General features: G+C 59.4%; 57 protein-coding genes (2 of these 57 cut by a window edge). 7 read left to right on the forward strand and 50 right to left on the reverse strand.

Annotated features, from left to right (window positions below; all coding sequences use genetic code 11):
• The 12 genes from ACYUCQ_RS06295 to ACYUCQ_RS06350 form a co-directional block, all read right to left on the reverse strand.
• On the reverse strand, positions 1-551 hold the 5' portion of the coding sequence (locus ACYUCQ_RS06295; RefSeq protein ID WP_460253660.1) for a tetratricopeptide repeat protein. Its footprint begins 307 nt before the window's first position; only the first 551 of its 858 coding nucleotides appear in the window; the start codon lies at positions 549-551; its stop codon lies off the left edge, out of view.
• 85 nt (positions 552-636) lie between these two features.
• Positions 637-1581: a type II secretion system F family protein gene (locus ACYUCQ_RS06300; protein WP_460253661.1), complete on the reverse strand. Its 945-nt coding sequence runs from the start codon at positions 1579-1581 to the stop codon at positions 637-639.
• 3 nt (positions 1582-1584) lie between these two features.
• Positions 1585-2568, reverse strand: coding sequence for a type II secretion system F family protein (locus ACYUCQ_RS06305; RefSeq protein ID WP_460253662.1), 984 nt, complete (start codon positions 2566-2568; stop codon positions 1585-1587).
• The gene (locus tag ACYUCQ_RS06310) at positions 2565-4037 is read right to left on the reverse strand and encodes a CpaF family protein (protein WP_460253663.1); all 1473 of its coding nucleotides are present in this window, start codon (positions 4035-4037) and stop codon (positions 2565-2567) included. Before ACYUCQ_RS06310 ends, ACYUCQ_RS06305 begins: the two co-directional genes overlap by 4 nt.
• Positions 4034-5236: an AAA family ATPase gene (locus ACYUCQ_RS06315; RefSeq protein ID WP_460253664.1), complete on the reverse strand. Its 1203-nt coding sequence runs from the start codon at positions 5234-5236 to the stop codon at positions 4034-4036. The genes ACYUCQ_RS06310 and ACYUCQ_RS06315 overlap by 4 nt, the downstream gene beginning before the upstream one ends.
• Before the next feature lie 175 nt (positions 5237-5411).
• The gene (locus ACYUCQ_RS06320; protein ID WP_460253665.1) at positions 5412-5816 is read right to left on the reverse strand and encodes a hypothetical protein; all 405 of its coding nucleotides are present in this window, start codon (positions 5814-5816) and stop codon (positions 5412-5414) included.
• Positions 5817-5824: 8 nt separating this feature from the next.
• Complete coding sequence (locus ACYUCQ_RS06325; RefSeq protein WP_460253666.1) at positions 5825-7120, reverse strand: type II and III secretion system protein family protein; 1296 nt, start codon at positions 7118-7120, stop codon at positions 5825-5827.
• 512 nt (positions 7121-7632) lie between these two features.
• A complete protein-coding gene (gene cpaB, locus ACYUCQ_RS06330; protein WP_460253667.1) occupies positions 7633-8475 on the reverse strand; it encodes a Flp pilus assembly protein CpaB in 843 nt (280 codons plus the stop codon).
• A gap of 1 nt (position 8476) precedes the next feature.
• Positions 8477-9025, reverse strand: coding sequence for an A24 family peptidase (locus ACYUCQ_RS06335; RefSeq protein ID WP_460253668.1), 549 nt, complete (start codon positions 9023-9025; stop codon positions 8477-8479).
• Positions 9026-9363: 338 nt separating this feature from the next.
• A complete protein-coding gene (locus ACYUCQ_RS06340; protein ID WP_460253669.1) occupies positions 9364-9549 on the reverse strand; it encodes a Flp family type IVb pilin in 186 nt (61 codons plus the stop codon).
• A 328-nt stretch (positions 9550-9877) separates the two neighbouring features.
• Positions 9878-10084 carry a Flp family type IVb pilin gene (locus tag ACYUCQ_RS06345; RefSeq protein ID WP_460253670.1) on the reverse strand — a complete coding sequence of 69 codons (207 nt, stop codon included), beginning with the start codon at positions 10082-10084 and terminating at the stop codon, positions 9878-9880.
• A gap of 41 nt (positions 10085-10125) precedes the next feature.
• Positions 10126-11883: a hypothetical protein gene (locus ACYUCQ_RS06350; RefSeq protein ID WP_460253671.1), complete on the reverse strand. Its 1758-nt coding sequence runs from the start codon at positions 11881-11883 to the stop codon at positions 10126-10128.
• 41 nt (positions 11884-11924) lie between these two features.
• On the opposite strand from ACYUCQ_RS06350, the gene ACYUCQ_RS06355 reads away from it, so the two are divergent.
• A complete protein-coding gene (locus ACYUCQ_RS06355; protein WP_460253672.1) occupies positions 11925-13142 on the forward strand; it encodes a glycosyltransferase family 87 protein in 1218 nt (405 codons plus the stop codon).
• Here ACYUCQ_RS06355 and ACYUCQ_RS06360 read toward each other — a convergent pair.
• On the reverse strand, positions 13103-14056 hold the full coding sequence (locus ACYUCQ_RS06360; protein WP_460253673.1) for a lysozyme family protein: 954 nt from the start codon (positions 14054-14056) through the stop codon (positions 13103-13105). The genes ACYUCQ_RS06355 and ACYUCQ_RS06360 overlap by 40 nt on opposite strands.
• Positions 14057-14280: 224 nt before the next feature.
• Positions 14281-15162 (reverse strand): N-formylglutamate amidohydrolase, encoded by an 882-nt coding sequence (locus ACYUCQ_RS06365; protein WP_460253674.1) that lies wholly within the window; start codon positions 15160-15162, stop codon positions 14281-14283.
• 204 nt (positions 15163-15366) lie between these two features.
• Here ACYUCQ_RS06365 and glgB point away from each other — a divergent pair, with 204 nt between their 5' ends.
• Genes glgB through ACYUCQ_RS06380 form a run of 3 tightly spaced genes read left to right on the forward strand, consistent with a single transcriptional unit; the run spans position 15367 to position 21633 of the window.
• Positions 15367-17526, forward strand: coding sequence for a 1,4-alpha-glucan branching protein GlgB (gene glgB, locus ACYUCQ_RS06370; protein WP_460253675.1), 2160 nt, complete (start codon positions 15367-15369; stop codon positions 17524-17526).
• Entirely contained in the window at positions 17526-19634 is a 2109-nt protein-coding gene (glgX, locus tag ACYUCQ_RS06375; RefSeq protein ID WP_460253676.1) for a glycogen debranching protein GlgX, read from the forward strand. Before glgB ends, glgX begins: the two co-directional genes overlap by 1 nt.
• On the forward strand, positions 19627-21633 hold the full coding sequence (locus ACYUCQ_RS06380) for a 4-alpha-glucanotransferase (RefSeq protein ID WP_460253677.1): 2007 nt from the start codon (positions 19627-19629) through the stop codon (positions 21631-21633). Before glgX ends, ACYUCQ_RS06380 begins: the two co-directional genes overlap by 8 nt.
• 10 nt (positions 21634-21643) lie before the next feature.
• Here ACYUCQ_RS06380 and ftsH read toward each other — a convergent pair whose 3' ends face one another.
• The 5 genes from ftsH to ACYUCQ_RS06405 form a co-directional block, all read right to left on the reverse strand.
• A complete protein-coding gene (gene ftsH / locus ACYUCQ_RS06385; protein ID WP_460253678.1) occupies positions 21644-23584 on the reverse strand; it encodes an ATP-dependent zinc metalloprotease FtsH in 1941 nt (646 codons plus the stop codon).
• Positions 23585-23737: 153 nt separating this feature from the next.
• Positions 23738-24913, reverse strand: coding sequence for a tRNA lysidine(34) synthetase TilS (gene tilS, locus ACYUCQ_RS06390; RefSeq protein WP_460253679.1), 1176 nt, complete (start codon positions 24911-24913; stop codon positions 23738-23740).
• A 56-nt stretch (positions 24914-24969) separates the two neighbouring features.
• Positions 24970-25914: a tetratricopeptide repeat protein gene (locus ACYUCQ_RS06395; protein ID WP_460253680.1), complete on the reverse strand. Its 945-nt coding sequence runs from the start codon at positions 25912-25914 to the stop codon at positions 24970-24972.
• A 133-nt stretch (positions 25915-26047) separates the two neighbouring features.
• Positions 26048-26551, reverse strand: coding sequence for an OmpA family protein (locus ACYUCQ_RS06400; RefSeq protein WP_460253681.1), 504 nt, complete (start codon positions 26549-26551; stop codon positions 26048-26050).
• A gap of 514 nt (positions 26552-27065) precedes the next feature.
• Positions 27066-29291, reverse strand: coding sequence for a prolyl oligopeptidase family serine peptidase (locus tag ACYUCQ_RS06405; RefSeq protein ID WP_460253682.1), 2226 nt, complete (start codon positions 29289-29291; stop codon positions 27066-27068).
• A gap of 363 nt (positions 29292-29654) precedes the next feature.
• Here ACYUCQ_RS06405 and ACYUCQ_RS06410 point away from each other — a divergent pair, with 363 nt between their 5' ends.
• The 3 genes from ACYUCQ_RS06410 (at position 29655) to pheT (ending at position 36377) form a co-directional block, all read left to right on the forward strand.
• Positions 29655-32651: a Hint domain-containing protein gene (locus ACYUCQ_RS06410; RefSeq protein ID WP_460253683.1), complete on the forward strand. Its 2997-nt coding sequence runs from the start codon at positions 29655-29657 to the stop codon at positions 32649-32651.
• Positions 32652-32778: 127 nt separating this feature from the next.
• Complete coding sequence (pheS, locus tag ACYUCQ_RS06415; protein ID WP_460253684.1) at positions 32779-33852, forward strand: phenylalanine--tRNA ligase subunit alpha; 1074 nt, start codon at positions 32779-32781, stop codon at positions 33850-33852.
• Positions 33849-36377 (forward strand): phenylalanine--tRNA ligase subunit beta, encoded by a 2529-nt coding sequence (gene pheT, locus ACYUCQ_RS06420; protein WP_460253685.1) that lies wholly within the window; start codon positions 33849-33851, stop codon positions 36375-36377. The genes pheS and pheT overlap by 4 nt, the downstream gene beginning before the upstream one ends.
• A 319-nt stretch (positions 36378-36696) precedes the next feature.
• Here the strand turns inward: pheT and rplQ are convergent, their stop codons facing one another.
• From rplQ to rpoC, 31 genes are all read right to left on the reverse strand, one after another.
• The gene (gene rplQ / locus ACYUCQ_RS06425; RefSeq protein WP_460253686.1) at positions 36697-37134 is read right to left on the reverse strand and encodes a 50S ribosomal protein L17; all 438 of its coding nucleotides are present in this window, start codon (positions 37132-37134) and stop codon (positions 36697-36699) included.
• A 60-nt stretch (positions 37135-37194) separates the two neighbouring features.
• Positions 37195-38214, reverse strand: a complete 1020-nt coding sequence (locus ACYUCQ_RS06430; protein WP_460253751.1) for a DNA-directed RNA polymerase subunit alpha — start codon at positions 38212-38214, stop codon at positions 37195-37197.
• A gap of 121 nt (positions 38215-38335) precedes the next feature.
• The gene (gene rpsK / locus ACYUCQ_RS06435; protein WP_460253687.1) at positions 38336-38728 is read right to left on the reverse strand and encodes a 30S ribosomal protein S11; all 393 of its coding nucleotides are present in this window, start codon (positions 38726-38728) and stop codon (positions 38336-38338) included.
• A gap of 105 nt (positions 38729-38833) precedes the next feature.
• Positions 38834-39211, reverse strand: coding sequence for a 30S ribosomal protein S13 (gene rpsM / locus ACYUCQ_RS06440; protein ID WP_460253688.1), 378 nt, complete (start codon positions 39209-39211; stop codon positions 38834-38836).
• 227 nt (positions 39212-39438) lie between these two features.
• Positions 39439-40107 carry an adenylate kinase gene (locus ACYUCQ_RS06445; RefSeq protein ID WP_460253689.1) on the reverse strand — a complete coding sequence of 223 codons (669 nt, stop codon included), beginning with the start codon at positions 40105-40107 and terminating at the stop codon, positions 39439-39441.
• Entirely contained in the window at positions 40104-41447 is a 1344-nt protein-coding gene (gene secY / locus ACYUCQ_RS06450; protein ID WP_460253690.1) for a preprotein translocase subunit SecY, read from the reverse strand. Before secY ends, ACYUCQ_RS06445 begins: the two co-directional genes overlap by 4 nt.
• Positions 41448-41589: 142 nt before the next feature.
• Positions 41590-42078, reverse strand: coding sequence for a 50S ribosomal protein L15 (rplO, locus tag ACYUCQ_RS06455; protein ID WP_460253691.1), 489 nt, complete (start codon positions 42076-42078; stop codon positions 41590-41592).
• Complete coding sequence (gene rpmD / locus ACYUCQ_RS06460; RefSeq protein WP_460253752.1) at positions 42078-42266, reverse strand: 50S ribosomal protein L30; 189 nt, start codon at positions 42264-42266, stop codon at positions 42078-42080. Before rpmD ends, rplO begins: the two co-directional genes overlap by 1 nt.
• 13 nt (positions 42267-42279) lie before the next feature.
• The gene (gene rpsE / locus ACYUCQ_RS06465) at positions 42280-42858 is read right to left on the reverse strand and encodes a 30S ribosomal protein S5 (protein WP_460253692.1); all 579 of its coding nucleotides are present in this window, start codon (positions 42856-42858) and stop codon (positions 42280-42282) included.
• A 10-nt stretch (positions 42859-42868) separates the two neighbouring features.
• Positions 42869-43231 (reverse strand): 50S ribosomal protein L18, encoded by a 363-nt coding sequence (rplR, locus tag ACYUCQ_RS06470; protein ID WP_460253753.1) that lies wholly within the window; start codon positions 43229-43231, stop codon positions 42869-42871.
• Complete coding sequence (gene rplF / locus ACYUCQ_RS06475; RefSeq protein ID WP_460253693.1) at positions 43231-43764, reverse strand: 50S ribosomal protein L6; 534 nt, start codon at positions 43762-43764, stop codon at positions 43231-43233. The genes rplR and rplF overlap by 1 nt, the downstream gene beginning before the upstream one ends.
• Positions 43765-43776: 12 nt before the next feature.
• Positions 43777-44175, reverse strand: a complete 399-nt coding sequence (gene rpsH / locus ACYUCQ_RS06480; RefSeq protein WP_460253694.1) for a 30S ribosomal protein S8 — start codon at positions 44173-44175, stop codon at positions 43777-43779.
• Between the two features lie 13 nt (positions 44176-44188).
• Positions 44189-44494 (reverse strand): 30S ribosomal protein S14, encoded by a 306-nt coding sequence (gene rpsN / locus ACYUCQ_RS06485; RefSeq protein WP_460253695.1) that lies wholly within the window; start codon positions 44492-44494, stop codon positions 44189-44191.
• A gap of 87 nt (positions 44495-44581) precedes the next feature.
• Positions 44582-45142 carry a 50S ribosomal protein L5 gene (rplE, locus tag ACYUCQ_RS06490; RefSeq protein ID WP_460253696.1) on the reverse strand — a complete coding sequence of 187 codons (561 nt, stop codon included), beginning with the start codon at positions 45140-45142 and terminating at the stop codon, positions 44582-44584.
• Between the two features lie 11 nt (positions 45143-45153).
• On the reverse strand, positions 45154-45474 hold the full coding sequence (rplX, locus tag ACYUCQ_RS06495; RefSeq protein ID WP_460253697.1) for a 50S ribosomal protein L24: 321 nt from the start codon (positions 45472-45474) through the stop codon (positions 45154-45156).
• Between the two features lies 1 nt (position 45475).
• Positions 45476-45844, reverse strand: coding sequence for a 50S ribosomal protein L14 (gene rplN / locus ACYUCQ_RS06500; RefSeq protein WP_460253698.1), 369 nt, complete (start codon positions 45842-45844; stop codon positions 45476-45478).
• Position 45845: 1 nt separating this feature from the next.
• The gene (gene rpsQ, locus ACYUCQ_RS06505) at positions 45846-46124 is read right to left on the reverse strand and encodes a 30S ribosomal protein S17 (protein ID WP_460253699.1); all 279 of its coding nucleotides are present in this window, start codon (positions 46122-46124) and stop codon (positions 45846-45848) included.
• Between the two features lie 12 nt (positions 46125-46136).
• Positions 46137-46343 (reverse strand): 50S ribosomal protein L29, encoded by a 207-nt coding sequence (gene rpmC / locus ACYUCQ_RS06510; RefSeq protein WP_460253754.1) that lies wholly within the window; start codon positions 46341-46343, stop codon positions 46137-46139.
• A 16-nt stretch (positions 46344-46359) separates the two neighbouring features.
• Positions 46360-46776 carry a 50S ribosomal protein L16 gene (rplP, locus tag ACYUCQ_RS06515; protein ID WP_460253700.1) on the reverse strand — a complete coding sequence of 139 codons (417 nt, stop codon included), beginning with the start codon at positions 46774-46776 and terminating at the stop codon, positions 46360-46362.
• An 11-nt stretch (positions 46777-46787) separates the two neighbouring features.
• Positions 46788-47465 carry a 30S ribosomal protein S3 gene (gene rpsC, locus ACYUCQ_RS06520; protein ID WP_460253701.1) on the reverse strand — a complete coding sequence of 226 codons (678 nt, stop codon included), beginning with the start codon at positions 47463-47465 and terminating at the stop codon, positions 46788-46790.
• The gene (gene rplV / locus ACYUCQ_RS06525; RefSeq protein WP_460253702.1) at positions 47465-47941 is read right to left on the reverse strand and encodes a 50S ribosomal protein L22; all 477 of its coding nucleotides are present in this window, start codon (positions 47939-47941) and stop codon (positions 47465-47467) included. The genes rpsC and rplV overlap by 1 nt, the downstream gene beginning before the upstream one ends.
• Before the next feature lies 1 nt (position 47942).
• A complete protein-coding gene (gene rpsS, locus ACYUCQ_RS06530; RefSeq protein ID WP_460253703.1) occupies positions 47943-48221 on the reverse strand; it encodes a 30S ribosomal protein S19 in 279 nt (92 codons plus the stop codon).
• A 2-nt stretch (positions 48222-48223) separates the two neighbouring features.
• Positions 48224-49057 (reverse strand): 50S ribosomal protein L2, encoded by an 834-nt coding sequence (gene rplB, locus ACYUCQ_RS06535; RefSeq protein WP_460253704.1) that lies wholly within the window; start codon positions 49055-49057, stop codon positions 48224-48226.
• A gap of 14 nt (positions 49058-49071) precedes the next feature.
• On the reverse strand, positions 49072-49353 hold the full coding sequence (locus ACYUCQ_RS06540; protein ID WP_460253755.1) for a 50S ribosomal protein L23: 282 nt from the start codon (positions 49351-49353) through the stop codon (positions 49072-49074).
• Positions 49354-49454: 101 nt separating this feature from the next.
• Entirely contained in the window at positions 49455-50114 is a 660-nt protein-coding gene (gene rplD, locus ACYUCQ_RS06545; protein ID WP_460253705.1) for a 50S ribosomal protein L4, read from the reverse strand.
• 11 nt (positions 50115-50125) lie between these two features.
• Positions 50126-50800: a 50S ribosomal protein L3 gene (gene rplC, locus ACYUCQ_RS06550; protein WP_460253706.1), complete on the reverse strand. Its 675-nt coding sequence runs from the start codon at positions 50798-50800 to the stop codon at positions 50126-50128.
• Between the two features lie 22 nt (positions 50801-50822).
• Entirely contained in the window at positions 50823-51131 is a 309-nt protein-coding gene (gene rpsJ / locus ACYUCQ_RS06555; protein ID WP_460253756.1) for a 30S ribosomal protein S10, read from the reverse strand.
• Between the two features lie 65 nt (positions 51132-51196).
• Positions 51197-52384, reverse strand: a complete 1188-nt coding sequence (gene tuf / locus ACYUCQ_RS06560; RefSeq protein WP_460253707.1) for an elongation factor Tu — start codon at positions 52382-52384, stop codon at positions 51197-51199.
• A gap of 79 nt (positions 52385-52463) precedes the next feature.
• On the reverse strand, positions 52464-52940 hold the full coding sequence (rpsG, locus tag ACYUCQ_RS06565; RefSeq protein ID WP_460253708.1) for a 30S ribosomal protein S7: 477 nt from the start codon (positions 52938-52940) through the stop codon (positions 52464-52466).
• Positions 52941-52951: 11 nt separating this feature from the next.
• Positions 52952-53323 (reverse strand): 30S ribosomal protein S12, encoded by a 372-nt coding sequence (gene rpsL, locus ACYUCQ_RS06570; protein ID WP_460253757.1) that lies wholly within the window; start codon positions 53321-53323, stop codon positions 52952-52954.
• Between the two features lie 307 nt (positions 53324-53630).
• Positions 53631-57671: the 3' portion of a DNA-directed RNA polymerase subunit beta' gene (gene rpoC, locus ACYUCQ_RS06575; RefSeq protein WP_460253709.1), read on the reverse strand. Its footprint extends 123 nt past the window's final position; 4041 of the gene's 4164 nt are visible here — the last part of the coding sequence; the start codon falls outside the window, past its right edge — the gene reads right to left on this strand; the stop codon is at positions 53631-53633.

Genomic DNA, 57671 nt, shown 5'->3' on the forward strand with positions numbered 1-57671 from the left:
TGCGGCTCACCACCGAGCGCGAGCGAGAAGCCGTAATTGACTTTGGCGGCGCGCATGGTCGGGTCGATCGCGAGGGCTTGCCTGAAGGCTTGGTTGGCTTGAGGGATTTCGCCAATTTCGTCATTAGCGATGCCAAGATCATTGAAGGCTTTCGCGTCCTGCGGATTATCCTGGGTAGCGGCGGTGAAGGCGGCAACCGCCCCTTTGGGATTGCTGTTCATCAGGCAGCGACCGAGGCCAATTTCAGCGCCAGCGGCGTGCGGGTTAACGCTCAAGGCGGTGTTGTAGGCGGGGATGGCTTTTTGGCAGATATGCATTTCGTAATAGGCATCGCCCTGATCGACCAGCGCATCGACATTGCGGGGATGATCTTTCAGCACCGCGTTGGTGACGTTGAGGGCCATTTGCGGATCACCCCCGGCCAGGGCGGTGGTGGCGACGTTGAGGGTGCTGGCGCCGATTTTGATTTGTTCGGGCGGCTTTCCAGCGCAGCCGGCGAGAAAGGATAGGCTCAGGAGCAGGATGGCGCTGGTGCGGCAGCTTTGGGTCATCGATGATTGTCTCCGATCGGCGGCGCGAGGATATTCGCTTGATGGCACGTCCTCTGAAACCAGCGCGCCGTCAATGGTGCGTGCTCTAATGGCCGCCGAAATGCTTCAAATCGTTCATCACATTATGTGCTGCGGGGCCTGCGATCACCGCAAACAGGCTGGGCAGGATGAACAAAATCATCGGCACGGTGAGCTTAACCGGCAGGCTCGCGGCCTTTTCTTCGAAGCGCACCAGGGCCAGTTGCCGCAATTCAGCCGAAAGATTGCGCAGGGCCGCGGTGAGTGGCGTGCCGTAGCTCAGCGCTTGGATCAACGTGCCACAGAGCCGCTTGAACGCCTCGATCCCGGTGCGATCGCGCAGATTGGTGAGGGCAGTCTCAACAGTAGCGCCGATTTGCAGTTCGCGCACGGTGAGCAGAAGCTCCTGCGAGAATTCGGCGTGCAGCGTGCGCATTTCATCGGCCACACGCTGCAGCGCTGATTGCAGGCCCAGGCCAGAATCCACGCAGATAACCAGCATATCCAGCCCGTCTGCGGCGCCGCCTTCGACTTTGCGAAGATAGCTTTGCCGAATTCGTTGCAGAACCATTTCTGGTGCGAGCATGCCGATGATCAGCGAAACGGCGGCCGCGACGAAAACATAAATCGGTCGCTTGCCCAGCGCGAAGCCGATCGCGAGCGTTATCAAGGGCAGGATCAGCGTCAGCAAAACCTTGGTGCCGAGGAATAGACCGAACGCTGAGCGGCTGCGCATGCCAGCACTCTCCAGCATGTGCTGGAGTTCGGTCACGGTTTTTTTCGACAGCATTCCGCGATTAACAACTGCCAATCCGATTGCGCTGATTTTGTCAGTCAGCGCGGCACCGCTGGCGCGCTGACGCAATTGCGGTGCCCCGCCGGTATCGATGGCAATCGAAATCCGCCGGCTCAGCACTTCACGCTGATTGACATCGCGCATCAACGCCAAAGCACTCGCAATGATTACGAGAAGCAGGCCGATAATGATCATAATCGTCACGGAAATAGTCATGGGCTAGCGAACCGAATTTAATGTGCCACGGATCATCCATCGCATCACCGCCTGACCGAGAACCAGCAAAATCAGCGCGATTGCGAGAGATCGGTGGCCGTAATCGGTGAAGAACAGTTTTTTCGCGTAAGACGGGCTGAGGAACAACAAACCGACGGTCGCGAGAACCGGCAGCAATGTGAGCACGGTTGCGCTGGTGCGCGCCTCAGATGTCAATGCGAAACCGCGCTGGCGGATTGCCACACGGCGACGGATGACGGAGGATAAGGTTTCGAGCGTGGTCGCGATGCTGCCACCGGATTTCGCCTGGAGCCCGATGGCGGCTGCGAAAAATCCGTATTCGGCGATTTTATTGTCATCCGCGATTTGGCGAATGGCTTCGTCCATGGGCACACCGACCGCCAGGAGGTCCGCGAGGCGGGCAAACTCGGTTCGCGTTGGCTCATGCGTGTCGCGCACCACCACCCGCAACGCCTCGACCACCGGAATGCCGACCCGGACCGAGCGCACCACCGCATCAATCGTATCAGGGAATTGTTCGAATAATTTGCCGCGACGCGACTGATTCATCACACCAAATATGGTTCGGCACATCAGCCAAAACATGATCGGACCGCCGATAAAGGTGAGAATCAAGCGGTGGCCAAACAGGATGATGGAAAAATAGATGACGATGACCGTGACGATTAACAGCAAAATCAGGGTCAACAGCCAGTTTAATTGGTAATACCGGCTTTGATAGGGATCGATTTGCAGGAATTTGTCGCCGAGATCGCGGAAATACTTGGTTTTATCGACCTTGCGTTGCAATGAAACGTCATCGGCATCAATGACGTTCGCATTTTCGGTAATATCGGTCGCGGCCCGAATGCGGCCTTGGAAATGGTGATCGTGATCGAACTGCTTAACCGACCACCGCCCGGCAACCAGGATGAGCAGCACCAGCGGGATCATCAATCCCAAGAAAATTTCGGCGTGGTGGCTCATCCAGCGGCTTCTTCAAGCGCCGCGTGCCAAAGCCGATCAAGCCGGTAATAGCTGAGCTTATCGAGAAAGGCCGAGCGAACCGGCATGACTTTATAGGCGCCGAACAGCTTACCGTCAGTTGTTTCGCCTTGCACTTCATATTTGAAGATGGTGTTCAGCAAGGGTGTTTCGTCTTCGGCACCGGCAATTTCGGCCAGTTGCACCAGACGGCGGCTGCCATCGCGCTGACGTTCAACCTGGATGATCATGTGGACGGCGGAAACGATTTGCGCGCGCACGGCGCGCAAGGTCAGGCCGACATTGGCCATTTGCACCATGTTTTCGATACGCGCGATGGCGTCACGCGGGGTATTGGCGTGGACCGTGGACATCGAACCATCATGGCCGGTGTTCATGGCCTGAAGCATGTCGAACGCTTCTGGTCCGCGCGTTTCACCAACGATGATCCGATCCGGGCGCATACGCAACGCGTTGCGGACCAGATCGCGCTGGTTGATTTCGCCCTTACCTTCAAGGCTGGGCGGGCGTGTTTCAAGGCGCACCACATGGGGCTGCAGCAATTGCAGCTCGGCGGCATCTTCGATTGTGACAACACGTTCCGTCGCATCGATAAACCGGCTCATCGCGTTCAGCATCGTGGTCTTGCCAGACCCGGTGCCCCCTGAAATGATGATATTCAGTCGGCAACGAGCGGCAATTTGCAGGATTTTGGCGATCGGCTCGCTCATCGCGCCATATTTGACCAGATCTGAGAGTTCGATCGAGCGTTTGGCAAATTTACGAATCGACATACTCGCCCCGTCAATGGCGAGCGGCGGCAGCACGATATTGACGCGCGAGCCATCTTTTAAGCGCGCATCGACCATCGGGCTGGATTCATCGACGCGCCGACCGACCGAGGCTGCGATGCGCTGACAGATATTGGTGAGATGCGCCGAATCGCGGAACCGAACGGTAGTGAGCGAGAGTTGGCCTTTGCGTTCCACGAACACCCGGTTGGGCCCATTGACCATGATGTCGTTGATCGACTCATCATCCAATAACGGTTGCAGCGGACCAAGCCCGGTCATGTCATCGACCAGTTCGGAGGCCAGTTGCGTTTGTTCGCGTGCGTTGAGCTGAATGCGGTTTTCGGTGGCGAGATCCGCGATTAGTTTTTCAATTTCAGGGCGCAGACGCTGCGAGGACAGCAAAGCGACCGCAGCGGCATCCATGCGGGCAAGACAAAGGGTGCGCAATTCGGCAATTTCGGCGCGGGCATCTTCATCCGCCTTGCGCGGCGCTGAAAACGCGGCCTGGGCCTCGGCGAAACCGCGGGCCGAACCAACCGGGGCTGTCTGTTCAACCTCGGGCTGGGCCTCTTGGATCGGGCGGGGCGAGCCTGGTTGCGCGCCGGGCGCGACGGGATTGACCGGCACACTGCCCGGCGCGCGGCGCCCGAAGCGCGGCGTGAGGATATCGCCGCTCATGTTGCAGGACTCGTCGAGCGGCCAAGCAGCCGCAGGCCAGGCAAGGCGAAGCGCGGACGGGCCGGTTGGCTGATATCGGCCCGGCTGACGCCCGACAGACCAACTTCATGCGACAGATCCAGAATGGCTTGGCGAAACGGCTTGAATTTCTCAATCGCCGGTTTGCCCATATTACCATGCTGGGTGAATTGCGGACCGAATTCCTGAATAGTAATATCAACGGTGATGCCGGCTTCAGCCTCAATTCGCTGCGGGGTAAGCCCGACTTTCGGGTCGAACCGGTTGAGCACCATGGTCGGCCGCTGGGTCTGGAACGGGCCATTGGGTATTGAGACCACCCGCATCGCATCGCGCAGACCAGACAGGCTTGGGTCAAACACCACGACCCGGTGATGCGCGAGATCGAGCATGTCAAAATGGTTGAACAGCGCGACGGGCGGGATATCGATGATTACGAAATTATAGCGAAGCCGCAGCGTTTCAATCAGCCGTTGCGCGGCGCCGGGCGCAGGTTCGGTGCGCACGCCAAACTTTTCCTCGCTGGCCAATAAATGCAGGCGCGCGGACACCGCTTGGGCCGAACGCTCGATAAACAGACTATCAATACGATCCGGCCGTTCGAGCGCCATTTTGAGGCCAGAGCCGACGGTGGTGCCCAGCATCATCGCCGCTGCAGCGCCACGATGCAGATCCGCCTCGATAAATACGGTATGGCGATTGGACGAAACACCAAATTGCCACGCAAGATTGGCCGCAATGGTGGTGGCACCGACGCCGCCGCGCGCGCCGACCACTGCGATCACCCGACCACCGCGATCCGCCTCGACCGGGGCCGCCTGACGCGAGATTAGCGGGCCAAAATAACGCCCGACCATTTCACGCGAGATTGGCTTGAAAATATATTCGGCGACACCGAGCCCGCGCGTCACTTGCCGGTAAAAATCGACATCGACCGCGTCGCCAATCACCAACACCTGAATACCCGGCTCAACAACATCGGCGAGCTGTGACAAAGCCTGCATCGGCGCGGGAACATCGGAAATATCGACGATCAGCACATCTGGCGATTCGGTTTGCGCCATGACTTCGGTGGCGGTGCGCACATCGCCACGCCGCAAATCGACCGACTCGCTCGAATAGGCGCTGAGAGCATCGCGCAGCACAGCGATCGATTGCGCATCATTTGCAAAGCCGATCACAGACGCTCGTTTACGCCGTCCGAGCGGTTGCTCCGCGATCATTGGACCAGATGCTGCATTGATAGCCATCGTTATGTTCCCCTTCAAGGCAACTTATAGCATAGCCTAACCAAACCAGTATCCATCATTTTAAGCGCCATGTCTTGCTTTTTGTTAACACATTGACCGAAAACAATTAATAGCCCGCGCCGCCGCCGCCAGCCGCACCGCCACCACCCATCCCGCCGCCAGCACCACCACCGGCACCACCACCGGCACCGCCGCCTGCACCACCAGCAGCAGCACCGCCTCCAGCAGCAGCACCACCGGCGCCACCGGTACCACTGAAGCCTGAGTCTTTCTCGACTCCCGAGATCGCGCCACTGGCAATCGAGCCGGTGAGGACTGGGCTGCTTTGGCCGTGGATCATGTCTGACGGATTTTGCAGCTCAACCGCGATATTGTGGTTGATGGCGTTATTTTCATGCCAAGTGCCCGTGCGTTGATACGGATCAAACTGCGAGCAGCCCGCCAAGGCCAGGGTCGTGCCTAACAAGGCCGGGACGACCAGCACCAAGCGAAACGGGACGGAAAATTTCATCTTGGATTTCATCGCACCATGAACCCTGCTTGACCGGGAATCGTCGCGTGAACAGCCGTCGAACCGTTATTTTGCAAGAGCAAGAAGCGTTGCAATTGGTTCGGATTGCGAAACCCGTCATTCGGCGTCGCGAGTTCTCCCGGATTATTCACCGGCTTGACAACGTAAGGCGTGACCAGAATGACCAATTCTTCCTGCTGGCGACTGTAATTATCAGCACGGAACGCGCCGCCGATCACCGGAACTTGGCCAAGTCCGGGCACTGATGTGTCGGTTTGGTTGCTAGTATTATAAAGCAAGCCAGCAATCGCGAAGGTTTGCCCACTCCCCAACACAACCGTGGTCGAAGCGGACTGCTCGATAAGCGAGGGAACGACCAATGACTCGCCCGCGACCGCGATCTGAAATGCATTTTGGGTGCTGGGCGAGCTGACCGTTGGATTAACCGTGAGCGCAATGCTGCCATTATTCAAAACCACCGGTTTGAACGATAGCTGCACCCCGTAATTTTGATATTGCACGGAGATTTGGCCGTTTTGCCCCGGAACAGGCACCGGGAACGAGCCACCATCGATAAAGCTTGCGGTTTGACCGGACAGCGCTGTCAGCGTTGGTTCGGCCAGGATGTGGGCCAAGTTATCGGTGTTTAGCGCATTCAATACGGCATCGATCGGCACCGTGCTGGACGGAAATGCCAGATTATAGGCGCCTGCGGTTTGCGCCGCACCTGCCGTTGAACTGATCAGATTGCCGACCGTCGAGAAACCAAACAGAAACTTGCCAATTGCAACACCGCTTCCCAGGCTCTGCCAGTTAATACCGAGCTGCTGGGTGATGGTGCGTGACATTGAGGCGATCCGCACCTTTACCATCACCTGTTGCGGCTCTGAGACAGTAGTAAGGTTCAGCACCTTGCCTTTTTTGCCCGCTACCAATTGGGCATGCTTCATAATCTCATAGTCTTCCGCAGGGGTGTTCACGTTACCGGACACGACCACGCCAGCTTTTTCAGTGGTGATATGCACGTCGCTGTTCGGTGCTTCCTGGCGAGCCGCCGACTTGATCCGAACCGCCGGATAGGGCGACGGCGTAACGCTGACCTGATAATGAGCGACCAGATTACCGTGAGCATCCGTCGCCACCATGGTGGTTAGCCCGGCGGATTTACCAAAAATGAACAGCTTGTTTGGGCTTGCCGGGCGTACCGCGATGATTTTAGGATCAGCGACGAAGACATTGGCCACCGAGGCCGGAACCGTGATCAGACGACCATTGCCGGTGGTGAGACCGATACCGCCAATCACTGGATGCGGTGGTTTGACGTTCTTTTGATGCAGGGTGGCACCAGAACCCGCGTCATCCGGCGCAACGTAGTTCGGCGAGAGCGATGCTGATGAGCCACCCGCTGAGCCACTTGGCAAGCCGCCCGGCGCGGACGCCGAGGCGGGACCGGACGCCGACGGGGAAGCTGGCGGCAACAAAGGTTGCGGCCGTGACGCGGCGAGATGCACGGGTGGGGCGCTGGGGGCGAGCGGCGCAATCGGCATTTTGTTGACGGGGATAACCCCATCCACAGAATCCGAATTTGGGGCAATGGGTTGAACATATTGGGCAATTTGCGGCTTCGCATATTGCGCCATCACGATATGGGCTGGGGCCGAGAGCGGCTCGTTGGCAATCGGGGCGCCATTTGCCGCCTGGATCGCGCCACCGGGTGGCGGCGGCGCCGACACGCTCACCGAGAGGGTTTCGGGAGGTGCGATCGCAAGCACCAGAGCCAGGGCGCTCACCGAGCGCAGGAGTGTTATCGGGCGCATCAGAATTTGAAATCCTGGCCGTTAGAACTACCCTCGAACACTTTCATGGTGGTCACCCTGTTTTGATTTGGATTGGTATCGTTGAGTGCCGGCGAAACAGCATTGGCCCAGATAGGCTCGACAGGTTGCGATCCGGTTAATTTTTTCCCGGGCTCGGCGGAGTGGACCAGCAGCGAGAGAGGCCCCAGCTTTTCAGCGATTGCAAGATGCTCGGCTTGAACTGACGACACTTCGAGAGTCACCGTGGTGGCCTGCACATTTTGTTGCCCTGGGGCCGTTTGAACGCCGCCTTGCACAATACGCTGGCCGGTGGCGATCACTTGGACATCCGACAGCACAATCTCCGCCGCCAGTTGATGACCCGCCGGCAGTTGCGGCGCGTTGAGCGACTGGGTGAGAATAACATCGACATGATCACCGGGCCAAATCAGCCCGGCGGAATCACTGATAGCGTCAACACCGATCGTGATGGCGCGCATGCCCGGCTTCAAAACAGCAGCGAGAAACCCGTGATCGCCAGGGCGGATGACGTTGCTGACGTCGATCGGCGAACCGGGGGCAATGGTGTGGCGGACCATGGCGCCGATTAGCGAGGCACGGCCTTGCGGGGTATCGAGAATAGCGTCTTTCGGTAAAGTGTTTTTGACGACCGGTTGCGCGCCGATCTCACCCGGTTGGATCAGGGTGCCCGCTGGCAATGCCGCCGCAGCGACCAAAACGCGCATGGTCGGCTGGGCCGCAGCGACGGGTTTGGGGTGCGGGCGCAGCAGATCAACCCCCAGGAGCAACAAGGCGATAACCGCGAGCCCCATGACGCCGAGGACAATGTAGCGATAAACCATTTTACACTCCGACGCGGTTAAGCATGGGCTCGGCAAGAATCAAAAAGCCGCCGGCGGCAATGGCCATGGCGTATGGCAACGGGCCCCGATGCGAAATACGCCACGCCTCGGCACGCAAGACCCGGATGGGCAAGGAACCCTGGCGAACACCAACAAAGGACGGTTGCGGAATGATCATACGCAATCCCAGGTAGACGATTGCGAGCAATCCGCCAAGTACGAAAACGCTGAGAATAAAGCCAATTTGGTCGGGAAGGGTGGGCGGCAGCACCAAAGCCAGGGCCGTCCAGAGTTTGACATCGCCACCGCCGACCACGCCCAGCAACCAGAGCGGGAGAAGGCACACAAAACTTGCCAAGGCGATAGCAAAACCAACCAACATATTGTGTTCAATCGCGCGGATGCCGGCGCCGAGGAATAAAATGATCACCGAAACGGCGTTTGGCACGGTGCGCGCGGCAAAATCATGCAAGGCCGCATAAATAAGCAGGCCGATGACGATCAGGGTCAACATATCGACCAGGAAGGATGCCGTTAGCAACGTCGCCACCAATTAAAGCTCCCAGACAGGCTATGGCGTTTACACGCCAAGAGTTTTCAGATCACTGACTTATCACAGTTTTTTGTGAGAGTCGCGATTTTTTTTGATGATCTCGCGCAGATGCCGTGCGGATAATTCCAGGACTTATGGATGGTTGTGCGGCGAAAGCTTGCCGTCATGTTGGTTGTGAGGGGTCGGCTAGACAAACCTCATGGTGCACGGGCTAAACGCCCGCAGCTAAAATCGTAACGTCGTGGTGATATAAATTTTAACTTGCACAGAATGCTCGATCCGCGAAAAACGTTTCCCTTGCCCGAAGAACCGAGCAAGGGAAAAGGTCCTAAAAATTAACCGGCGGCTGCACCACCGCCAGCAGCAGTGCTCAGCTGGGTATTAACCGAGCTAAATACGCCTTTCAGGCTGGTGCCAACAGCAGACAGAATACCGATGATGGCAACGGCGATCAGGGCGGCGATGAGGCCGTATTCGATCGCGGTGACGCCGCGTTTATCGTTCCAAAGTTTGGTCAACATGTCGATTCCTTTCGAGGATAGAGAGTGATTTTAGTCAGGCCACGCACGCCGAGCGACTGAGTTAGCAAACCGCGACCGCCCGCAAAAATTTAGCCATCCGAATATCGCTTAGCGTATCAAGATTGCTAAACTTTCATGAACCATCAACTGTTCATACAGATTAATATACATGATCCTGAACAAACGTCAATGTTTGATTGAATTGATATCGCGAAAATTTATAAATTAAAATTTTCTTCAAAAAATGAGGATTGCTCACAGAGGGGTCAAATCTGAAAATATGACCGCGCTATACGTTGATCTCCAAACCCGGAAAATCGCGGGCAGATCAGGACCCTGCAGAGAACCCACTATTTACGTGGGAAAAAATCGTGTTGAGCTGGCCACCGACCGCGAAAAGAACGCCGACGATGGGAATGGCGATCAATAAGGCAATCAGCGCATACTCAATCGCCGTCACGCCACGATCCGTTCGTCGCAGAAATTTTCCTGCGCACTGGCTCAACTGGGGGATGTAACCGAGAAAGTTATACATGAATTTCGTGTAATGGTTTCAGAGCGATTTGGCAAGAAGAATCATCCGGCCTTTTTGGGTGCCGTTACCTGATAAAGACGAAATCCTTGACGATTGGTGCGGCCAATCTGGCGCAACCAAGGGGGCGGACGATGTTGGGCGAGGCGCGGCCACAACGCATCCTCCGGGGTTGGTTTGCCGAGATAGTTCAGGCTCGACGTGTTACAAAACAACACAAATTTTGCGCCGGTGCGGCGAAAAGCGGGAGGCGGCACCGACCCGACCGGTGTGCGCCACGCGGTTCGAGCGCACAAATAAGCGCCAATGCCGTGCTGATAGAGTGACCCGACCGTAAGGATATGGGTTCGATAGAGAAGCTGCGGCACGTAATTGACGCTGGTAAGCACAATTTTGCCAGCGGCAGGTGCCAATAACCGAGCAATGCCAACCGTTGAGCATGTCGCCTGATGTGTTGTGTGGCGTTTCGGGTGGGCCAGCGCGTGCGCGACGCCGGGCATATACGGACCTAAAATAAACAGAGCGAAAATGCCGACGCGCGCCACCGCGACCTGAACGGGACGGTTCGCGAGGTGCCGGGTAACGTCAGTCAACATAATCGGCACCAAGGCCGCGGCGAAACCAGCCGGTATTTGCTGGAAAATGAGAAAGCGGGCGGTCAGCGCGACGGACAATATGATCGCGACACTCAGCATCAGCCATGCTGCGGACGCCAGCAGCACCGCGCGTTGGCGCCAAGCGCCAAAAATGGCGTAACACGCCGCCAAGGCACCGGGGCCGAGAATTTTACCCATATTGACATAACCCGTCACCGGCTGAACTTCGCTCATATGACCAAAGAATAATTTCATGTCGCGGGCGGGAATCAAGCCAAAAGGCCCCAGAGCGACCCGGGGGAACAGCGCCAGCCAGCCCGCCAAGCAGAGAGCCGCACCGATCATGCCCAGAGCGGCACGAAGCTGCGGCGAATATGTCTGGCGATCAAGCCACGCGAACCATCCGAGCGCGAGGGCAGTTGCGCCGGCCAGGACGACATAGATAATTGAGATCCGATCGGTTTCCGCGATCAGCGGGCCTCCATGCGGCGGGTCGATCAAGGTGGCGAGCGTGGTGGTTACAAAAAAACCAACGCCGCACCATGCGAGGCCCGCACCGATTGGGCGCGACAACCAAACCAAGCCGAGCGTGCCATAGCCAAGCATGATAAATGGCATGGTTTCGGGCATGATCCAGATTGCGAAACCGCCAGAAATACCGGCATAGAGCATGGGCCGGACCGCACCTTCACGCGCGCGCAGGCACCAGCCGAGGGTAAAGGCAATGCTGGCAAGCAGGATGATATGATAATGCACTTCTCCGAATGCCTCGAAGCCGCGAATGCCGGGGAGCAACACAGCGACAACCGGGGCGGCCCACAGGAATTGGCGCTCGGCAACCGGCGCGACCGCAAAGGCCAGGCTGGCACCCAGGGCGCCGGCGAACAGCGGCTGCGTGGCCACGCCACCGAGATACAGCGCCCGATGCCAGCCCAAAAAAGGCGCCAGCGGGGCCGACAGGGCAAGAATGAAGGCATCGACCAAGCGCGACCATTCGACGATCAGCGGTCTGCCGGAATCATCGCGATAGACCAGGTTCGACAAATAACCACGACGAATTCCCTGCTCGATGCGCAGCAAGCGCATATAGCTATCGGTATCGACCAGACGATCGTGAAACACCTGCAAAATAGTGTTCGGGCTCGCAGCGATAGCCAGGAGAGCCGTGGCGCAGAAAATGAAAAAATAAAAACGCCGATTGGTCATGCCGCGAATTTGCACAAGGGTCGCGCGAAGGCAACCGGCCAATGCTGAGCCAGAAACGCGCAGCGGCGCTGATCATCGCGATGGTGATCGGGTTGACGCCCGAAGCCCTCATCGCCCGCTCTATCTTCTATGGTCATGGCACGCCGACGCTGATGCATTCTATAATGGCGCGAGATTTCGGCGATTTCTGGTCGGCGGGACATCTGGCCTGGGCTGGAAAATTGCAGATCATTTTTCATCCGGCCCAGTTTCAGCATTGGCTGCACCATCGATTCCCCTTTGTGCGCGGGATACGTATGTGGAGCTATCCGCCGAGCATGATCCCGCTGGTGCTGCCGGCCGCATTGTTTGGGCCGACCGCCGGTTTCATTGTGTGGACAATTCTGGGGTTAATCGCCCTCGCGGCGGCGCTCGCGTTGTTGGTGCCACGGCAGGATTTTGGCCCGGCTTGGTTGCTGGCCTGCGTGCTGCCGGTGCTGTGGGATAATATTTTGGTTGGGCAGAACGCCGCTTTTACTGGCGCCTTGCTGATTGCCGGATTTGCGTGGCTGGACCGGCGACCAGGATGGGCGGGGCTTGCGTTCGGATTACTGACGATCAAACCGCAGCTTGGGCTGCTGGTGCCTCTGGCCATCATGGCGGCGGCACGGTGGCGGGCGGTGGGTGTGGCGGCCATCGTCGCACTCGGATTGATCGGGCTCAGCGCCTTGGCATTTCCAGGGTCTTGGGGGATGTTTTTTGCGCATGTCGCGCCGGTCATGCAGCACCGACTCTTGCGTGCCTATCAGCCCACGCCGGGGCAAGCTTACATGTCGAGCGCGTTTATCGCCGCGCGGGGGGTGGGATTTCCTACTTGGGCTGCTTGGGGCGTGCAGTGCTTGGTCACGGGAACCGCAGCGATGGCCATGGTCAAACTATGGCGGCGGCGCGATATAGACGCCGCCGCACGGTTGCCACGGATTATGGCATCGATCGCTTTATGTTTAGCCGCGACGCCCTACACGTTGGACTATGACGCGGTAGGCGGCGGGCTGGCCTTGGTGGCGCTGATCGTGACCCAGGGGCAATCGCTCCGGCGCGATCGTTTCGAGATCGCCCTGCTGGCCATCGCGACGCCGGGCTGGAGTTTGATGTTGGCCCTGGCGTTTCGCGTGCCGGTTTTCGCTTGGATACCCTGGTTTATTCTCGGCTGTTGGGAAGCGTTTTCGCCCGCGCCCATTCATCGTGCTCCGGCGATCAGCACCGGGCGAGCGCGATAGGCGGCGAGGCTCATGCCACCGGCAGGCGCTTGGATCACGCGCAAAGGCGGTGCCGCGAACTGAAAGCTGCCCGCGCCGAAACCGCGCGGCACCGCAATAGCGCCGGGTTTGGGTTTTGGTTTGATCGGGCGGATCGGCCCAGTGGGTTTGGCTGCTGCCAACATGAGTTTCGGGGATGCGGCGACGGGGAATTCTGAACCGGCATGATGCCGCCAGACCGCAGCGACCTTTTGGTAATAGGGGTCACCGAGGCTGGGATTGAGTGAGTGATACCCGCCAATGGCGGCGTCCCAATGACCCAGATCCGTATGGAGCGTCAGGAGAAAATGCGCGCCGTACAGCGCATTGCTCAGCGGATCGAACGCGTCATGCAAGGTGGCGAATGCGTGCGGATGGGCCGCAAGGTCGATTTGCAGGCATCCTACATCAATCGCCTGTATGCCTTGCGCGCGGAGCTGACGGACCGCTTCAATCGCTTGGGATTCGGTGGCGTAAAAATGGCCCGCACCATTCGCATCGATCGTCCAGGGCCAAGGCGCGATTTGGCCGGTTGCAGGGTTACGGCGACCGGATTCGACCATCGCAATCGAACGCAACAGCCCGGCAGGGGTGCCGGTGATGGTTTGCGCTTGCTGGATCGCGGCGGCGCACGCCGCGAAAGGGTCAACACCGGGGGCAAGGCTGGTGCTTGTGCGCGGTTGGGGTTGTCGCGCGACATTCGATGCGGCGGTGGGCGGCTTGTTGGGCGGCTTGGCGAATGGCTTGAGGGGAAGCGGCGGGGCGGACGCCCACGAAAATTGGGGGAACAGGGCGTTGGGCAGCACTATTCCGCCCGCCCAAGCGTGAGGCGCTATCAGGCTGGCCAGGAGGAAAACGCCATAATAAGGGGCTGTGCGGAGCAATCGGGCGACCATGACCCGGATTATTGCTGGGGAAAATTAATTTGAAGTTGAGAAAATGATGGGATTTTCGTGCAATGCTGCGCTGCAAAATTTATCTTGCACTGCACAATAGAATTCGCTATTTAGAATTATGCAAACGCGACATTGTCGTTTGTTTGCTTTCTTGGACGTTTCCTCCCTAAACTTGGCGGCACTTCGGTGCCGCCTTTTTTTTTGCCCGCGCTCCGGGCGTGCCGTTAACCGATGGTCAACAAAGCAGTGGTGTTCGTCACGAGGCCGCTGAGCAGACGCGTGATTGCAGATTGCATGGTGTTGAACCCCATATGCCGCGTCAAACTTGTCTCGTCCATATAGAGGCCACGGGCAATTTCAATTTGCAGCACATGCACGTGATGACGAGGCCGCCCGTAATGGCGGGTGACGTAACCACCGGCATAGGGATCGTTCCGGCGAACCAGAAAACCTTCGTGGCGGAGCGCAATTTCGACATGGGTGACGATATCGCGATGGCAGGCGGCGCCATGGGCATCGCCCAGCACGATGTCGGGCGGGCGGCTGGATGGGGTCAGCGGGGTCGGCATCGAATGCGCATCGATCAGCAGGCAACCGCCAAATTGCGCCACGGTGCGCTCGATCAGCGTTTGCAAGGCCAAATGATAGGGCGTCCAACAGGTGGCGATGCGGGTTTGCGCCTCGGCAAAGCGGAGTTTCTGCCGGTAAATCGGCTCGCCGGAACCCACCAGCTTGGCGATGGTGCCCAAACCAGCCGCGACGCGTGGGCTGGTGCGGTTGATATGGGGCGGCAAGGCGTCTTCGAACATGGCCGGGTCGAGTTCCCAGGCTTCGCGGTTCACATCGCAAAACGCGCGGGGAAAATTGGCCGCGAGCAGTGGAACGCCCAGGCCGGGGGCTGCGGCGAATAATTCATCGACGAAGCAATCCTCAGTTTTGCGCAGAGAAAACGGCGTGAGGCGGGACGCGGCCAGAAATTCGGCGGGATAATCGCGGCCCGAATGCGGCGAGGCAACGATCAAAGGTGCTGCCTGCACGCGGGGTTGATCAAGGGTAATGGCGCCCGGCGCCTCAGTGCGCCGCGCCGCTGCGGGGGTTAATTCCATAAATCGCCGTCCATACAGCAAAATTGACGCGAAAATGTCGACGGTCAATGCTATATGATGCTGAGCATGTTGCATCGTTGAACCGGAGGCGCTGTTGATGACCCGCGTATCGCGCCCTGCCCGAGCGAAACCGACGATAATCCCCATCTCGACGACCGCAACAATGACTGCGCGCCCTAATCCGGCGTCAGGCGGCCTGCGCTGATGCTACCCGATCAGGCGGCTCTGGCGGCGCTGATGGCAGGACGCCATGGCGACCCGTTTGCGCTATTGGGCCCGCATGGCACCGGTGCGCACAAGGTGGTGCGAACCATCCAGCCCGGGGCTGATGCCGTGACCTTGCTGGCGGCGAATGGCGTGGAGACGCCGATGGACCGCATTCACCCGGGCGGGATTTTTCAAGGCGCAATCGCCGAGGGGGCGCGCTATCGGCTGGTGGTGCGCTGGGGCGACACCGAGATGATGCTCGATGATCCGTATTGTTTTGCGCCGATCTTGGGGGAACTCGACCTGCATTTGATCGCGGAAGGGCGGCATTGGCAGCTTGCGGACCGGCTGGGGGCGCATCATCGCGAACAGCAGGGGGTGGCCGGCGTGCATTTTGCGGTGTGGGCGCCGCACGCCGCGCGGGTTTCGGTGATTGGGGTATTCAATCGCTGGGACGGGCGGCGGCATCCGATGCGGTTGCATCCGGGGGCGGGGATTTGGGAGATTTTTATCCCCGGATTGGGGCCGGGTGATTTGTATAAATATGAAATTCTGACCGCGCAGGGCGCGATTTTCGCCAAGGCCGATCCGCTGGCGCAGCAAACCGAGGGGCCGCCGCGCACCGCCTCGATCGTGCCGGACCCAGCCCCTTTGGTGTGGAGCGATGATGAATGGTGCGCGCACCGCCGCAGCGCAGCCGATCAGCCGATGAGCATTTACGAGGTTCATGCATCGTCCTGGCGCCGACACCCTGATGGCAGCCCCTATTTGTGGCGCGAATTGGCCGAAACCCTGATCCCTTATGTGCGCGAGGCGGGATTTACCCATATCGAGCTGCTCCCCGTGATGGCGCACCCGTTCGGCGGCTCGTGGGGCTACCAGCCGACCGGATTATTCGCACCGATGCCGCAACTCGGCACGCCGGCCGAGTTTGGCCAATTTGTCGATCGCTGCCACGCGGCGGGGCTGGGGGTGATTTTGGACATTGTGCCGGGGCATTTTCCCACCGATGCGCACGGCCTCGCGCGGTTTGATGGCAGTGCGCTCTATGAATACGCCGATCCGCGCGAAGGGTTCCACCCGGACTGGAACACGCTGATTTATAATTTCGCACGCCGGGAAGTGCGCAATTTCCTGATTGCCCATGCGCTGTTCTGGGTTGAGCGGTTTCATATCGATGGGTTGCGCGTCGATGCCGTGGCCTCGATGCTGTATCGGGATTATTCGCGCCCGGCGGGAAGCTGGATTGCCAATGCCGATGGCGGGCGGGAAAATTTGGAGGCGGTGGCGCTGCTACGGCTGATGAATGACACGCTGCACGAACGCGCCCCGACCGTTGCGGTGATCGCCGAGGAATCGACCTCCTGGCCCGGCGTGACGCGTGCGGTTAGCGATGGCGGGCTTGGGTTCAGCCATAAATGGAATTTGGGCTGGATGCACGATACGCTCGATTACATCGCACAAGACCCGATTTATCGCCGCTATCACCATAATAAAATGACCTTCGGGCTGACCTATGCGTTCAGCGAGCATTTTGTGCTGCCGATTTCGCATGATGAGGTGGTACACGGCAAAGGCTCGCTGCTTGGCAAAATGCCGGGCGATGAATGGCAGAAATTTGCCAATCTGCGGCTGTATTTAAGCTATATGTGGACGCAGCCGGGTAAAAAATTACTGTTCATGGGCCAGGAATTCGGCCAGCGTTTCGAGTGGAATCATGATTCACAGCTCTCCTGGTGGGAGTGCGAGCAGGCACCGCATGCCGGCATCGCTTGCTTGGTGGCCGATTTGAACCGGCTCTATCGGGGTGAACGCGCTTTATCGGCAACCGATTTCGCCCATGAGGGATTTCACTGGATTATCGTGGATGATCATGCGCAAAGCGTGTTTGCTTGGCAGCGGCGATGCGCGGGCGCGCCAACTCTGGTGGTGCTCGCGAATTTTACCCCGGAACCGCGCCCTTTCTATCGGCTCGGCGTGCCGCAGGCGGGCGAATGGCACGAGGTTTTGAACAGTGACGCGACATTTTATGGCGGCTCAGGGATGGGCAATTACGGTGCGGTGCAGAGCGAGGAGGTGCCCGCGCACGGCCATGCTGTTTCGCTGGTGCTGACCGTGCCGCCACTGGCGCTGTTGGTTCTGCGCGGGCCGGCATGATGGATGTTGGCAGCGCCAAACTGCGCGCGGGAGAGCCTTACCAGCTCGGCGCGCACTGGGATGGAATTGGCGTTAATTTCGCGGTGTTTTCGGCCCATGCCGAGCGGATTGAGCTTTGTGTGTTTGACCCGCGCGGCCAGCGGGAATTGGCCCGCTTTACCCTGCCAGCCTGCACCGATGAGGTGCATCACGGCTATCTGCCCGGGGCGGGGCCGGGTTTGGTTTATGGCTATCGGGCGCATGGGCTTTATCGGCCAGAAGACGGGCATCGGTTCAATCCGCATAAATTACTGCTGGACCCGTATGCCAAAGCGCTGGTTGGGCGGTTGCTGTGGTCAGATGCGCTCTATGGCTATCGCACCGGATCGCCGCACGCAGATTTATCGTTTGATCGGCGTGATAGCGCCTTTGCCATGCCCAAGGCGGTGGTCACCGCGCCAAATCTGCTCGCATCCAGCGCAACACGGCTGAGGCCGCCGCATGGCTGGGCCGAGACCGTGCTTTATGAGGTGCATGTGCGCGGTCTGACCAAAAACCGCAGCGACGTGCCCGTTGCCTTGCGCGGGCGCTTTGCCGGCTTGGCCCAACCCTCGGTGATTGCGCATTTGCGTGCGCTGGGCATCACGGCGGTCGAATTATTGCCGGTGCAGGCCTTTGCCCAAGACCGATTTCTGGTGGAGCGCGGGTTACGCCAATATTGGGGATATTCGACGCTCGGGTTTTTTGCGCCAGAGCCATATTACGCGGTGGAGCCGGGTCAGGCGAGCGCGGAATTTGCCGGTGCTGTGCGCGCGTTGCACGATGGCGGCATCGAGGTCATTCTGGATGTGGTGTATAATCATACCTGCGAGGGCGATGAGCGCGGGCCAACATTATCCTGGCGCGGGTTGGACAATGCCAGCTATTACCGGGCATCCGCTGAGACTGCCCGGTTCGGCGTGAATGACACGGGTTGCGGCAATATGCTGGATTTTCGCCATCCACGCGTGATCCAGATGGTGCTTGATAGTCTGCGCTATTGGGTAGAGACTTTTGGGGTGGATGGGTTCAGGTTTGATTTAGCGACGGCACTCGGGCGGGAAACCGGCGGATTTGACCCTGGGGCAGGGTTTTTCGATGCAATCCGGCAAGATCCGCTCTTGGCCGGGGTCAAACTGATCGCCGAGCCTTGGGATTTGGGACCGGGCGGCTATCAACTAGGCAATTTTCCACCCGGATTTGCCGAATGGAATGCCGATTGCCGCGATACGCTGCGGCGATTTTGGCGCGGCGATTCCGGGCAACGGCCAGAGCTGGCCAAGCGGTTGATGGGCTCGCCTGAATTATTTGATCACCGCACCCGCAAACCATGGGCGTCGATTAACATGGTCACCGTGCATGATGGTTTCACGCTGCGCGACCTAGTCAGTTATCAACAGCGCCATAACGAGGCCAATGGTGAGGATAATCGCGACGGGGCGAGCGATAATTTATCGCATCATTGGGGGATTGAAGGCGCAACCGACGACATCGCGGTGCAGGCTTTGCGGTCGCGTGTGGCGCGGGCGATGCTCGCGACCTTGTTTTTATGTTTAGGCACACCGATGATTTTGGGGGGCGATGAAATCGGGCGCAGCCAGGCGGGGAACAACAATGCCTATTGCCAGGATAATGCGATCTCGTGGTTCGACTGGGATGACGTGGCACCGGCGTGGAATTTTCGCGCCATGATCGCCCGCCTTACCGAACTCAGGCGCGCGCATATAAGTTTGCGGAGCGACAAATTTTTGCATGGCGCGACCGAACATGGCGGGCTTGCCGATACCGCCTGGTTTGATGAGGCCGGTGCCGCATTGACGCCGGATGCCTGGAGCGATGGGGCGGCACAGCTTTTGATGGTGCGCCGGGCGGTGCTGGATGCCGCGCGCAATGGCGTGGATGTAACGTTGGTGCTGTTGAATGGCTCGGATACCGACCGGGATTTTGTGCTGCCCGCGATAGACGGCGGCTGGCGTTTCGAATTTGGCTCGGATGGTGACGCGGTGCGCGAGCCGGGTGCGGCCTTGCGTGTGCCATCGCGCAGCATCAGCCTGCTGGCCGGATGGGTGCCGGTGCAGCAAGATGCGTGATGCGGCCTTGGACCTGCTGGCCGATGCGGCGGGGATTGCGACGCATTGGCGCGATGCGTTTGGCGTCACCCATGCCGTGCATGAGGATACGCTGCGCGCCGTGCTCGCGGCGATCGGGCTGACGGCGGCCAGCGAAACGCAGTGCCGCAATGCTTTGGATTTCGTGATCGCGGCGCGCCAATCGATCCCCAAGCTGGTCACCGGCGATGTTGGCGCGCCCGTGACGCTGCCAGGAACCGCTGGCCGCTACCGGATCATCGCGGCTGACGGTTCGGTCGTCGAGGGCATGGCTGAGGCGTCTGATGATGGAAGCGTGACGCTGGCACCGGTGTCACGGCCCGGCGATTATCAGTTGGAGTTTGGCCAGCGTTTGATCGATCTCGCGATAGCGCCCGCGCGGGCCTTCACCGTGCAGGATGCCGGGGCGATAAGGCCGTGGGGCCTCTCGGTCCAGATTTATAGCGCAAGGCGGGATGGGGCGCGGATGGGCGATTTTGTTGCTTTGGCCGATTTGGCCCGCAGCGCGGCGCGGCATGGCGCGGATGTGTTGGCGATCAGCCCGGTACACGCCCCATTCGCGGCGGCACCCGAGCGGTTCAGCCCCTATGCGCCATCAAGCCGGATCGCGCTGAACCCGCTTTATGTGGATGCCAGTGGCGGACCCGCGCCTGAGCATTTGATCGATTGGCCGCAAGCGCATCGGGCCGGGTATCGGGCCTTGCGGGCGGCCTTTGCCGAGGGGGTCGATGCGGCGGGGTTTGCTGAATTTGAACGCGATGCGCCCGAACGCGTGCGCCGCCACGCGCTGTTCGAGGCACTGACCGAGGAACAGGTGGCGCAAGGCGGATCGCTCGATTTTCGCCTTTGGCCCTCGGCGTTGCGTGATCCAGCAGAGCCTGCGGTGGCCGAGGCGGCGAGGCGACTGGCGGGTTCGGTGCGGTTTCATTTATACGCGCAATATCGGGCGCAGACGGGCTTGGCGGCGGCGCAGCAAGCGGCGCGTGACGCGGGCATGGCGATTGGGCTGGTGACCGATTTGGCGGTGGGCACCGACCCGTCCGGCAGTGATTCCTGGGGCCAGCGCGATGCCATGCTGCACGGGTTGAGCATCGGTGCGCCGCCGGATGCGTTGAGCCGCGAGGGGCAAGGCTGGGGGCTGACCAGCTTTGCGCCCAATGGCCTGATCGATGACGGGTTCGCTGGGTTTCGCGCGATGCTGCGGGCGCAAATGGCGCCGGCGGGCGGCATGCGGATCGATCATGCGATGGGATTTACCCGGCTCTGGGTGATCCCCGAAGGCGCCGCACCCACCGAGGGCTGCTATTTGGCGATGCCGTTTGCCGACATGATGCGGGTGACGGTGCTGGAATCATGGCAAAATCGGGCGATCCTGCTGGCCGAGGATTTGGGCACGGTGCCGGAAGGATTTCGAACAACATTGGCGGCCCGCGGTTTATTGGGCATGAGCGTGCTGTGGTTTGAACGGCGCGGCGAAGGATTTATGCCCCCGGCGCTGTGGCGGCGAGAGAGTGCGGGCACGACCTCGACGCATGATGTGCCGACCGTCGCGGGCTGGTGGCGCGGCACCGATATTGGATGGCGCGAACATATCGGGCTGGCTGGCGATGATTGGGCAACGCGGGTGGATCAGCGGGCGCATTTATGGTGGGTGGTGCAGGATTCCGAATCGGCCAGCGGAGCGATGCCCCCGCCTGAAGCGAGTACCGCGATTGCCGATGCGTTGGCGGCACATTTGGGCAGCACCCAGGCGGAATTAGCGCTCCTGCCGATCGAAGATGCTTTGGCGCTCGATCAGCAACCGAATTTGCCCGGAACGATCGATGAGCACCCGAATTGGCGGCGGGTATTACCCGGCGAGGCGGCGACTTTGCTTGATGATCAGGACGTCGCCGCCCGGCTCGCCCGGCTCCATCACCGCCGACGCCCAACACCGCCTACGCCCATAACCGCCGACGCGTTGACGCGCCGACGGGATTGAGCCGGTTTATTTAGCCGGGTGCGGGAAGCGGGCCGAGGCCGCCTGATTTCGGCATGTCCGGCTTTTGCGACATCGGAACCGAGCCACGGCGTTGATCCGGCGCGGGCTCGTCCACCACTTTGCGGACCAGCTTCTCGCCGCGAATGACCGCGCGGATATCTTCGCCAGACAAGGTTTCGTATTCCAGCAAGCCATTGGCCAAAGCATGCAAATCATCGAGCCGTTCGGTCAGGATGCGTTTGGCCTCGCTATAGGCGTGCCCAATGATGCGCTTCACTTCGGCATCGATCTCTTGGGCCGTCGCTTCAGAGACGCTTTTATGCTGCTGGATCGATTGGCCAAGGAACAAATCCTGGCCGTTATCGCCATACGCAACCATGCCGAGCGTGTCACTCATGCCCCATTCGGTGACCATCCGGCGGGTGATATCAGTCGCCTGCTTGATGTCACCCGACGCGCCATTGGAGACGTTATCAGGCCCGAAAATGATTTCCTCCGCCGCACGGCCGCCCATGGCTTTCACCAATTCGGCAAGCAATTTGGCTTTGCTCATCGAATAACGATCACCTTCCGGCAGGCTCATCACCAAGCCGAGCGCCCGACCGCGCGGGATGATGGTGGCTTTGTGCACCGGATCGCATTGCGGTTGCGAAATCGAGCAAATGGCGTGGCCGCCTTCGTGGAACGCGGTCATGCGCTTTTCATCATCGCTCATCACCAACGAGCGGCGTTCGGCGCCCATCATTACCTTGTCTTTGGCGTTTTCGAACTCGGCCATCGCCACCACGCGCTTCCCCATGCGCGCAGCGAGCAAGGCTGCTTCATTGACCAAATTGGCGAGGTCTGCACCGGAGAAGCCGGGCGTGCCGCGCGCAATCACTTTCGGGTCAACATCCGAGGCCAGCGGAACTTTGCGCATATGCACTTTAATAATGCGCTCACGGCCATTCACGTCCGGGTTCGGCACGACCACCTGGCGGTCAAACCGGCCTGGACGCAGCAGGGCGGGATCAAGCACATCAGGCCGGTTGGTCGCTGCGATCAAAATGACGCCTTCATTGCTCTCAAACCCGTCCATCTCGACCAGCATTTGGTTGAGGGTTTGTTCGCGTTCATCATTGCCGCCGCCCAGGCCAGCACCGCGATGCCGACCCACAGCGTCGATCTCATCGATGAAAATGATGCAAGGCGCGTTCTTTTTGCCCTGTTCGAACATATCGCGGACCCGCGAGGCGCCGACGCCCACGAACATTTCCACGAAATCCGAGCCGGAGATGGTGAAGAACGGGACATTGGCTTCGCCGGCAATGGCGCGGGCAAGGAGCGTCTTACCGGTGCCGGGCGGGCCGACGAGCAGCACGCCTTTTGGAATTTTACCGCCAAGCCGTTGGAATTTCTGCGGGTCGCGCAGGAACTCGACGATCTCTTGCAGCTCGTTTTTGGCTTCATCGATGCCCGCCACGTCATCAAACGTCACGCGGCCTTGTTTTTCGGTGAGCAACCGCGCGCGGGACTTGCCAAAGCCCATGGCACGACCGCCGCCGCCTTGCATTTGGCGCATGAAATAGAACCAAATGCCCGCCATGATCAGAAGCGGCGACCAGGAAATCAGATATTTAATCAGCGGATTCTGCGGATCGGTCAGGGGCCGGGCGGTCACGCTGACCCCTTTGGCGATCAGCGAGGGAACCAAATTCGGGTCGCTCGGCGCATAGGTGGTGAATTTGCTGGCCGGTGCGACGCCTTCACTCTTCATGGTGCCCGCGATGTTATGGCCGCGAATCACGACTTTGGCGACCTTGCCGCTGTTCACTTCAGAGAGAAAAGTGGAGTAGGCGATTTTCGAGCCGGCGTCTTTTTTGCCGACTTGAGGTTGGAACATATTGAAAAGCAACACGACGCTGAGGATCACCACGACCCAGAGCAGCAGGTTACGCCAAAAATTACTCATTCGACCTGATCCAGTTCAAACTCGAGCAACACGCGGGATACTCAGCTCGCTCCGGCCCGATGCCGGGGCGACAACGCAAGATAGCATGATAATGGCACGTCAATCGGCACCTCGCTACCCATTTTATTTAAATGGGATGGTATGCGGAAATTCCTATCCCATGGTTGCATGGCCGGGGTCCGTTGTCGCGGGGTAGGGTGGCGCGAATTCAACGCGGCAGGCCGGGCCGACGCCCAGATGTGGCACCGCCAGCAGCTCTTGGCCGGCGAACAAGGCGGGGAGCGTGCGCAGCACGCGTGATGGCAGCGCCGTGTGGCGGCGATACTCACGCGCCCAGGCGCCCAACGCACCAAAACGGGTTGCCCCGGCAGGTGGTGTGCCGAGCAGAAAACGATGATCCCACAGCGCGCCGGCATGGGCCTCGACCGCCAGCTCACAGGCGATGGGCTCGCGGGCGAGCAAAAAGCCGCCGAGCCGGCGTGAAGCAGCGATTTGCACCCCACCAAGTGTTACCGCCGTGAGCTTGGCGGCCAAGCGGGCCACGGCAGCCCGTGGCGGATTGTATTGCGCGCCACCCACCACGCGGATCAGCGCACTCAGCGCTTCGGGGGCGAGATGATCGGCCATGATGACGGCAAAGCCTTCGGCGCTCAGCCGCACATTGGCCGCGAGGGCTTGGGCGGTTGCTGCCGCTTCCTCGCGATGTTGGGTCATCAGCGCTGGGGGTGCGGGGCGGGTGGCAAGGCCGGATTGACGCAGCCGCACGCGCTCAAAAGCGGGGTTCGCGTTGCTCGGATCTTCGATCCAAGGGATATTATGGGCGGTAAGATAGTGCCGGAGCGTGGCGCGCGGCACCGCCAAGAGCGGGCGGAGAATAACCAGATCGGCGCGGGCGGACCAAGGCGCGATGCCGTGCAAACCACGAGGTCCGCGCGCGGCGCGCATGGCGATGAGTTCGGTTTGATCATCGGCATGATGGCCAACCAGCAAAAAAGGCGCACCATAGGCGCGGGCGGCTTGGGTCAGGGCGCGGTAGCGCGCATGGCGCGCGCGCTCTTGCAAGGCGGGGCCGGGGGATAGATCGCGGAGCACAAGAATATCAGCGTCGATGCCCAAGCCGGTCAGACGTTGGCGGGTCAGCTCGGCCTCAGCCGACGCATCCGGGCGCAGCTGATGATCGACGATGAAGGCGCGCAGGCTGGCGTGCCGGTGCTGCGCCGAATGCTGGGCCCAATGCTGGGTCAGGAGCGCGAGGGCAGTGGAATCGGCACCGCCCGAGACGGCCACGGCGAAACGCGACGCCGGGCCAAATGGACCGAACTGCGCCATTTGCGCAGAAAAATGGGCCGTCAGATCGGACGGCGCGCGGCAGGCAAAAGATGCGTTCAGTGGCAATGGGCGCGCTGGCGCAGGCTACGAACCTGTCCGGCGAGACTGGGGGACGGCGATGAAAACTGGCTGGTGAGCGAATCCAGCGTATCGCACGCCGCACTATATTGATGGATCGCGGTGAGCGACCCGGCGAGGCCGAGCAGCGATTGCGGCGCATAGGGGCCTGAGCGCGCCCCGTTATACGCATCATCATAAGCGAGGGCGGCTTCTTGATAATGACGCTGGCCGGTCAAAGCTTGGCCAAGCGTGTATTCGGCGGCACCGCGATCAGCCCCCCTTCCCTGCTTGGCGATGATGGCTTTGGCATCCGCTTCGGCGGTGACGTAATCATGGGCGGCGAGCGCGTGGCGGGCGGCCACGATTGAGGCGGCAACCGGTGCGCGCGCAGCGGCCCGACCGGCTTGATTGACCGGCATTTGGCCGAGGGTTTGCGGAGCGCCCGCACGCTGCGCTGACTGGGGGGCTGACTGGGGGGCTGGCTGGAGGGCTGGCGTTGTGCCGGGCGGCGTGGCGCCGGGTGCCGTGGCACCCGCTTGGCCGAGTTGGAATTTCAAATCGCCGATTTGTTGCTTGAGCTCGTCATGCTGGGTAGCGACTTCGTGTTCGAGCGTATCAACGCGGCCACGGAGATTCTGCACCTGATCCTGCAAGGTTTGCACCTGTTGCAGCAAATTAGGCAGAAGCGCGTTGGCGCCCGCTGCGCTGCCAGTGCCAGACGAGAGCGGCTGCGAGGCGCCGAGCGCGGAATTGCCGTTATCATTGCCGTTGCTTTGGCTGGTTTGCAGCTGTTGCACCTGTTGGCGCAGGGCCAGGATTTGGTTTTCCAGTGCGATACCCTCACGGCTCGTCACCATTTGCGCGTGCGCAATGCTGATAGGGGCGGCGCTGAGTGCGGCGAGGGTCAACGGTAGAGCGGCGATGAGGAGCGTGCGGCGCATGATATGATCCCGGATCGGTGGCGACAGATTTTCTAGATGGTTTACCGCGTTATCCGCGTGACGGGAATGCTTGGTGACAAAACAAAAACGGCGGCCCGGAGGCCGCCGTTGAAGCACCAAAGCCGTGAGGCGATTAGTGGCAGTTTTGCGGGTTGAAGCCCTGCACCGAGGTGATCGCGACGCGATCCTGGGCGTAGTCGGCCATGGTGTTGCCCGGCGAAACCAAGCAGGACTTGCCATAGGACACGGTTTGGATGCGCGAAGCGGCAACGCCCTTGGCGACGAGCATGTCACGCGCGGCGTTGGCGCGGCGATGGCCAAGCGCCAAGTTATAGGCTTCGGTGCCGCGCGGATCGGCGTTACCGGCGATCAACACGTCAACATTCGGATATTTGGCAAGCCAAGCGGCTTGACGATCAAGGGTTGCACGGTCCGTCGCGGTCAGGCCCGACTTGTTGAACCCGAAGAACACGCGGTCACCGACGCTGGCGACGAGCTGCTGTTCGCTGCCCGGAGCCGGGCCTGTTTGGACCGGGTTTGTGTTGCCGCCGCCGTTCAAGGCCGTTTTGGCCGGCCCGTTCGAGCAGGCTGCGAGCAGGGCGACTGCTGCGAGTGCCCCCAAAGCTTTAATCTTCATTTTGTTCCGTCCCGATGTTGGGTGCCAAAGAAATAGTAACGTAGACATAAGGAGAAAGTCACAAAAAATCCAGACCTAATCGCACGGGCGATCAGACGAGATTATTGGGTCCCCCTTTTGCGGCACCGGCTGAATGACGCGGAATGCCCAAAAGCGGGCAAGACGAAGCGTGCGGCTCAGCAAGCGCGCATGAATTCGCGTTATCGCGCCGCGTAACAACGTGCAAGAGGCAAGTTCCGCCGCTTAACGCGGAGCAGGGGCGCTTTGATGGAATTGCCGATATTGCGATATTTTCGCAACATGATTTTGCGCAAAAATAATCGCGACAGTTTCACGAAATATTAACCAGCATCATCTACCAAGGGGGGTGAGGCCGTTGGTCTCCGTTTCCTCCCCTGGCTGTGCGGTGCGCCGCCAGCCGACCTCTCGGGCGTTTTCCGCATTGAACGGCGGAAAACGCCCGTTTTTTAGGTGATTAGCGATCAGGGTGATCAGTGATCAGGGCGATCAGTAATCAGGGCGTCGGTTGGAAGCCTTTGGCGCCGAGCTGCCACAGCAGGAACGTATATTCATCAGCCCGCGAGCGAATGAATTGATCCTTGGTGGACCCGATGCCATGACCGGATTGATAACTGACCCGCAGCAAATCCGGACGACCGGAGGTGCTGGCGGTTTGCAGCCGGGCGATGAATTTAGCGACTTCCCACGGCGCGACGCGCGGATCATTGGCGCCGGTGACACCCATGACCGCCGGGTATTTCACGCCGTTGCGGATATGGGCCATCGCATCCATCGCATAGATCCAATGGAAATCGGGCAGTTTCAGCACATTGCCAAACTCGATCTCGTTCGGCGGCCCGTTCGGGGTGAATTGCATGCGCAGCGCGTTGGTATCGCCATGGCTGTCGATGGCGGCGGCGAACAAATCAGGCCGCCAAGCCACCGCGCCGCCAATGGTGATGCCGCCTGCACTGCCACCTTCACCGGCGAGATGGGCGGGTGAGGTGTAATGATGATCGACCAAATATTGCCCGGCCGCGATGAAATCGAACACGGTATTGATTTTAGTGGCTTTCATGCCGGCCTGATGCCACGCCGCGCCATACCAGCCGCCCCCGCGCACATGGGCCACCGCGATAATGCCACCGCGCTCAAGCCATGGCAGGGCGGTCGGATCAAAATATGGCGTGATGGTGATGCCGTAACTACCATAGCCGATCAGCAGAGTAGGATTTTTGCCGTCGAGCTTGGTGCCCTTTTTCATGATGATCGATACCGGAATCATCGTTCCATCCCAAGAAACCGCTTTGACTTCCTTGGACTCGATATCGGCAAAGCTCACTTTCGGCGGTTTTTGCAGGTTGGTATTGATCACCGCTTGGGTGGCCGGCGAAAAATCATACCACGCACTCGGGGTGGTCCAGCCGGACAGGCGGAACCAAATCCCGGCACCATTCGGGTCCGCGACGATTTGGCCGAGACCGCCCTGGAACGGCATTTTGACGCTGGACGTCGCCCCTTTTTGATAGGCGACACGCTCGATCCGGCCCATGCCATCGCGCATGGCACCGACGTAAAGGGCGTGGCTGCCGGCAGCGAGGGTGGTAATCACGCGGGCGCTGGGCGCAACGATAGTTTGCGGCGGGGCGGGACGCGCCAGATCATAGGCGACCACTTTATAGCGCGGCGCATCGTTCGAGGTGATCACATCGAGCTGGTCGCCATGCACCGCGAAGCCGGAAATATTGGCGCTGCGCCCGGCCACTTTGTGCCAGACTGGCTTGCCTGATTCGAGATCGGTGATTTTCGTGGCGTAAACATCATCGATCGATTGCAATTCTTCATTTTCGGTAAACAGCCCGATCGCCCATGGGGATTTCGCCGAGGTGAGCACCAACGCATCTTGCGACAGGGTCATCGGCACATTGGCCGCGACTTTCCAGCCGAACATCGGTTTATCGGCGGCACCGGTAGGGTCGTTGCTGCTCAGCAAATGCAGATAATCCCGGCTTTTTTGATAAAAATCGGTCACTGCCGCGTGGGGGCCGAATATGTGCAGCCGGTAATACACGAAGCCCTTGGAATCGGGCAGCCAGGCGACGGGCGGGAAATCACTATCATCGCCATCGACGCCGGTGATGCCGATATTGAGCAATTTTCCGGTCGCAACATCGAGCACACGCAGCTTGGCCTGTTCGGAGCCGCCGCCGGAAACACCGAAGGCCACATATTTTCCGTTTGGAGAGACGAAGTAAAAATTAATCGCCTGCGGTATGTGGTTTTTGCTGAAACTCATCGGATCGATCAGCAAGTGCGGCGTCGCGCCGACCTTGTCCATCATCATCAGATGCGCGGTATCCTGGCCGGGGCCGATGCCCATGTAGAAAATTTTGCCGTCAGCGCGGGTAATGTTGAACACGGCGCTGCCGACATTCGCGTCCTTTTTGATCTCGGCATAAATTTTTTGATGACCCGGAATCCGGTTCAAGACGGCACGGGTATAGGTATTTTGCTGCTTCATAAATAGCGCTAGGCGCTTGCTGCCCGGCTTTTCCATCCAGCGATAATCATCGACGACGGGGGTGCCGAAATCGTTGCTGACATGTTTGATGATCGGTGCCGAAGGCGGCTTGACCGGCATAGCGGCGGCATGGGCCGTCGCGGTGATCAACGCGAATGCTGGCAGCGCCGCTGTCAGGATGCCAAAACGCTGGCTAAGGTGAGGTTGCAGGAACTTCATGAACGCACTCCGAAATTTTGTTGCTCCGTATTAGCCCATGCCAGGATTGCCGACTAGAGGAACGCTGGTCGTCCGAAGCCGATATGGCGGCCCCTCCCCGGATGTCTGCGGATATGGCCCTCATTTGGCACATGACCATGATTTCCAGTGCAAATTTATCGGACCGCGCAACGGCATCCAGAATCATCTAAAAAAACATACGAATATATTTTTTGTTCTAGTTTGTCGATAATTTCGTATAAATCTATTATTACAGTATTTGTCCGCTTTATTTTCAAATTTGATGATTTTTTTTGTTATTTTCGTCCTTGTCGGTCTCTTGGGCGCGTGTTAAATCGTGTCCACAAATTTTGGAGCGTAGTGATGGCGAATACGACTTTAAGCAATGGCAGCAGCAACGGAAATACAGCGATTATTGAATCCAAGCCGTTCGGCGCGGCATCGGGACCAAGTACAACCGCCATCACGCTGACGCCGGCCAATTCGCCCTACACTCTTACCGGTTCAGGCGTTTCGGTGACCAGCGGCCCCGCTGTTCTGAACAGCTACGCAGCGAACTTTGCACCGAGCTTGCTCAATCTTAGCACGATTGAGAGCACCGCCTCAGGTTCAGAAGGAATTCTGATTGAAGCTGGAAACAGCACTTCTGGCAGCTTCGGCGGCACCATCGTTAATGGTGCGATCAACGACACTGGTGCTCTTATCTCTGGCGAACGATACGGCATTCAGTTCAAGACCGGCAACGTCGCGACCAGCATCTCGCTGACCAATTTTGGAACTATCGAAATGGTTGGCGTTGGTTTGGCCGGCGACCAAGCTGGCATTGTCACTGATAAAGGTGTTGGTGGGACAATCAACAATCACGGGGTTATCAGTTCGTCCGGCGGTTCGGGTGTCTTTTTCTATACGAACGACACTAACTCACCGACTGCAACGCCAGACTATTTGAATAATAGCGGGACCATCATTGGCGCATTGGGCTATGCTTCGGTTTTCGTTGACCAGGGCGTTGGTGCTGCCACGGTTGTCAATACCGGATCGATAGCGCACGGCGTAGTGATAGTTGCCGGAACCGGTTTAGGCACCGTTGTTAATGGCGGATCAATAGGCACGTTTGGTGGTTCCGGTGCGCTTGCGCATGCAGCGATCTACGACAAGAGTCAGGGATTGCTCGATCTGACTCCCGGCCAATCGATTGGTGGTGGCGTCGCAAGTTTTGGTGCAGGGTCGACCTTGGAATTGTCGGGTACGGTCGGTTCGGTCGGCAGTCTCGCCAACCCGGGAAGCTATATTGGCTTTACCAGCACAACCGTGGCGACCGGCGCGGATTGGACGATTGGCACATCAACCGGCGCCGTCAGCCTTTCGGGCGTGTCCAACGTGACCGACCTTGGCACGTTGAACCTGGCTGGCTCCCTTGCTGGCGCAACGATTGGGTTTGGCACGGCTGGCGGCGGGCTGCTGGATGTTACCGGCAGTGATGTGTCATCTGGCACGATTGGCAACGCCGTTTCCAATTTCGGGCCGAATGATACAATCGTCATTGGCACAGCGAGCGTGAAAAGTGCGCCCGGAGATATTTTATCCGAGAGCTACAATTCGACCACGGGTCAGCTTGACATTACAGATCATACCAGCGGCGCGACATTTGCTGTGAACATTGCCGGGACGACGGGTTCGTCACTCGCCAGCGGTAATTTCGCCGTCTCTGCCAACGCCTCCGGCATCGTGATCACAGAGCAGACGTCCGATTTCGTGTTCAACGGCACCACGAGCTCGAACTGGTTCACCGGCACCAATTGGAACGGCGGCACGTCGCCGGGCACTTCGATCAATAGTGGTCAGACCGTATCGATCCCGACCGGCACCGCCTCAATCGGCGGCACGGCGGTGACCGATAATGGCACCATCGATGTCACCGGCAGCACGACCTCGCTGACCGACACCACCTCGATGGCCGGCAACGGCACCATTTTCATCGATAATGGCGCGCAGGTCACCCTGTCCAATAGTGCTGGCAATGACAGCTCGCTCACCGTTGATTTTGGCACGCACGGCACCACGCTCGCGCCGAATGTGCTCGATGTGAATGGCAATACGCTCGGCTTTGGCGGCACCATTGCCGGGTTTGGGCCGAACGATCAGATTGTTTTGGGGAACGCCACAGAGCCAACGCCACCGAGCACGGCGGATGTGAGCCTAAGCTTTAATTCGGCGACGGGCGAATTGACCGTATCGGATACGGTTGGTGGCTCGATTTCCACCGAGACACTGCATCTCACCGGCACGTTCGATACCACGCCGCAAAACACGCTCTATGACACGGTGGGGCCGAACGGGATTACCATTCAGGTGCCGTGCTTTGTGGAAGGCACGCGCATTCTGACCAGCCGTGGCGAAGTGGCGGTGGAGGCCTTGGCGGTGGGTGACCAGGTGATCACCGCGCGGAACGGGGCGACGGCACGCCGACCGATTCGTTGGATTGGGCATCGCTCAATTGCGCTGGACCGTCATGCGGATCGGAGCCTTGTGGAGCCGGTGCGGATCCGGGCGGGTGCGTTTGGCGATAACAAGCCAGCCCGCGAGCTATCGGTTTCGCCCGACCACGCGATTTACGTCGATGGTGTGCTGATCGAGGCCAAATATCTGGTCAATGGCGTGAGCGTTCGGCGCGACACCAAGGCACGGCAGGTCACCTATTTCCATATCGAGCTGGACAGCCATGACGTGCTGATTGCCGAGGGGCTGACGGCGGAAAGCTATATCAGCGATGGTAACCGGAGCATGTTCGCCAATGGCGGTGCGTTGGTGGCGCTGCACCCCAACTTTGCCGCACCGGCTGAAGCCGAACGCTGTGCGCCTTTGGTGCATCGCGGGTCCATGCTGGACGCGGTGCGCGCGACGCTGCGGGATCGGGTGATTGCCAATGGCTTTACCACCACCAATGCCCCGGAAGCCGCGTTGATGGTCGATGGCGTTGCCATTGCCCCGATGACGAGCGAGGCGGCGAGCGAGGCGGGCCTGTTGCGCTTTGCTCTGCCCGATGGCGCGACGACCGCGACGCTGCATGTCGCGACCGCGACCCCAGCCGACACCGAGGTGCGCTCCGATGATCGCCGTCAGGTTGGCGTGAAGCTGGTGGCGGCGGCGGTGCTTGTCGGCGTCAAGCGCCAGCAGGTGGATTGGGCGCGGTTCACCGGACTGTTCCCAACCGATGAAGGCACCGGCCAATGGAGCCGCGGCGAAGTTGGTATTGATCTCGCCGGACTGACCGGGACCAGCCGGGTGCTGGAGCTGCGCTACAGCGCCGCGATCACCCGCTGGGTGGCACCAGTCGCGGACCGGCGTGCGATTGGCTGATCGGTTAATCGGTTAATCGACTGATCGGCTCGGCCTGACTGAAATCAAAACGGCTTCCGGTTCCCCCGGAAGCCGTTTTTGTTGATGGCGTGTTGACTTTCCGCTGCCGCTAGGCTTCCTCCGCACCATGCAAGACCATCCAGAAACCATCCTATCCGAAGCTCTTGACGCGATTGGCGCGGCTGATGATGTGCGCGCGTTGGATGCGGTGCGCGTGGCGTATTTGGGCAAATCAGGGTTGGTGACCGGGCTGCTCAAGACCTTGGGCACCATGGCGCCTGATGCGCGGCGGGAAGCCGGTGCGACCATCAATGTTGTGAAAAACCGGGTTGCCGAGGCGATTGACGCCAAACGCGCGATTTTGGAAGCGGCGGCGCTGACGGCGCGGCTCGCTGCCGAGCGTGTGGATGTCACGCTGCCCGCACGGCCCGTGCGGCGCGGCACGATCCATCCGATCTCGCGCACCATGGAAGAATTGACGGCGTTGTTTGGCGCGATGGGATTTGTGGTGAAGGACGGGCCGGATATTGAGGATGATTGGTATAATTTCGGCGCGCTGAACGTCCCGGCCCATCATCCGGCGCGCGCGATGATGGATACGTTTTATTTGCATGCGGCGGGGCGCAATCGGCCCATGGTGCTGCGCACGCAGACCTCGCCCTTGCAGGTGCGCACCATGTTGGCCGAGGCGCCGCCGATCCGGATGATCTCGCCAGGGCGCACCTATCGGTCCGATCATGATGCAACGCATAGCCCGATGTTTCATCAATGCGAGGGCTTGGTGATTGATCGCGGGATTACGCTTGCGCATTTGAAAGGCTGCCTGGTGGATTTTCTGCGGGCCTATTTCGAAATCCCCGATTTGCGGGCGCGGTTTCGTTCGAGCTATTTCCCGTTCACCGAACCCTCGATGGAAATTGACATCGCCTGGGATCGTAAAACCGGCGCCATTGGCGGCGGGGATGATTGGTTGGAGATTCTCGGCGCCGGGATGGTGCATGCCAATGTGCTCGCCAATTGCGGCATCGATCCACAAGCGTATCAAGGATTTGCTTTTGGCATGGGGGTTGAGCGGATTACCATGTTGAAGCATGGCATTGCCGATTTACGGAATTTCTATGAGAGCGATGGGCGTTGGCTGAGCCATTATGGTGCCTCACCCTTGGCACCGGTCATGCTGCATGAGGGGCGTGGGCTATGAAATTTTCGCTCTCTTGGTTGAAGACGCATCTGGATACTGATGCGCCGATCACGGTGATCGCTGACACATTATCGTCAATCGGGCTTGAGATCGAAGCGATCGAGGATCGGGCGGCGGGCTTGGCACCGTTCAAAATCGTGCGGGTGATCGAAGCGGTGCAGCATCCGAATGCCGACCGGCTGCGGGTTTGCCGGGTGCAAACCGCCGAGGGCGAGGTTGGTGTGGTGTGCGGCGCGCCCAATGCCCGCACCGGCATGATGGCGGTGTTTGCGCCGCCGGGTTCGGTGGTGCCGGGTAGCGGGATGATCCTCAAGGTCGGCGAGATTCGCGGTGTTGCCTCGGCTGGCATGCTGGTCTCTGAGCGTGAATTAGGGCTGGGCGAGGATCATGACGGGATTATCGACCTGCCTTCCGACGCGCCGCTGGGCATGAGCTATGCCTCTTGGGCGGGGCTGGATGATCCGATCATTGAAATCGGGGTGACGCCCAATCGGGGCGACGGATTTTCAGTGCGTGGCGTGGCGCGCGATTTGGCGGCGGCGGGGTTGGGCACGCTGCGCCCCTGGTCACCCGCTCCGGTGATCGGCGCGGGGGAAAGTTTGATTGGCTGGCGCAATGAGTTCCCGGAGGCCTGCCCGCTGGTGGTGGGGCGCACGGTGCGCGGCGTGAAAAATGGCGAAAGCCCGGATTGGCTGAAGCGGCGCCTGACCGCAATTGGGCTGCGACCGATTAGTGCCTTGGTCGATATCACCAATTTCTTCACCATTGATTTAGGCCGCCCGCTCCATGTTTTCGATGCCGGTAAAGTCGCCGGGGGCGTGCTGACGCTGCGCCGGGGCGCTGCGGATGGCGAGCGGTTTGCCGGGTTGCATGGCAAGGAGGTCATCGCCGGACCCGAGGATTGTGTGATTGCTGACGCGCGGGGCGCACAATCGCTCGCTGGGATCGTTGGGGGTGAGGCGACCAGCTGTGATGTCGCAACGACCGATGTGTTCATCGAATGCGCTTTGTTTGATCGGGTGCGGATTGCGCTAACCGGCCAGCGCAGCGGGATTCACTCTGATGCGCGACAACGTTTTGAACGCGGAATTGATCCATCGATTTTGCCACAAGCACTGGATGCGGCAACGGCAATGATCATGTCGCTCTGTGGCGGCACGCCGAGTGACATCGTGACCGCGGGTTCGGAGCCGGCTTGGCCGCGAGATGCGGCGCTGCGTTTCGCCCGGCTCGAATCATTTGGCGGTCACGCGGTCGCGCCGGCCCGGGCCGTGGCGATTTTGCAAGGCTTGGGCTTTACGCCGCGCCGGCAGGATGCCGATCAAGTGGTGGTGGCTGTGCCGCCCTGGCGCAACGATGTCGCGGTAACGCGCTCGAATTACAGCTATGATCCGGCGATTTACACGGTGAATGACCCGGTCTCGATGCTTGATCCGGCGCCGGAATTATCCGCCGAGCGCGCGCAACAGGCCGCTGCCGGTGCGGCGGCGGTGGCGGCAGAGATCGATTTGATCGAGGAGGTTTTGCGCATTAATGGGTTGGATCAGATCGAGCCGGTTTCGTTGCCGGCCTGGTCCCCGGTGCCGCAGCCGACACTGACCGCCCGGCAAACCCGCACGATGCGCACAAGACGCGTGCTGGCCGCGCGGGGGCTGGATGAATGCGTGACCTTCAGCTTTGTGGCACAGGCGGTGGCAGCACAATTTGGCGCGGTGCCCGAACAATTGCGGGTGGCCAACCCGATTGCAGCTGATCTGGACCAGATGCGGCCAACACCCCTGGCAACCCTCGTCTTGGGCGCGCAGTCCAACGTCGCGCGCGGCATGGCGGATGTGGCGTTATTCGAGGTGGGCCCAGGATTCACCGATGCCACGCCATCCGGCCAAAACTTGATTGCCGCCGGTTTGCGCGTGGGGGCGAGGCCGCTCTCGTGGCTTGATGCTGATCGGACGGTTGATTTGTGGGACGCCAAGGCAGATTTGTTCGCGGTGCTGACCGAGCTGGGCGTGCCGCTAGAGTCGCTCAGCGTGACGGCGGGGGCGTCGGCTCATTTTCATCCAGGCCAGTCCGGCACCGTGCGCCAGGGGCCGAAAACCGTATTGGGCTATTTCGGCACGCTGCACCCCACCGTCACGGCTCGGTTTGATTTGCCAGCGCGCAGCGTTGGGTTTGAGCTAATGCTTGATGCCATCGCCGATCCGAAACGGCGACGCAAAGCAGCGCCCGATCTTTCGCCGTTGCAGCCGGTGCGGCGGGATTTTGCCTTTGTGGTCGATGCGACGGTCGCGGCGGAAACATTGATCCGCGCCGTGCGCGGTGCCGAACGCGCGCTGATCACCGATGTCACCTTATTTGATCGCTATGAGGGCGAGCACGTGGCGGCGGGGAAAGTTTCACTGGCCCTCGCGGTGACGCTGCAACCCCGCGAGCAGAGCCTAACCGATGCGGAAATTGATGCCGTTGCCCATAAAATTATTGCCGCCGTCAGCAAAGCAACTGGCGGCGTGCTTCGCAGCGCTGCGTAGATGCCGTTTGGACCCGATAGGTTGGCGCAGATCGCGATTGGTTGAGGTTGAAGCGACGGTTTCAACATCAACCAATGGAATTGGCCCGCAATCACGGTCTGAACAAGCGACCTATCGGGGTCTTGCGGAAATTACTGCTTTTTCTTGTCTGCATAGAGACCGCAGCCATATGCCGCATATGCGACGTCCACGAAAATACCTCATCAGGAATAATTATTGCGCAGCGACAGCGCGCAAACGCCGACGCCCCCAGTTTGACACTGAGGGCGCGATGATAGAGCGCAAAATTTTTCCGCGTCTACCCGCCGTCGGGCGGGGATCAGGCGGCGGCGGCTTCGTCGGCCTCGTCGTCAGCCGCGACAACCTGCTTGGGCCCGCTATCAAGCCCCTTCGCCGCGGGGTCACGATCAACAAGTTCGATGATCGCCATATCCGCCGCATCGCCATAACGCATGCCGGCTTTCAGCACGCGGGTATAGCCACCAGAGCGGGTTTTATAACGCTCCGCGATGGGGCCGAGCAGCTTTGTTACGATGATATCATCGCGCAGCGTGGCGTGCGCCTGACGACGGGCAGCGAGATCGCCCCGTTTGCCGAGCGTGATCAGCTTTTCGACCACCGGGCCAAGCTCTTTGGCCTTCGGCAGGGTGGTGGTGATCTGCTCATGCTTGAGCAGCGCCACCGCCATATTGCGGAACATTGCCGCGCGATGGGAGCTCGTTACTCCCAGCTTCCGTCCGGCCATACCGTGGCGCATCGTTCAGTCTCCAACTTTCAACAGCGTCCTTAACGGACGAAAAATAACGGGATGGACCGATCAAAAAGGCTGATCGGACCGCTTGACGAGGTCTTCGATGTTTTCCGGCGGCCAATCCGGTACTTGCATACCGAGGCCGAGACCCATCGTGGTGAGCACTTCCTTAATTTCGTTCAAGGATTTGCGGCCAAAATTCGGCGTACGCAGCATTTCCTGTTCGGATTTCTGCACCAGATCGCCGATATAGATGATATTATCGTTCTTCAGGCAGTTCGCCGAGCGCACCGACAATTCCAACTCATCGACCTTGCGGAGCAGATTGGGATTAAACGGCAATTCGGGCCGTGGCTCCTCAGCCCGCAGGCGGGTGGGCTCTTCGAAATTCACAAACAGGCTGACCTGATCTTGCAGAATGCGCGCAGCAACCGCCACGGCATCTTCGGGCGTCACCGCGCCATTGGTTTCGACCTGCAGGATTAACCGATCATAGTCAGTCACTTGACCAACGCGCGTCGGCTCAATCCGGTAGGCCACCCGGCGCACGGGCGAATAGATCGCATCAACCGGGATCAAGCCAATCGGCGCATCTTCCGGGCGATTGGCTGCCGCAGCAACGTAACCACGGCCGGATTCAACGGTGAATTCCATACCCAGTGTCGCGCCGTCATCAAGCGTGCAGAGCACGAGATCCGGATTCATGATTTCAATATCGCCGGTGACTTGAATTTGGCGGGCCGTGACTTCACCCGGGCCTTTGGCCGTCAGGCTCAGCCGCTTGCTGCCTTCACCCTGCATGCGCACGGCAATTTGCTTGATGTTCAGCACGATGTCCGTCACGTCCTCGCGCACGCCGGGGATCGCCGCGAATTCATGCAACACGCCATCGATACGCACCGCCGTCACCGCAGCGCCCTGCAGGGACGACAGCAAGATACGACGCAACGCATTGCCGAGCGTCGCGCCATAGCCGCGCTCCAGCGGCTCTGCGACAATGGTGGCGCTGCGCGAACCATCGTTACCCGGCTCGATCTCGAGCCGATCTGGCTTGCGCAACGATTGCCAGTTGCGCTGTAAAATCAGATGCGTGTCTCTCACCGTCAAATCCTCCGCTCGGGCGTTGTCGACCAAGACCCCAGCCATTCAAACATTCGCAGCTACCATCGAAACCGGATTTGCACCCGGACCAATGGCCGAAAACCAATTAGACGCGACGACGCTTGCGCGCGCGACAACCATTATGCGGGATCGGCGTCAGGTCGCGGATGGCCGAAATGGAAAACCCGACCGACTGCAGCGCCCGCAAGGCGCTTTCCCGCCCGGCACCGGGGCCACTCACCTCGATCTCGAGCGCTTCCATACCGTGCTCACGTGCTTTGCGGCCAGCATCTTCAGCCGCAACCTGAGCAGCATACGGCGTCGATTTACGGCTGCCTTTGAAGCCTTGGCTTCCGGCGGACGACCATGAAATAGCATTGCCTTGCGCGTCGGTGATGGTCACCATCGTATTATTGAAGCTGGCGAGCACATGAGCGACGCCGGAGCTGATGTTTTTGCGCTCTTTGCGGCGGGGGCGAGTGGTGGCTGGCTTGGCCATGAAAAATCCTGTGTCTGTTAAAGAGGGCGGCCCCTTGAGCCCGCCCCGAAATCCATCCGGAGTGGTTCCGGCAACCGAAAAACTGGCGAACGAAAAAACTAACCCTTAGCGGGTCACCTTCTTTTTGCCAGCAATGGCCACAGCCTTGCCCTTGCGCGTGCGTGCATTGGTGTGCGTGCGCTGACCGCGGACCGGCAGGCCCTTGCGATGACGCAGGCCGCGATAGCATCCGAGATCGACCAGCCGCTTGACGTTCATCGCGACTTCGCGCCGCAAATCACCTTCGACGCGGTAATCACGGTCGATCAATTCGCGGATTTTCATGATCTCGTCGTCCGAAAGCTGGTTAACCCGCTTCTCATCCGGGATACCGAGCGTCGTGCAAATTTCACGAGCCTTGCTGGGACCAACGCCATATATATAGCGCAGGCTGATCAGCACGCGCTTATTCGAAGGGATATTTACGCCGGCAATACGCGCCACGCTTGCAACTCCTAGTTCTCGGGCGGCCGCGCCGCGTCGGGATCGGTGATCGGGTTAAACGAAACTCCAACCGCACTGCAAACACCTGATGGGCGCGAATGAACGCCCATTCGGATTATCGCAAAACTGATGGAAAGCGCAGCACCCCCGTGAAGGGGCGCCGTTGAGTGTCATTATCGCTCGGGGGGAACAGAGTCAATCGAACGATATCAATTTTTCGTGATGACCTATGCGGGCACCGCAATACCGACCTGACGAAGGATTTTTTCGATCGCAGCGGTAACCTCCTCCATCGGCGCCATGCCATCAAGCGTATGAACAAGGCCGCGCGCCGTGTAGAACGGCAAGATCGGCGCGGTCTGCTCCCGATAGGCGGCGAGCCGACGCCGCACGACGTCCGGGTTATCGTCTGGGCGATGGGTGAATTCGTGGCTTCCGCACTTGTCGCAGACACCTTCTTTGGCCGTCGGGTGAAAACTGCGATGATAGCCAGCGCCGCATTTTGCACAGGCAAACCGTCCGGAAATCCGGGCGACCAACGCCTCCTCATCCACTTCGAGCACGATCACCGCGTCTAAATGCCGGTGTGAGGCGGCGAGCAGATCGTTCAGCGCTTCGGCTTGCGGCACGGTGCGCGGAAAACCATCGAGTATCATGCCATGTGCGCAATCCGGCTGGGCTAAACGCGCCCCCAGCATGCGGATCAAAATATCATCGGAAACCAATTGCCCGGCATCCATCACCGCCTTGGCTTCCAGACCAATCGGCGTGCCCCCGGCCACTTCGGCACGGAGCATATCACCGGTTGCAATATGCTTGGCGTGATAGCGATCCTCTAAAATTTTCGCCTGGGTGCCTTTACCCGCCCCCGGCGGCCCTACCAAAAGAATATTCATCGACCGCGTGTCCTTCCTCTGCCTTTTCGAATCAGCCCCTCATACTGATGTGCCAGCAGATGGGACTGTACTTGGGCGACCGTATCCATGGTCACCGAAACGATAATGAGCAACGATGTGCCGCCAAAGTAGAACGGAATATCATATTCGCCAATAAGAAACTCTGGGATCAAACAGACGATGCACAGATAAATCGCGCCGATGGTGGTCAGCCGCGTTAGCACCGTGTCAAAATATTTTGCCGTGTTGGCGCCTGGCCGAATGCCGGGCACGAAACCACCATATTTTTTCAGATTATCGGCCGTTTCCTCCGGATTGAAGACCACCGCCGTATAGAAATAGGAGAAAAAGATGATCAACGCGGCATATAAAATCATATAGCCAGGCTGGCCATGCGAAAGCTGGCGCGCCAGAAATTGCAGCCAGCCGGGGCCGGTGCCTTTAGAGAAGCCGATGATTGTGGCCGGGATCAAGAGCAGCGAGCTTGCAAAAATCGGCGGAATCACCCCCGACGTGTTCACTTTCATCGGCAAATGCGACGAATCGCCGCCAAACATCCGGCTACCCACTTGGCGTTTGGGATATTGCACCAGCACCCGCCGCTGGGCGCGCTCCATAAACACGACGAAGGCGATCACCAGCAGCGACACCACGAAAAAGCCGATGACGAACACCGTGGATAGCGCGCCGGTCGCACCGAGTTGCAAAATCCCCGCAACCGCGCCCGGCAACGCCGCGACGATACCGGAGAAAATGATCAAGCTGGAGCCATTGCCAATGCCGCGCGCGGTGATTTGCTCGCCCAGCCACATCAGGAACACGGTGCCACCGACCAGCGTAATCACCGTGGTAAAAATGAAAAACGGCCCGGGATCGACCACGGCAGGGCCAACCGAGCTGTGCAAACTCTCAAGCCCGATGGAAATGCCATAGGATTGCACCAAGGCAATCAGCACCGTCAGGTAGCGCGTGTATTGATTAATCTTTTGCTGGCCGGATTGCCCCTCCTTTTTAAGGGTCTCCAAGCTTGGAACCGCCGCCTGCATTAGCTGCATGATGATCGAGGCCGAAATATACGGCATGATGTTCAAGGCAAACACCGTCATCCGCCCCAGCGCACCACCGGTGAACATGTTGAACATGCCCAACACGCCGCCACCATTTTGCGCCATCAGATGCGTCATCACCGTAGCATCGATGCCGGGGACCGGGATATAGGTGCCCAGACGAAACACAATCAACGCACCGAGCGTGAACCAGATACGCTGCTTGAGCTCGGTCGCTTTCGCGAAGCTGCCGAGATTCATACTCGAGGCAAGTTGCTCTGCCGCCGACGCCATGGACTTCTCCTGAACATTTACCCGCCGCTCACGCGGTCGGACCGCACAAACATCAACGGCGCCGAGCAGATTGCTGAACGCAACCTATTTCGGCGCCGCTCGATGACTATCATGTGGCGCAAACCGCGTCACGGCAAGAGGCTCAGGCTGCAGCCTCAGTCGCCTTGGCTGCAATGCGCGTCGTTACCGAACCGCCGGCCTGCTCAATCGCGGCGATCGCACTGGCTGAAGCGCCAGAAACTTCGATGGTGACTTTACGGGTGATTTCGCCGCGTGCCAGCAAACGAACACCGTCCACCTTCTTGCCACCATACAGGCCCGCCGCCCGCAACACGGCTTCGGTGATCGGCTGCCCCGCATCAATCTTACCAGCCTCAATCGCGGCCTCAAGCTTGCCGAGATTGACCGCCGCAAATTCCTTGCGATTGCGATTATTGAAGCCACGCTTCGGCAACCGGCGATAAATCGGCAGCTGACCGCCCTCGAACCCGTTGAGCGAAACGCCTTCGCGTGCCTTCTGACCCTTAACACCCTTACCGGACGTCTTGCCCTTACCGGAGCCAATGCCACGGCCCAGCCGCTTGGATTTCAGCCGTGAACCAGGATTATCACGCAGTTCGTTCAGTTTCATTACGCCAGTTCCTCGACCTTGAGCAGATGCGCGACCTTGCGCACCCGGCCCAGCACTTCCGGTGTCGCCGTGAGTTCACGGCTTGCATGCATGCGGCGCAGCCCAAGACCAATCAGCGTCTCGCGCTGACCCGGCCTGCGCCCAATCGGCGAGCCGGTTTGAGTGACCTTCACCCGCTTGCCGGCCATCGGCTCAAAAATATCAGGCATCGACGTGGGTCTCCTTGTCGCGCTTGCCGAACAAATCGGCGACTTTTTTGCCACGACGCGCCGCAACCGAACGCGGGCTGGCACAATTGGTCAGCGCATCGAACGTGGCTTTCACCATGTTGTGCGGATTGCGGCTGCCGAGCGACTTGGCGACGACATCGCCAATGCCCAGCGTCTCGAATACCGCACGCATCGGCCCGCCGGCAATAATCCCGGTGCCTGCCGGTGCCGCGCGCAACACGACATGACCAGCGCCGAAGCTGCCTTCGACATCGTGGTGCAAGGTGCGGCCCTCGCGCATCGGCACGCGGATCATGCCGCGCTTGGCGCGCTCAGTCGCTTTGCGGATCGCTTCCGGCACTTCGCGCGCCTTGCCCGCACCGTAGCCAACGCGGCCCTTTTGATCACCGACCACCACCAATGCTGCAAAGGCGAAACGACGACCGCCCTTAACCACTTTGGCGACGCGGTTGATGGTCACCAACTTATCGATCAGCTCATCGCCATCGCGGTCGCGCTCGCGTTCACGACCCCGACCTTCGCCCCGCCCGTCGCGTGGTTCCCGTGCCATGCCCTACTCCTTAGAAATCAAGCCCGCTCTCGCGAGCGGCTTCAGCCAGGGCCTTGACCCGACCATGATAAATATAGGCGCCGCGATCAAACACGACTTGGGTGACCCCAGCCGCCTTCGCGCGTTCGGCCACCAGCTTGCCCACCGCAGCCGCCGCTTCCCGATCAGCACCGGTGCGCAATTCCGTGCGCAACCCCGCATCGAGCGACGACGCTGCCGCCAAGGTGCGACCAGCGGTATCGTCGATCACTTGCGCATAAATATGCTTGCCAGACCGAAATACCGACAAGCGCGGGCGCCCACCAGATTTTTTGCGGAGTTGATAGCGCAGCCGCAGCCGACGACGCGCTTCCTTGTCGCGAGTTGAACCCATCATTTCTTTTTGCCTTCCTTGCGCCGGATCGCCTCGCCCACAAATTTCACGCCCTTGCCCTTGTAAGGCTCAGGCGGACGATAGGCGCGGATTTCAGCGGCGACCTGACCGACCAAACGCTTGTCGACACCTTCGATCTTGATCAATGTCGGTTTTTCGCAGCTGATCTTGATGCCCTCGGGAACCGGGAACACCACATCATGCGAAAACCCAAGATTCATCACCAAATTCGGACCCGTCACAGCAGCACGAAAACCGGTGCCGGTGATTTCCATGGTCTTGGCATACCCTTCGGACACACCTTTAACCATGTTGGCCACCACCGCCCGGGTGGTGCCCCACATCATCCGGCCCATGCGCTCATTGCCGCGCGGCTTGACCGAGAATTTACCATCCTCAATCTTTGCCTCGACCGCATCATGGATCGGCGTTGTGAGAACGCCCAACTTGCCCTTCGCGGTCAGCACGCCACTCGCGATGCTGACATCAACCCCTTTCGGGATTTCGACCGGATATTTACCAACCCGTGACATCTCGATCGCTCCTTAGAAGACCCGGCACAGCACTTCGCCACCAACATTGGCGGCGCGCGCTTCAACATCACTCATCACGCCACGCGGGGTTGACAGGATCGACACCCCCAACCCGGCATAGACGCGCGGCAACTCGCGGATTTTGGAATAAACCCGCCGGCCCGGACGCGACACGCGGTGGATTTCCTTAATCACCGGCTCGCCTTCGTTATATTTCAGCTCGATCCGGAACTGAGCCACGCCGGGGCGCAGCTCCTCCTTGGCGAAACCGCGAATAAAACCTTCGCGCTTCAACACATCAAGCACATTCGCGCGCAGATGGGACGCCGGCGCAACACATGCCGCCTGACGGGCCCGCTGGGCGTTACGGATACGGGTGAGCATGTCACCCAAGGGATCGGACATCGACATTGCAGATCCTCGCTTACCAGCTTGCCTTGACCATGCCGGGAATCTGCCCAGCACTGGCAAGATCACGCAACGCGATGCGGCATAGTTTGAATTTCCGATAATTGCCGCGCGAACGCCCGGTCAATTCGCAACGCAACCGCACCCGGCCCTTCGCGCCATTGCGCGGGAGCTGAGCGAGTTTCAACGTCGCATCGAACCGATCTTCGACCGGCAACGTGCGATCCATGACAATCGCCTTCAACGCGGCACGCTTGCCGGCATCGCGCTTGGCCATCTTCGCCCGCATATTATTCCGATTGACCTGAGAGGTCTTCGCCATCGTTTCTATCCTCCGGAACCTGCCGGCATCACCCGGCGGTTTTCCATAAACGCGTGTATCTCTGTCGAAAAACTCAAAACTTACCGCTCAAGATGCGAAAGGCAGGTCAAAACCCTTGAGCAGGGCCTTGGCCTCAGCATCGCTGCGCGCGGTGGTCACGAACACGATGTCCATGCCGCGCGTTGCGTCCACCTTGTCATAGGCAATTTCAGGGAAAACCATCTGTTCCTTGAGACCCATGGCAAAATTTCCGCGCCCATCAAACCCTTTACCTGCCGGCAACCCGCGAAAATCGCGCACGCGCGGCAATGCAATAGTGACCAGACGGTCGAGAAATTCATACATGCGCTCACGGCGCAGCGTCACCTTACAGCCAATCGGCAAGCCCTCGCGGATTTTGAAGCCCGCGATCGCCTTCTTCGCGACCGTCTTCACCGGTTTTTGCCCGGCAATCAAAGTGAGTTCCGCGACCGCCGCATCCAACTTTTTTTGGTCCGCAGCCGCTTCACCGACACCCATATTGATGACGATTTTCTCCAGCTTCGGCACCTGCATCGGGTTGGTGTAGCCGAATTCCTTTTGCAAGGCTGGCTTCACCACCGTCTCATAATGGGCCCGTAGCCGGGTTACTTCACGTGTCTCGCTCATCACTGTCACCTTCAGCCGTCAATCACCGAGTCGCTCCGACGAGCAACTCGAACCTTGCGACCATCCTCAAGGGTGCGGAAACCAACCCGGGTTGGCTTGCCAGACTCCGGATCGATCAACGCCACGTTCGACAAATCGATCGCGCGCTCGCGCTCGATAATGCCGCCAGGCTCACCCATGCCCTTCGGCTTGGTATGGTGCTTCGCCAACGCAATACCCTGCACAACGGCACGGTTGGCTGACGGAATCACCCGCAAAACCTCACCCTGGCGGCCCTTATCGGCGCCCGAGATCACCACGACTTTGTCGCCCTTACGAATACGTGCCGCCATGTCACAGCACCTCCGGCGCAAGAGAAATGATTTTCATGAATTTGCGCGCACGCAATTCACGGGTCACCGGCCCAAAGATACGCGTGCCGATCGGCTCCATCTGTTTATTGATGAGCACCGCAGCATTCCGATCGAACCGGATCACGCTGCCATCAGCCCGGCGCACGCCATAGGCGGTGCGGACGATGACGGCTTGATGCACGTCGCCCTTTTTCACCTTGCCGCGCGGGATCGCGTCTTTCACCGACACCACGATGACATCGCCAACTGAAGCGGTCTTACGCTTCGAGCCGCCCAACACCTTAATGCATTGGACCCGGCGAGCCCCGGAATTATCGGCAACGTCCAGATTGGATTCGACGATAATCATGTCAGGCTCCCTGTGATGCGGCGTCAGGCTGAGCAACCAGCGCCGCGCCGTTCCGCTCAGTGACCGTCCAGGTCTTGCGCTTGCTGATCGGCGCGCATTCTTCAATGCGAACCTGATCGCCAATGGCGCAAATATTGGCCTCATCATGCGCCGCATATTTCTTGGAGCGGCGAATAAACTTCTTATACAGCGGATGCATGACGCGACGCTCGACAAGAACCGTGACGGTCTTGTCCATTTTGTCGCTCACGACCCGCCCTGTCAGGACGCGTTTCGGCATCGATCGAACCCCTCAAGCCTTCACGGTCGAGCGCGCACGCTCGGCCAAAATGGTCTTCACTCGCGCAACCGATCGCCGAACCTTGCGAATCTGGCTGGTATTCTCTTGCTGGCCGGTTGCCCGCTGAAAGCGCAGATTCAACTGCTCGCGCTTCAGATCCAGCAACAACGCCTCGACCTCATCGGGGGTTTTCACCCGAATATCGATGGCTTTGTTCATCTCGCCCTTGCTCATGTCAGGACTCCCCGATCCGGGTAACAATTTTGGTGCGAATCGGCAGCTTCGCCGCGCCGAGCGTGAGCGCTTCGCGCGCAATCGGCTCTGCAACGCCGTCGATCTCAAACATGATCCGGCCCGGATGGACGCGGGCAACCCAAAACTCAGGGCTACCTTTACCCGAACCCATACGGACTTCCGCCGGCTTGGTGGAGACCGGCAAATCCGGGAAAATCCGGATCCACACGCGGCCAGCACGCTTCATTTGACGCGTGATCGCCCGGCGAGCCGCCTCGATCTGACGGGCTGTAATCCGCTCCGGCTCCAAGGCCTTCAGGCCATAGGCGCCAAAATTAAGTTGCGTATTCCCCTTGGCTAGGCCGTGAATGCGGCCTTTATGGGCTTTGCGAAACTTTGTGCGCTTGGGTGACAACATATCCTATCTCCTCAGCGCTGCGGCGCCTGTTCGGCGGCACGACGATCTTGCGCCATCGGATCATGCGCCATGATCTCGCCCTTAAAGATCCAAACCTTCACGCCGCATGTGCCATAAGTGGTCATGGCGGTCGCGATCCCGTAATCAATGTCGGCACGCAGCGTATGCAACGGCACCCGGCCTTCGCGATACCACTCAGCGCGCGCAATTTCAGCGCCACCAAGGCGGCCACCGCAATTGATCCGAATCCCTTGCGCACCCAACCGCATGGCCGACTGCACCGCACGCTTCATGGCCCGGCGGAACGCAACCCGGCGTTCAAGCTGCTGGGCAATGTTTTCGGCCACCAAAGTCGCGTCGATTTCCGGCTTGCGAATTTCAACAATGTTCAGCGAAACATCCGCCTTTGCCATCGTCGATAGTTCTTTTTTCAGCGCATCAATGTCTTGGCCTTTTTTGCCGATCACCACGCCCGGACGGGCGGCGTAAATGGTGACGCGCGGCTTCTTGCCGGGACGCTCAATGATGACTTTCGAAATGCCCGCGCCGGACAGACGCTTGCGCAAAAACTCACGCAATTTAAGATCGTCATGCAACAGCGCCGCATAGTCTGTGCCGGCATACCAGCGACTATCCCAGGTGCGGTTGATGCCGAGCCGAAGCCCGATCGGATTAACCTTGTGACCCATTACGCTTGCGCCCCTATCGTTTCGGCGGGTTGAGCTGCAGCAGCCTTGGCCGTTGCCGCACCAGGGCGCTTGCGCCCGGCGGCACGCCGCTCGGCTTTGGTGAGAATATCGCGCTCGGCAACCACGATCCGTAAATGGCTGAACCATTTTTCCACCCGCGCCGCCTTACCACGGCCACGCGCCTGGAACCGGCGCATCACCACGCCACGGCCAACATCCGCTGTCGTGACCACCAAACGATCAACATCGAGCTGATGGTTATTCTCAGCATTCGCGATGGCGCTTTCCAGCACCTTTTTGACCTGCTGGGCAATGCGTCGTTTACTGAAGGTCAGCGACGACAGCGCGCTGCCCGCCGGCAAATTACGGATCGACGCCGCGACCAAATTCAGCTTGCGCGGGCTGACGCGGATATTGCGCAGCACGGCTTCCGACTCGGTTTCCGCCAACATGCGGGGGTGATTGGGTTTGCTCATCTTAGCCTCGCTTCGCCTTTTTATCGGCCGCGTGGCCGGAGAATGTGCGGGTTGGCGAGAACTCCCCGAATTTATGACCCACCATATTTTCGTTCACCTGCACCGGCAGGAATTTCTTGCCATTATAGACCCCGAAGGTGAGGCCCACGAATTGCGGCAGAATCGTCGAGCGGCGCGACCAGATTTTGATAATCTCGTTGCGACCGGACGCCCGTGATGCCTCCGCCTTGCCCAACAAATACCCGTCCACGAACGGGCCTTTCCATACTGAGCGTGCCATGATTAGCCCTTTCCGCTCTTGCGGCGACGGATAATGAGATCATCCGTCCGCTTATTGCCGCGCGTTTTGTAGCCCTTCGTCGGTTTGCCCCACGGCGTGACCGGATGACGACCACCGGACGTGCGGCCTTCACCACCACCCAGCGGGTGATCGACCGGGTTCATCGACACACCACGGTTATGCGGACGACGACCCAACCAACGATTACGACCAGCCTTGCCAAGCTGCTGGTTCGAGTGATCCGGATTTGACACCGCACCAATCGAGGCCATGCACTCACCACGGATCAAGCGCAGCTCGCCCGACATCAGCTTGACCTGGGCGTAACCCTGATCCTTGCCGACGAGCTGAGCAAATGTGCCCGCCGAACGCGCCATTTTGCCACCGGCGCCCGCCTTCAACTCGATATTATGGATGATTGTACCAACCGGAATCGCCGCCAGCGGCATCGCGTTGCCCGGCTTGATATCGACCTTCACGCCGGAAACCACCTCATCGCCGACTTTCAGACGTTGCGGCGCCAAAATATAGGCCAGCTCACCATCGGCATATTTCAGCAGCGCCAAAAACGCTGAACGGTTCGGGTCATATTCCAAGCGCTCCACCACGGCGGCAACGCCATGCTTCCGGCGCTTGAAATCCACGATGCGGTAAGTGCGCTTATGTCCACCCCCCCGGAAATAGCTCGTGGTGCGACCATGATTATTGCGCCCGCCCGTGGAATGCTTGCCTTCGGTCAATCCCTTGACCGGCTTGCCTTTCCACAACTCGCTCCGCTCGATCAGAACGGTGCCGCGAAGGCTGGCCGTGACCGGTTTGAAATGCTTAAGTGCCATGTGTCAGCCCTGCCTCACGCCAGACGCGCTGTGAAATCGATCGACTGACCTTCGGCCAGCGTCACGAACGCTTTTTTCACATCCGAACGCACGCCCGGACGCCCTTTGAACTGCTTGGTCTTGCCCTTTTGCACCAGCGTATTCACGCCGAGCACCTTGACCCCAAACAAACCCTCAACCGCAGCCTTGATCATCGGCTTCGTTGCCTCAAGCGAGACCTTGAACACAACCTGGTTGCGCTCAGACAACGAAGTTGATTTCTCGGTAATCACCGGGCCGCGAATAATATCGAACATTTTCTCGCGGGCGATGACCAAGCCCGGCGCGGGCTTATTGCCACGCGGTGCCGGTTTGGCTTTTTTGGCACCCGGCTTGCTATCGAGTTGTGCCGTGTTGCTCATGCGGCGTCTCCTGCAGCGCTCGTGCCTGCGGCAACTGGCTTGCCATCGAGGCGCGCGGTCAAGCCTTCGAGGCCGGCGCGGGTGATCACCAGAACATCGTGATGCAAAATGTCATAGACATTGGCACCCACCACCGGCAGCACGTCGATGCCGATAATGTTACGGCTGGCGCGGGCAAAACCTTCATCGACCACGTGATCGACCACCAAAGTCTTGCCCCAACCGAGCTTTTTCAGCTTGCCATTCAGTTCGCTGGTCTTCGAGACACCTGCCACGGTATCGAGCACGATCAGCTTGCCATCGCGCGCTTTTTGCGACAGGGCCGAAATCAACCCAAGGCGACGAACCTTTTTATTCAGCGAGTAACCGTGATCGCGCACGACGGGGCCGTGAACCACGCCACCGGTGCGAAATTGTGGCGCGCGCAAACTGCCTTGACGCGCACTACCTGTCCCTTTTTGGCGGAACGGCTTTTTCGTGGTGCCCTGCACCTCGCCCATGCCCTTGGTTTTATGCGTGCCAGCCCGGCGCTTGGCGAGTTGCCAATGCACCACGCGAGCCATGATATCAGGGCGCGGACGGGCGCCGAAATAAGCTTCCGGCAAAATCGCTTTGCCCGCTTGCGCTGCATCCAGCGTTGTGACGTCGATTTCCATCACGATTCTCCTTACGCCTTCAACGCAGCGGGATACGCCGCATCAGCCGGACGGGCACGCTTGATCGCGTCACGGACCAACACATAGCCTTGTTTTGCACCCGGCACGGCACCCTTGATCATCAACAGGCCGCGCGCCTCATCAATCCCGGCGATTTCGAGATTCATTGTGGTGATCCGTTTATCACCCAAATGACCCGCCATTTTCTTGTTCTTGAAGGTCTTGCCCGGATCCTGACGATTACCGGTCGATCCCAAGCTACGATGGCTGATCGACACACCATGCGAGGCTTCGAGACCGGCAAAATTCCAGCGCTTCATGCCGCCGGCAAAGCCCTTACCCTTGCTGATGCCCGCAACGTCAACTTTCTGGCCAACCACGAAATGCGCCGGCGACAAAACTTGCCCTGGCTCCAAAATCGCGTCGTCAGCCACCCGGAATTCGACCAGCTTCATCGCCGGCTCCACCTTCGCCTTCGCGAAATGGCCCTTGTTGGGCCTGGTCACGTTTTTCGTCTTCGCGTGGCCATAGCCAAGCTGCACCGACACATAGCCGTCCGACTCGACGGTCTTTGCCGCCACCACCCGCACGTCATCCATGTGCAGCACGGTGACCGGCACATGGGTGCCGTCATCCTTGAACAACCGGGTCATACCCAGCTTTTTCGCGATTACACCGGTACGCATCACATTACTTCCAGAATTATTCTTAGATCTTGATCTCAACATCGACGCCGGCAGCCAAATCGAGCTTCATCAAAGCATCGACCGTCTGAGCCGTCGGTTCGACAATATCGAGCAAGCGGCGATGGGTCCGAATCTCGAACTGCTCGCGGCTCTTTTTATCGACATGCGGCGAACGGTTCACCGTGAACCGCTCAATATGAGTCGGCAGCGGGATCGGGCCCCGCACCTGAGCGCCGGTGCGCTTCGCCGTGTTCACGATCTCTTTGGTGCTGTTATCGAGCACGCGGTGATCATAAGCCTTGAGGCGAATGCGAATGTTCTGACTATCCATCGTCTTACCTGTCATTCTTCCAGCGCTCAGGCTTGCCCCGAAGGACAAGCCCAAACTCTACCAACTTACTTCGTGATCTTTGCAACGACGCCCGAACCAACGGTCCGCCCGCCTTCACGAATGGCGAAGCGCAAGCCTTCATCCATCGCGATCGGGGCAATCAGCTCGACCGAGATCGTCACGTTATCGCCCGGCACCACCATCTCAACACCTTCCGGCAAGGTGACCACGCCGGTCACGTCGGTGGTGCGGAAATAGAATTGCGGTCGGTAGTTGCTGAAGAACGGCGTATGGCGGCCACCTTCTTCCTTGGTCAGAATATAAGCCTGACCGCCGAAATTGGTGTGCGGCGTGATCGAACCCGGCGCCGCCAGAACCTGGCCACGCTCAACGTCTTCACGCTTGGTGCCGCGCAGCAGCGCGCCGATATTATCGCCGGCTTCACCCTGATCGAGCAGCTTGCGGAACATTTCCACGCCGGTCACGATGGTCTTCACCGTCGGCTTCAAGCCCACGATTTCAACTTCGTCGCCGGTTTTCACAATGCCGCGCTCAACGCGACCCGTAACCACCGTGCCACGACCCGAGATCGAGAACACGTCTTCAACCGGCATCAGGAACGGCTTGTCCTTGGCGCGCTCCGGCTGCGGAATGTACGAATCCACCGCCGCCATCAGTTCGAGCACGGCCTGCTCACCAATCTCCGGCTGCTTGTCTTCCAGCGCGCACAAGGCCGAACCCTTGATGATGGGGATATCATCGCCAGGGAAATCATACTTGCTCAGCAATTCGCGCACTTCCATCTCGACCAGCTCGACCAGATCAGGGTCAGCCATGTCCATCTTGTTCAGGAACACCACCAGCGCCGGCACGCCAACCTGACGGGCGAGCAGAATATGCTCGCGGGTCTGCGGCATCGGGCCATCAGCGGCGGAGACCACCAGGATCGCGCCGTCCATCTGCGCAGCGCCAGTGATCATGTTCTTCACATAGTCAGCGTGGCCGGGGCAATCGACGTGAGCATAGTGGCGATTGGCGGTCTCATATTCGACGTGCGCCGTCGCGATCGTGATGCCACGGGCGCGCTCTTCAGGAGCCGCATCGATGCTGTCGTAGGCGCGGAACGTGGCGCCACCGGACTTGGCCAACACTTTGGTGATGGCCGCGGTGAGCGACGTCTTGCCATGATCGACGTGGCCGATCGTGCCAATGTTGCAGTGTGGTTTGTTACGTTCGAATTTTGCCTTAGCCATGATGATCTCCGTGACGTAGCTTGGACCGCATCGAAACCGATACGGAAAATGTTGGAACCGGTTCGACTAACTCTGCGACTTACCAGCGGTAATGGCTGAAAGCCTTGTTGGCTTCGGCCATCCGATGCGTATCTTCGCGCTTCTTCACCGCCGCACCACGGTTATTCACCGCATCCAGCAGTTCGTTGGAGAGACGATCCTCCATCGTGTGCTCGCCGCGCTTGCGCGCTGCATCAATGATCCAGCGGATCGCCAGCGCCTGACGCCGCTCGGTCCGCACTTCGACCGGGACCTGATAGGTCGCGCCGCCGACACGACGAGACCGCACTTCAATCGCCGGCTTCACGTTGTCCAGCGCCTCATGAAACATCCGCACCGGATCGGCATTCTGACCGCCACGGCGCTTCAGACTATCCAAAGCCCCATAAACAATGGACTCGGCAGCGGATTTTTTGCCGTCATACATGAGCACATTCATGAAACGACTAATAACGGTGTCGCCGAATTTCGGATCCGGCAAAACCTCGCGCTTGACCGCGCGGTGACGTCTGCTCACTGCTGATCTCCTTACTTCGGACGCTTCGCGCCATACAGCGACCGGCGCTGACGGCGTTTGGCGATGCCCTGGGTGTCGAGCACGCCACGCAGGATGTGATAACGCACGCCCGGCAAATCCTTCACGCGGCCGCCACGGATCAGGACCACCGAGTGCTCCTGCAAATTATGGCCTTCACCGGGAATATAGCTCACCACCTCAAAGCCGTTGGTAAGGCGCACCTTGGCAACCTTACGTAAAGCTGAGTTCGGCTTCTTCGGCGTCACCGTATACACGCGCGTGCAAACGCCGCGCTTTTGCGGGCAGCCTTGCAACGCGGGCACCTTGTTGCGCTTCGGTCGTGCTTCACGCCCATTGGCGATCATTTGGTTCGTCGTCGGCATCATCAATCCTTTGTTCGGCCGGCGGGCTCATGCAACCGGCTGCTCATACAAAATACCGCAACCAGAGGCTCACCCCTGTTTGCGGACTACCCTTACTTGCGACCTAAGCTGGAGCAAAACACCAGCGGCACCGCAAGCTTGAGACATCGAGAGCAGCGCGACCGGACGAACCGCGTCTTCGCTGAAGGCGCACCCTTACGGGCAGCTTCAAAGCAAGTCAAGCCAGTTTGGTGTTTCGAATAAGAAAACGCCGACATCTTTGCGGATGTCGGCGTTTGATTTGCTGCATTGCTGCTATGACTCGAAATTACTCAGCAGCGCTGCGTCCTGGCAAAGCCGGGCGGGTCTCCGCCAGGCGGGTTTTATCACGTCCTGCCGCAATCGCGCGCATCCGGCTCATCACACTGCCGGTTCCCGCGGGGATCAGGCGACCGACGATCACGTTCTCCTTCAAGCCCACCAGACTATCCACCTTGCCGGCTGTCGCCGCCTCGGTGAGCACCCGGGTGGTCTCTTGGAACGAGGCCGCCGAGATAAAGCTTTGGGTCTGCAAGCTCGCCTTGGTGATGCCTTGCAGCACCGGCACGCCCTGGGCTGGCCGTTCATCGGCCTTTAGGCGCGCCTCATTCTCGGTATCGAACTCGATGCGATCAATCAGCTCACCAACCAGGAACGTCGTATCCCCCGGCTCGGTGATTTCCATTTTTTGCAACATTTGCCGGACCACGACTTCGATATGCTTGTCGTTGATCTTCACACCTTGCAGACGATAGACTTCCTGGATTTCGTTGATCAGATATTCCGACAACGCCTCCACGCCCATCACCCGCAAAATATCGTGCGGCACGCGCGGCCCATCGACCAGCGGATCGCCCCGGCGGACATAATCGCCCTCTTGCACCGAAACGTGCTTGCCCTTCGGCACCAGATGCTCGGCTTCCTCGCCGGTCTCGTCATTCTTCACAATGACACGGCGCTTGGCCTTGTAATCCTTACCGATTTCCACACGACCATCGATTTCCGCGATAATCGAATGATCCTTGGGCCGGCGCGCTTCGAACAATTCCGCCACCCGCGGCAGACCGCCGGTAATGTCGCGGGTCTTGCCGCCTTCGCGCGGGATACGGGCCAGCACATCGCCCGCCGCCACCTGCGCACCACTCTCGATCGACAAAATCGAGTCCGGACTCAGGAAGTAACGCGCCTCACCGCCATTCGCGAGACGAATAATCTCGCCCTTGTCATCCTTCAGCAGCAGGCGGGGCCGCAAATCCGCCCCTTTGGCTGATTGCTTATAGTCAACCACGACTTTGGAAGTCAGGCCGGTCACTTCGTCGGTCCGTTCGATCAAGGTAACGCCATCGAGCAGGTCGGCATATTCCACGATACCGGCCCGCTCGGTGATGATCGGCAAGGTGTAAGGGTCCCACTCCGCCAGCTTCGCACCGCGCGCCACCGTCTCACCCTCATCGGTCAGCAACCGCGCACCATAAGGCACGCGGAAACGGGCGCGCTCGCGCTTGCCAGAATCGATGATCGCGATTTCGCAATTTCGGCTCATCACAATCGGATGACCCGACGAGTTGGTCACGATCGTGCGGTTGCGAATGCTGGCCGTCCCGTCATGGCTGGCCTCGACCGTCGATTTTTCTGCACCGCGCTGCGCCGCGCCACCGATATGGAAGGTGCGCATGGTCAGCTGGGTGCCCGGCTCGCCAATCGACTGCGCGGCGATAACGCCAACCGCTTCGCCGATATTGACCGGCGTGCCACGGGCCAAATCGCGCCCATAGCATTTGGCGCACACACCAATGCGCGCTTCGCAGGTGAGGGCAGAGCGGATTTTCACCTGCTCCACGCCCGCCTTCTCGATCCGATCCGCCGCAACTTCATCGATCAGCTCACCCGGCTCGACAATCACGCTATTATCGTTCGGGTCGATAACCGCTTCCGCCGCCGACCGACCCAACACGCGTTCGGACAGGCTGGAAATCACTTCACCGCCATCCATCACCGATCGTGCGGTCAAGCCGCGTTCCGTGCCGCAATCTTCCTGCACCACGATGCTATCCTGCGCCACGTCAACCAAACGCCGCGTCAAATAGCCCGAGTTCGCGGTTTTCAGCGCGGTGTCAGCCAAACCCTTACGCGCACCATGGGTCGAGTTGAAATACTCGGCAACGGTCAAACCCTCTTTGAAGTTCGACAGAATCGGCTGCTCGATAATCTGGCCGGACGGCTTGGCCATCAAACCGCGCATCCCCGCGAGCTGGCGCATCTGTGCTGGCGACCCACGCGCCCCGGAATGGCTCATCATCCACACCGAATTGGTCGGCTTGCCGGGGTCCTGACGCGAAATTTCACGCATCATCGCCGCAGCCACAGCATCGTTACACTTGGTCCACGCGTCGATCACCTTATTATAGCGTTCGCCCGCCGTGATCAGACCGTCATGATACTGGGTTTCGAATTCCTTCACCTCGGCCTGGGTTTTCTCCAGCAGCGCGTATTTCTCCGGCGGGATCACCATGTCGTCCTTGCCGAAGGAAATGCCGGCGCGCGCCGCATGGGCAAAGCCCAACCCCATCAGACGGTCGCAGAAAATCACTGCTTCCTTCTGACCGCAATGGCGATAGACCGCATCGATCACGTCCGACACATTCTTTTTGATCAATTGTTTATTGACCAGCGAGAACGGAAGGTCCGCATGGCCCGGCAGCAACCGCCCGATCAGCATCCGCCCCGGCGTGGTCGCCACGCGCTCGCGCACGGTGGTGCCGTCCGCCAGCGTGCGGGTGATGCGCGCCCGGATTTTGTCATGCAAATGCACGATACCTTGCGACAAGGCATGCTCGATTTCATCGACCGAGCCGAACGCCGGCGCGTCCTCATCCTTGATTTGGGTAAAGCGCGGCGATTCCAGCGACAAATAATACAGCCCGAGCACAATATCCTGGCTCGGCACGATGATCGGCTTGCCGTTCGCCGGGTTGAGAATATTGTTGGTGCTCATCATTAGCACCCGCGCTTCGAGCTGCGCCTCAATCGAGAGCGGCACATGCACCGCCATCTGATCGCCGTCAAAATCCGCGTTGAAGGCGGTGCAGACCAGCGGATGTAGTTGGATCGCCTTGCCTTCAATCAAAATCGGCTCGAACGCCTGAATCCCCAAGCGATGCAAGGTGGGCGCGCGGTTCAGCATCACCGGATGCTCGCGAATCACCTCTTCCAGAATATCCCACACTTCGGGACGTTCTTTTTCGACCATGCGCTTGGCCGCCTTGATGGTGGTCGCGAGGCCGTATTTTTCCAACTTGGCGTAAATGAACGGCTTGAACAGTTCGAGCGCCATTTTCTTCGGCAAGCCGCATTGATGCAGCTTCAGCTCCGGCCCCACCACAATCACCGACCGGCCCGAATAATCGACGCGCTTGCCCAGCAGATTCTGCCGGAACCGGCCCTGCTTGCCCTTCAACATATCCGACAGTGATTTCAGCGGTCGCTTGTTGGTGCCGGTAATCGCCCGACCGCGCCGGCCATTGTCAAACAGCGCATCGACCGATTCTTGCAGCATCCGCTTTTCGTTACGCACAATAATGTCTGGCGCCCGCAGCTCGATCAGCCGCTTCAAGCGGTTATTGCGGTTAATCACCCGGCGATACAAATCATTCAGGTCCGAAGTGGCAAAACGTCCACCATCCAATGGCACCAGCGGGCGCAATTCCGGCGGAATGACCGGCACCACGTCCAAAATCATCCATTCAGGCCGCGTGCCGGAGGCCAAAAACGCCTCAACCAGCTTGAGCCGCTTCACCAGCTTTTTGCGCTTCGCCTCAGAAGTCGCGGCCTTCAATTCGGCACGCATCGTCGCTTTTTCAGATTCCAGATCAATCTGCGCCAGAATCGACTTGATCGCCTCAGCGCCGATACCGGCTTTGAAACCATCTTCGCCAAACTCATCCTGCTTGGCATATAAATCATCTTCCGAAAGCAGCGAATAGCGCTTCAGATCCGTCGTATAAGGATCGAGCACGATGTAGCTCTCGAAATACAGGACTTTCTCAAGGTCTTTCAGCGACATATCCGGCATCATCGTCGCAATCCGGCTCGGCAGCGACTTCAAGAACCAAATATGCGCAACCGGCGAGGCCAGCTCGATATGGCCCATACGCTCACGCCGAACCTTTGCCAGCGTCACTTCCACGCCGCATTTTTCGCAAATAATACCACGGAATTTCATCCGCTTATACTTGCCGCACAAGCACTCATAGTCCTTGATCGGTCCAAAAATGCGCGCGCAGAACAAGCCATCCCGCTCAGGCTTGAAAGTGCGGTAATTGATGGTTTC

Source organism: Acidiphilium sp. MT5 (genome assembly GCF_054767495.1).

Excerpts from the sequence above, each read along its gene's own strand:
- ACYUCQ_RS06300 (WP_460253661.1), bottom strand. The coding sequence starts at position 1,581 with ATGACTATTTCCGTGACGATTATGATCATTATCGGCCTGCTTCTCGTA.
- ACYUCQ_RS06305 (WP_460253662.1), bottom strand. The coding sequence starts at position 2,568 with ATGAGCCACCACGCCGAAATTTTCTTGGGATTGATGATCCCGCTGGTG.
- ACYUCQ_RS06310 (WP_460253663.1), bottom strand. The coding sequence starts at position 4,037 with ATGAGCGGCGATATCCTCACGCCGCGCTTCGGGCGCCGCGCGCCGGGC.
- ACYUCQ_RS06320 (WP_460253665.1), bottom strand. The coding sequence starts at position 5,816 with ATGAAATTTTCCGTCCCGTTTCGCTTGGTGCTGGTCGTCCCGGCCTTG.
- cpaB (WP_460253667.1), bottom strand. The coding sequence starts at position 8,475 with ATGGTTTATCGCTACATTGTCCTCGGCGTCATGGGGCTCGCGGTTATC.
- ACYUCQ_RS06340 (WP_460253669.1), bottom strand. The coding sequence starts at position 9,549 with ATGTTGACCAAACTTTGGAACGATAAACGCGGCGTCACCGCGATCGAA.
- ACYUCQ_RS06345 (WP_460253670.1), bottom strand. The coding sequence starts at position 10,084 with ATGTATAACTTTCTCGGTTACATCCCCCAGTTGAGCCAGTGCGCAGGA.
- ACYUCQ_RS06350 (WP_460253671.1), bottom strand. The coding sequence starts at position 11,883 with ATGACCAATCGGCGTTTTTATTTTTTCATTTTCTGCGCCACGGCTCTC.
- ACYUCQ_RS06355 (WP_460253672.1), top strand. The coding sequence starts at position 11,925 with ATGCTGAGCCAGAAACGCGCAGCGGCGCTGATCATCGCGATGGTGATC.
- ACYUCQ_RS06360 (WP_460253673.1), bottom strand. The coding sequence starts at position 14,056 with ATGGTCGCCCGATTGCTCCGCACAGCCCCTTATTATGGCGTTTTCCTC.
- ACYUCQ_RS06365 (WP_460253674.1), bottom strand. The coding sequence starts at position 15,162 with ATGGAATTAACCCCCGCAGCGGCGCGGCGCACTGAGGCGCCGGGCGCC.
- glgB (WP_460253675.1), top strand. The coding sequence starts at position 15,367 with ATGCTACCCGATCAGGCGGCTCTGGCGGCGCTGATGGCAGGACGCCAT.
- glgX (WP_460253676.1), top strand. The coding sequence starts at position 17,526 with ATGGATGTTGGCAGCGCCAAACTGCGCGCGGGAGAGCCTTACCAGCTC.
- ACYUCQ_RS06380 (WP_460253677.1), top strand. The coding sequence starts at position 19,627 with ATGCGTGATGCGGCCTTGGACCTGCTGGCCGATGCGGCGGGGATTGCG.
- ftsH (WP_460253678.1), bottom strand. The coding sequence starts at position 23,584 with ATGAGTAATTTTTGGCGTAACCTGCTGCTCTGGGTCGTGGTGATCCTC.
- tilS (WP_460253679.1), bottom strand. The coding sequence starts at position 24,913 with ATGGCGCAGTTCGGTCCATTTGGCCCGGCGTCGCGTTTCGCCGTGGCC.
- ACYUCQ_RS06395 (WP_460253680.1), bottom strand. The coding sequence starts at position 25,914 with ATGCGCCGCACGCTCCTCATCGCCGCTCTACCGTTGACCCTCGCCGCA.
- ACYUCQ_RS06400 (WP_460253681.1), bottom strand. The coding sequence starts at position 26,551 with ATGAAGATTAAAGCTTTGGGGGCACTCGCAGCAGTCGCCCTGCTCGCA.
- ACYUCQ_RS06405 (WP_460253682.1), bottom strand. The coding sequence starts at position 29,291 with ATGAAGTTCCTGCAACCTCACCTTAGCCAGCGTTTTGGCATCCTGACA.
- ACYUCQ_RS06410 (WP_460253683.1), top strand. The coding sequence starts at position 29,655 with ATGGCGAATACGACTTTAAGCAATGGCAGCAGCAACGGAAATACAGCG.
- pheS (WP_460253684.1), top strand. The coding sequence starts at position 32,779 with ATGCAAGACCATCCAGAAACCATCCTATCCGAAGCTCTTGACGCGATT.
- pheT (WP_460253685.1), top strand. The coding sequence starts at position 33,849 with ATGAAATTTTCGCTCTCTTGGTTGAAGACGCATCTGGATACTGATGCG.
- rplQ (WP_460253686.1), bottom strand. The coding sequence starts at position 37,134 with ATGCGCCACGGTATGGCCGGACGGAAGCTGGGAGTAACGAGCTCCCAT.
- rpsK (WP_460253687.1), bottom strand. The coding sequence starts at position 38,728 with ATGGCCAAGCCAGCCACCACTCGCCCCCGCCGCAAAGAGCGCAAAAAC.
- ACYUCQ_RS06445 (WP_460253689.1), bottom strand. The coding sequence starts at position 40,107 with ATGAATATTCTTTTGGTAGGGCCGCCGGGGGCGGGTAAAGGCACCCAG.
- secY (WP_460253690.1), bottom strand. The coding sequence starts at position 41,447 with ATGGCGTCGGCGGCAGAGCAACTTGCCTCGAGTATGAATCTCGGCAGC.
- rplO (WP_460253691.1), bottom strand. The coding sequence starts at position 42,078 with ATGAAACTGAACGAACTGCGTGATAATCCTGGTTCACGGCTGAAATCC.
- rpmD (WP_460253752.1), bottom strand. The coding sequence starts at position 42,266 with ATGGCCGGCAAGCGGGTGAAGGTCACTCAAACCGGCTCGCCGATTGGG.
- rpsE (WP_460253692.1), bottom strand. The coding sequence starts at position 42,858 with ATGGCACGGGAACCACGCGACGGGCGGGGCGAAGGTCGGGGTCGTGAA.
- rplR (WP_460253753.1), bottom strand. The coding sequence starts at position 43,231 with ATGGGTTCAACTCGCGACAAGGAAGCGCGTCGTCGGCTGCGGCTGCGC.
- rplF (WP_460253693.1), bottom strand. The coding sequence starts at position 43,764 with ATGTCACGGGTTGGTAAATATCCGGTCGAAATCCCGAAAGGGGTTGAT.
- rpsH (WP_460253694.1), bottom strand. The coding sequence starts at position 44,175 with ATGTCGATGTCCGATCCCTTGGGTGACATGCTCACCCGTATCCGTAAC.
- rpsN (WP_460253695.1), bottom strand. The coding sequence starts at position 44,494 with ATGGCGAAGACCTCTCAGGTCAATCGGAATAATATGCGGGCGAAGATG.
- rplE (WP_460253696.1), bottom strand. The coding sequence starts at position 45,142 with ATGAGCGAGACACGTGAAGTAACCCGGCTACGGGCCCATTATGAGACG.
- rplX (WP_460253697.1), bottom strand. The coding sequence starts at position 45,474 with ATGGCGGCACGTATTCGTAAGGGCGACAAAGTCGTGGTGATCTCGGGC.
- rplN (WP_460253698.1), bottom strand. The coding sequence starts at position 45,844 with ATGATTATCGTCGAATCCAATCTGGACGTTGCCGATAATTCCGGGGCT.
- rpsQ (WP_460253699.1), bottom strand. The coding sequence starts at position 46,124 with ATGCCGAAACGCGTCCTGACAGGGCGGGTCGTGAGCGACAAAATGGAC.
- rpmC (WP_460253754.1), bottom strand. The coding sequence starts at position 46,343 with ATGAACAAAGCCATCGATATTCGGGTGAAAACCCCCGATGAGGTCGAG.
- rplP (WP_460253700.1), bottom strand. The coding sequence starts at position 46,776 with ATGTTGTCACCCAAGCGCACAAAGTTTCGCAAAGCCCATAAAGGCCGC.
- rpsC (WP_460253701.1), bottom strand. The coding sequence starts at position 47,465 with ATGGGTCACAAGGTTAATCCGATCGGGCTTCGGCTCGGCATCAACCGC.
- rplV (WP_460253702.1), bottom strand. The coding sequence starts at position 47,941 with ATGAGCAAACCCAATCACCCCCGCATGTTGGCGGAAACCGAGTCGGAA.
- rpsS (WP_460253703.1), bottom strand. The coding sequence starts at position 48,221 with ATGGCACGCTCAGTATGGAAAGGCCCGTTCGTGGACGGGTATTTGTTG.
- rplB (WP_460253704.1), bottom strand. The coding sequence starts at position 49,057 with ATGGCACTTAAGCATTTCAAACCGGTCACGGCCAGCCTTCGCGGCACC.
- ACYUCQ_RS06540 (WP_460253755.1), bottom strand. The coding sequence starts at position 49,353 with ATGTTCGATATTATTCGCGGCCCGGTGATTACCGAGAAATCAACTTCG.
- rplD (WP_460253705.1), bottom strand. The coding sequence starts at position 50,114 with ATGGAAATCGACGTCACAACGCTGGATGCAGCGCAAGCGGGCAAAGCG.
- rplC (WP_460253706.1), bottom strand. The coding sequence starts at position 50,800 with ATGCGTACCGGTGTAATCGCGAAAAAGCTGGGTATGACCCGGTTGTTC.
- rpsJ (WP_460253756.1), bottom strand. The coding sequence starts at position 51,131 with ATGGATAGTCAGAACATTCGCATTCGCCTCAAGGCTTATGATCACCGC.
- tuf (WP_460253707.1), bottom strand. The coding sequence starts at position 52,384 with ATGGCTAAGGCAAAATTCGAACGTAACAAACCACACTGCAACATTGGC.
- rpsL (WP_460253757.1), bottom strand. The coding sequence starts at position 53,323 with ATGCCGACGACGAACCAAATGATCGCCAATGGGCGTGAAGCACGACCG.